This is a genomic window from Parvibaculum sp. MBR-TMA-1.3b-4.2 (assembly GCF_053628815.1).
Map to the genome: position 1 here is coordinate 274,020 of NZ_JBRJHC010000001.1, position 52,550 is coordinate 326,569.

Genomic DNA, 52,550 nt, shown 5'->3' on the forward strand with positions numbered 1-52,550 from the left:
GCGCTTCGGCCATGGCCGGATCGCCCGAATGCAGCTGGACATAACGCTGAATGCGCAGCGCCTCGCGGTGCGAAGCCACGAGGGGCCCGTGCTTGTTCAGCCAGTAGTCCTGAAACTCTTCGAGCGTGAACGAGGGCAGGCGGCGCAGGCAAAAGGTCAGTTTGATCATGCTCATTCCATTCCCGGGAGATCCCGGTCGAAGCCTTTCATATAGGCGGGGCGGGACTCGGTGAATATCTGGCGCGTCGGCGGGAAGGCGTCTTGATCGTCCAGCGAGGCCAGCGTCACGTCGATTTCCTCACCGCGCGCCTCATGCCAAAAGCTGATCTGCGTTCCGCAATTCCCGCAGAAGCCGCGCGAGGCGGGCGGGGAAGAGCGGTAATCCTTCAATGCGCCTTTAGTCACGCGAAAGGCCTCGATCTTGACCGTCACCCAGGGCACGACGGCCGCGCCGGCGGCTCGCTGGCACATGCGGCAATGGCAGATCGTGGAGTGGAGCGGCGCTTCGGTCAGCTCGTAGCGGATCGCGCCGCAGAGGCAGCCTCCTTCGATGGGCAGATCGGCCATTGCGTCTTTCCCTTGCTAGAAGTCGAAGCTCGCCCAGACGGGCGTATGGTCCGACGGCTTTTCCCGTCCGCGCACGGCGCGGTCGATATCACAGCCCGTCAGATGGTCCGCGGCCTGCGCGGACAGCAGCAGATGATCGATGCGAATGCCGTTGTCCTTCTGCCAGGCGCCGCGCTGATAGTCCCAGAAGGAATAGCGATGCGCTTCATTGTGGCAGGCGCGGAAGGCGTCGGTCAGGCCGAGATTGAGAAGTGCGTGAAACTTCGCCCGGGTTTCCGGCAGGAAGAGCGCATCCTCTGCCCAGGCCGCTGGATCGTACACATCGTCATCCGTGGGAATGACGTTGTAGTCGCCCGCGAGGACCAGCGGTTCCTCATAGGCGAGCAGGCCGCGCGCATGGTCGATCAGGCGGTCCATCCATTTCAGCTTGTAGGCGTATTTTTCATCGCCGCCATTGCCGTTCGGTAGATAGATGCTCGCCACGCGCACCGCGCCGCCATCGATGGAGACGACTGCTTCGAGATAGCGCGCCTGCTCGTCGGATTTGTCGCCGGGCAGGCCCGCTGTCACATCTTCCAGCGGATGGCGGGAGAGTATGGCGACGCCGTTATAGGTCTTCTGCCCATGCACGGCGACGTTGTAGCCCAGCGCCTCGATATCGCTTTTCGGGAAGGCATCGTCGACGCATTTGATTTCCTGCAGGCAGGCAATATCGGGTTGGGCCTCGTCCAGCCAATCCTTGAGATTGCCGAGCCGGGCCTTGACCGAGTTGACGTTGAAGGTCGCAATTTTCATGGGTAGCCGTCTTCCGGAACGCGAGCGAGTCGGGAAGCGGCAGTCTGGCCCATCGGGCGGAAATGGGGAAGGGAGCGGGTGCCCCCGGATCGCGGCGTTAGATCGAGAAGGAGGTGCCGCAGCCGCAATTGGCCTGTGCGTTCGGGTTTGCGATCTTGAAGGCAGAGCCGATCAGGTCTTCCGCATAATCGATTTCCGATCCGGCGAGATACATCTGCGAGACCGAGTCGATGAGCACCGACACGCCGTCCTTTTCGATCACGAGGTCGTCGTCCTGCGCGGTATCGTCCAGCGTGAAGGCATATTGAAAGCCCGAGCAGCCGCCGCCCTGAACCGCCACACGCAGCATCACGCCTTCACCTTCTCCTTCAATAATCGCGGCGATCTGCTTGAAAGCGCGGTCGGAAACGGTGATGGGCTGGCCGGTGCCGGGCAGGGTGTCGATGTCCATATCGCTCATGGCGTTCTTTCCGATGAGGCTCCTTCTTCACAAAGGAGGCCTTCCGTTCTGGAATGATACTAAATATAGCTCATAACAGATGTAAGAGGCTATGCCTCGGATTTCAAACGGTCAGGACAGGAGAGCGGCGTGCCAGACAGCGATCCGAACCCGAACGGGAAAGGCCGTTCCATCGTCTCCAATCCGGGGACGACGGCGCCCTTTGCCACGCTGGCGGTGGAAACCAGGGGGCGGCTCTATCCCGAGCCTGAAAGCGCGACCCGTACGCCGTTTCAGCGCGACCGCGACCGGATCATTCATTCCGGCGCCTTCCGGCGGCTGAAATACAAGACCCAGGTCTTCGTCTATCACGAGGGCGACAACTACAGGACGCGGCTGTCGCACTCGCTGGAGGTCTCCCAGATCGCCCGCTCGATCGCGCGCCTGCTGGGGCTGGACGAGGATTTGGCCGAGACGCTGGCGCTGGCCCACGATCTCGGCCACACGCCGTTTGGCCATGCGGGTGAGGATGCTCTCGACGGCTGCATGGATGGCTTTGGCGGCTTCGACCACAATGCCCAGACGCTCCGGATCGTCACCAAGCTCGAACACCGCTATGCCGATTTCGACGGGCTCAACCTCACCTGGGAGACGCTTGAGGGGCTGGTGAAGCATAACGGCCCGGTTATCACGCCCGGCCGGGGCGCCGATGAGCTGCCGCGCGCCATCGTGGAATATGCGGAGCAGCAGGACCTCGAACTCCACAGCTATGCCGGGCTCGAAGCGCAGGTGGCCGCGCTCGCCGATGACATCGCCTACAACAATCACGACATCGATGACGGGCTGCGGGCCGGTCTTTTCAGTATCGACGATCTGATGGCGCTGCCGCTGGTGGGCGATGTCTTCCGGGAGGTTCTCGACAGCTATCCGGGGCTTGAGGAAACGCGGATCATTCATGAGGCGGTGCGTCGTCTCATCGGTGCCATGATCGGCGATGTGATGCAGGAAACGCAGGCGCGGCTCGACCGCGCGAAGCCGCAAAGCGCGGCGGATGTCCGCCATAACGACCGGGCCATCGTCGCCTTCTCGGCGGAGATGAACGAGCATAACGCGGCGCTCAAGGCCTTCCTCTTCGAGCGCATGTACCGCCATTACCGGGTCAATCGGAGCATGAGCAAGGCAAAGCGTATCGTCCGGGACCTGTTCGGGCTTCTTCATGCCGAGCCCAATCAACTGCCGCCGGAATGGCAGGCAGGCTGCGACGGGCCGGAAGGCATGAAGACGGCGCGCCGGGTCTGCGACTTCATCGCGGGCATGACGGACCGTTTTGCCATCGAGGAACACAAGCGCCTTTTCGACCTGCACGACCCCAGAGGCTAGAGACCCGTTTGCGGGCTGGAAACCACGCCGTCTCCCCGCTATGGTGCGCCACCCAAGCGGCATAAGTGGCGATTTTCATGAATCTTTTTCGGTATTTCGAGGAACGGGTCGAGGCGGCGGTTCGCCACCTGATCGACGAGGGCGTGCTGCCCGGCGACGTGGATACAAGCCGGGTGACGGTGGAGCCGCCGCGCGATGCCTCGCATGGCGATATTTCCACCAATGCCGCCATGGTGCTCGCCAAGCCCGCGGGGCTGAAGCCGCGCGAACTGGCAGAGCAGATCCAGGCGCATCTGGCGACCGACGAGGCCGTCACCGAGGTGGCGCTGGCCGGACCCGGCTTCATCAATCTGCGGCTCAGCGATGCTTTCTGGCTGGCGCGGATGCCCGAGATCCTGCGCGCCGGTTCGTCCTATGGGGCAAGCGGGCTGGGCGACGGCGAGAAGGTCAATGTGGAATATGTCTCTGCGAACCCCACGGGCCCCATGCATGTGGGCCATGTGCGCGGCGCGGTGTTCGGCGATGCGCTGGCCAACCTTCTGGAAAAGGTCGGCTATGAGGTCTGCCGCGAATATTACATCAACGATGCCGGCGGCCAGATCGAGGTGCTGACGCGTTCCGCCTTCCTGCGTTACCGCGAAGCGCTTGGCGAGGATATCGGCGACATCCCCGAAGGGCTTTACCCCGGGGATTACCTCAAGCCGGTCGGCGTTGCGCTCGTCGCCGAGCATGACAAGAGCCTTCTCGAAATGGATGAGGCGGAGTGGTTGCCGATTGTCCGGCGGGCGGCGGTCGATGCCATGATGGAACTCATCCGGGGCGACCTTGCCGAACTCGGCATCGTGCATGAGGTCTTCTATTCGGAGAAGTCGCTGCACGATTCCGGCGCGGTCGAGGACACGCTGAAATATCTGGACGAGAAGGGCCTCATCTATGTCGGCGTGCTGGAGCCGCCCAAGGGCGAAGTGCCCGACGATTGGGAGGCTCGCCCGCAGACGCTTTTCAAATCCACCGAGTTCGGCGACGATGTGGACCGGGCGCTCAGGAAGGCCGATGGCAGCTGGACCTATTTCGCGCCGGATATCGCCTATCATCTGGACAAGTATCGCCGAGGCTATCGCTCCATGATCGATGTCTGGGGTGCCGATCATTCCGGCTATATCAAGCGGATGAAGGCGGCGATCTCCGGCGTGACCGGCGGAGACGGCGAGTTCGACGTGAAGGTCTGCCAGATGGTTCGCCTGCTGCGGAATGGCGAGCAGGTGCGCATGTCCAAGCGCTCGGGCGATTTCATCACGCTGCGCGAGGTGGTGGATGAAGTCGGCAAGGGCGTCGTGCGCTTCATGATGCTGACCCGCAAGAACGATGCGCCGCTCGATTTCGACTTTGCCAAGGTGATGGAGCAGTCGCGCGACAATCCGGTCTTTTACGTCCAGTACGCCCATGCGCGCATTCATTCGGTGCTGCGCAACGCGGCCGATCCGGAGGTCGGTTTCGAAGTGTCCGACGCGACGCTGGCCAATGCGGATATGACGAAGCTGGCGGATGAGGCGGAACTTGGCCTTATCAAGCTTATGGCGAGTTTTCCGCGCGCCGTGGAACAGGCGGCGCTGGCGCATGAGCCGCATCGCATCGCATTTTATCTCTACGACCTCGCGTCGGCCTTCCATGGCTTGTGGAACAAGGGCAAGGACGATCCGCGCCTGCGATTTATCCTGAGCGATGACAAGGATGTTACGATGGCCCGGCTCGCCTTGATTCGAGCGACAGGCTATGTGATCGCGGCCGGGCTGGGGATTTTGGGGGTCGAACCCGCCGAGGAGATGCGCTGATGCCTTCAGGCAGAGACTGGGACGATGAGCCCGAATACGACATCGACCCGGACTATGACGATTACGACGACGAATACGACTATGAAGACGAGGGGACGTCCAGCCGCCGCCGCTCCTTGATGGTGCTGAGCGTGTTGCTGCTTCTCATCGTCTTCGGCGGCGTGGTGTTCGTGGCCTATCAGCAGGGCATGAAGCAGGGCAATCAGGCCCAGCCGCCCGTGCTTCAGGCTGAGAACATGCCGGGCAAGGTGGCGCCCAAGGAACCCGGCGGGGTCAAGATTCCGCATCAGGAAAACACCATCTACGACCGGATCGACGGGTCTTCAAAGGACAATGAAGAGCTGAAGGTCGAGCAGCTTCTGCCGCCGGCCGAAGAGCCGGTCGATCTTCCCGAAAAGAAGGCCGAAAAACCTTCCGCTCCCTCGCAGGAGACGAGTGAATCTGGGCAGGAAAAGGCGTCATCCGAGGCGTCTGCGCCGAAGAATGTGACGGCGCCCGAACCCGAGCCCGCACCGGTTCGGCAGGAAGACCAGGCGGTCGAAAAGGTGAAGGCCGCTTTGGCCGAAACATCTCCTCCCGCGCCAAGCCGTCAGGCCGGGTCGGGAGGCTATGTCGTTCAGCTCGCCGCTTTCCGGGACGCGGATGCCGCCCGGACGGCTTTCCGCAAGTTGCAGGGCAAACATGCCTCGCTGCTGGGCGGGCTTTCCGCCGACATTCAGCGGGCCGATCTCGGCGACAAGGGCATCTATTACCGGCTTCGGGCCGGATACATGGGAAAAACCGACGCAGCCGAGCTTTGCGCGAAGCTGAAAGCGCAAGGCCAGGGCTGCCTTGTGAGGCCAAGATGACGCAACAGGCCGCGATTTACGGCTGCCAGGGTTTAACGCTGACCGACGACGAAAAGAGCTTTTTCAGGGACGCCGCGCCTTGGGGCTTTATCGTATTCGCCCGCAACATCGAGACGCCGGATCAGCTTCGCGCGCTGACGGCCTCGTTCCGCGAGACAGTGGGCTATGACGCGCCGGTGCTGATCGATCAGGAGGGCGGGCGCGTTGCCCGCCTGAAGCCGCCGCATTGGCGGCGTTATCCGCCGGGCCGCGCTTATGGCGAACTTTACGAGCGGGATCCGGAGGCCGGGCTGACCGCGGCGCGGCTCGGCTCGCAGCTCATGGCGGCGGAACTCACCGATGTCGGGATTGATGTGGATTGCCTGCCGGTGCTCGACGTGCCGGTCGAGGGCGCGCATGACATTATCGGCGACCGGGCCTATTCGACCTCGGCGGCGACGGTGAAGGCGGTGGCGCAGGCCGCCGCCGAAGGGCTGCTCGCAGGGGGCGTCCTGCCGGTCATCAAGCATATTCCGGGACATGGCCGCGCGGGCGTGGACAGCCACGAGAAGCTTCCGGTGGTCGATGCGTCGCGCGAAACGCTCGGCGAGACCGATTTCGTACCGTTCCGGACGCTGTCGGACATGCCCATCGCCATGACGGCGCATGTCGTCTACAGCGCGATCGATCCGGACAACCCCGCGACGACCTCCGCCAAGGTCATTCGGGAAGTCATCCGGGAGGATATGCGCTTTTTCGGTCTTTTGATGAGCGACGATCTGTCGATGAAGGCGCTTAAGGGCTCGCTGGGCGAGCGGACCCGCGCTGCGCTCGGGGCCGGTTGCGACATGGCGCTTCACTGCAATGGCGATATGGCCGAAATGCAGGCGGTGGCCGCCGAGGTGCCGACATTGGCCGGCGAAGCCGGGGCGCGGGCCGAAACGGCCCTTCGAAACTGGAAAAAACCACCCATGGGGTTCGACGCGGAAACCGGTTATACCCGGCTGCAGGAGCTTCTCGGCCTCTCGCTCACGGCCTGAGCGTAGAAGGCTGGGGATAAGCCTATGGGCCGGGTAGGCCCTGCGCGGATCACGCGCTATAACTGATTCCTTTCAGCCGTTTCGAGTCGGGGAACATTCAGTCGGGGCTCGGGGCTGGCGGGGTAATTCCAGGGACAGAGATGAACGAGGCGTCCTCACAAAGCGAGATGCCGGGCGACGGGCCTGAGGGTGGCGACAACGCCGCCAATGAGGCCGAGACGCAGGCCCAGACGGAGACTGCTGCGTCGCCGGATCAATTCGAGGAGGGCGCGCCGCGCGGCGAGCCCGAGGCGGATGGCGAGGAGTCCCTGATTGTCGATCTGGACGGTTTCGAGGGACCGCTGGATGTGCTGCTGGTGCTGGCGCGCAACCAGAAGGTCGACCTCACCAAAATCTCGATCCTGCAACTGGCCGAGCAGTATCTCGAATTCATCAATCAAGCCCAGAGGATGGAGCTTGATCTTGCCGCAGATTATCTGGTCATGGCGGCATGGCTCGCCTATCTGAAATCGCGTCTGCTGCTGCCGCCGCCGGATGAGGAAGAAGGTCCCTCGGGCGAGGAAATGGCCGCGCGGCTCGCGTTCCAGCTTCAGCGGCTGGAGGCGATGCGCAAGGCGGCCGAACAGCTCTTTGCCAGCCAGAGGCGGATGGGCATCCATGTCTTCCGCCGTGGCGCGCCGGAAGGCGTCAGGGTCATTCGCCGCAGCGAGTTCGACGCCTCGCTCTACGATCTCCTCAAGGCCTATTCCGACCAGCGCCTGACAGGCCATGAGACGAAGTGGGAGCCCAAAAGGCTTCCCATCATGCAGATCGAGGATGCGCGCCGCCGCCTGGAGAAAATGCTCGGCATCATGGTCGAGTGGGACCGGATCGAGGCTTATCTGCCGTCGGGCGAGGGCGTGACGCCGGAACTGCGGCGGTCGGCTCTGGCCAGCATGTTGAGCGCGTCGCTCGTGATGGCGAAGGACGGCCATGTGGAATTGAGGCAATCGGGATCTTTCGGCCCGCTTTTCATGCGCAGGCGCGAAACGCCGCCTGAAGAGCCGCTGGTGCCCGAACGGCCATCGGACGGCGAAGCGGAAGACGGCGACGGATCCAGCTCAACCGGCGATGACGACACCGGAAAGACAAGCGAATGACAGACGACATCCAGCACGAGAAGCCGACCGACGAGACGGACGAGTCCCAGCTTGAAAGCGAGGGCGACGGCGAGGCGCCGGAAGAAGAGGCGAGTGCCGAAGCCGCTCCCGCCGAAGAGGCGGAGACTGACGAAGCTGAGGAGGCTGCCGAAGCCGCCGAAACCGCCGAAACTGCCGAGGGGGAAGACGGCCAGGCGGAAGATGAGGCGGACGAGTCTGCCGACAATGTCGTGCGGTTCCCGTCCAATGCGACGGACCATGTGCAGGTCGTCCGGATGGTGGAGGCGCTGCTTTTTGCCGCCGCCGAGCCGCTCGACATCGACAGCATTGCCGCCCGTCTTCCCGAAGGCGCGGATGTGGGCGCTGCGATCGAGGATCTTCAGAAACTTCATGAAGATCGGGGCGTAAATCTCGTTCGTATCGCAAACAAATGGATGTTCCGGACGGCGGACGACATGGCGTTCCTGATGGAGCGCGAGGCCGTCAGCGTCCGCAAGCTGTCGCGCGCGGCGATGGAGACGCTGGCGATCATCGCTTATCACCAGCCGGTCACGCGGGCCGAAATCGAGGAAATTCGTGGCGTTTCGGTTTCCAAGGGCACGCTGGACGTGCTGATGGAAACGGAATGGGTGCGCCTGCGCGGGCGGCGGCGGACGCCGGGCCGTCCCGTGACTTACGGCACGACCGAGGAATTCCTCGTTCATTTCGGCCTTGAGAATGTGGGCGACCTGCCGGGCGCGGAGGAGCTCAAGGCGGCGGGCCTGCTCGATGGCCGTTTGCCGCCCGGTTTCGAAGTGCCGACGCCGAGCGACAGCGGCGGCGACGGGGATGGCGATTTTACCGACGAAGAGCCGCTGACCGAGGAATATGGCGCGGCGATAGACGAGCATCTGACGGCAAGCGGCGAAGAGGACTGATCGCGGCCTGCGACGGGCTCGAAAGGCCGCTATCCAGCGCCCGGTCCGATATGCTAACCAGTGACAATCATTGGGCTTGCCGGGCGGATGCCGCGCAAGCAGGAACCTGTCGCAATTCCGCGCCTGAGCGCCCATATTGAGCTGCACATGCCGGTTGTCCGCCGGGATGCGCTTAGCGGAGTTTCGGAGAAGAACATGCCAGGTTGGACACAGATACTGCTCGTCGTCGCGATCATCGTCCTGTTGTTCGGGTCGGGTCGCATTTCCGGTTTGATGGGCGATTTCGCCAAGGGAATCCGGAGCTTCCGCGAAGGCCTTAACGACGGCGATGAAGAAGACGACAACAAGCCCGAACCCAAGACCATCGATGCCACCGCCGTCCATGAGGACGAGGCGGAGAAAAAGGCTGAGAGCAAGGACAAGACGGCCAGCAGCTAATCTGGTCCGCAGGCGCCGGGGCGGACGGCCTCTTTCTGCCGTTCCTTCTTTCCGGCTCCATTTCCAGGATTCATCATGTTCGATCTGGGCTGGTCAGAGCTGCTTCTCATTGCCGTCATCGCGCTTGTCGTGGTGGGGCCACGCGACCTGCCGCGCATGATGCGGACCGCCGGTCAGTACATGGCCAAGGCGCGGAAGGTGGCCCGGGAGTTTCAGGCGACATTCGACGAGCTGGCCCGGGAAACCGAGGTGGAAGAACTCCGCCGCGAGGTGGCGTCGCTCAAGTCCGAGGCGACCGCGCCGTTGAGTGAAATGCGCAAGGATCTCGACAAGGCGATGCAGCCGCCATCCTCCACCGCTGGCAAGCAGGCGGGCAGCGCCGCCATCCCGGAAACCCAGCTTGACGGTCTGCCGGAAGAAATGGCCGACCAGATCCGCGAAACGCAGGAAATTGAGCAGTCGGGCGAAGCGGAAGACGGGGCCGACGAGAAACCGGCCTCGAAGGCTCCGAAGGGCGACGCATGAGCGAGTATGACGGGGAGATCGGGGCGTCGCGGGCGTGGTTTCTGCGTCCGTGGGGGCTCACTTTCTTTGTCGCGATCGCTTTTGTTGTTTCGTTTTTTTTCGCGCCGGACATCTCTGCCTTTTTGCTGGCTCCCTATAGCGATGCCATTGGCGCGGAAAACGGAGTGAAGCTTGGCTTCACATCGCCGCGGGAGTTCTTTCTGATGCAAGTCGCTATCGCTTTTTTCGGGGCGACGTGCCTTGCCATACCGATTTTAGCGGCACAGTTTCGCGTTACCGGACGAGGTTTCCGTAAGAATCCAGGGCTTTCTCGTCTGGCGGTAGCGGTCGTTCTGTTCGCTTTCGGTTCGGCGACTGTTTATTTCGTTCTCCTCCCGCAGATGATCGAGATCGCTCCGGGTGTGCATCCTGTGGGCAACAAGATGTTCGACGATATTGCGGATACGGATCGGGCAAAGCGCTACCTGACTTTGGCGATGAAGCTGATCCTGTTTGGTGGCTTCGTCTTTCAGCTGCCTCTGGTACTGACGCGGTCGGGGCAGGGTGATGAAAATGCCAGATCAGTCGGGGGCGACGCATGAGCGAGCACGAAGACGAGATGGAGTCCTCGCGGGCGCCGCTGCTCGATCATCTGATCGAGCTGCGCTCCCGGCTCATCAAGTCGATCGTCGCCATCGTGATCGGCTTCGGTATCTGCATCTATTTCGCCAAGGATATCTTCAACATCCTGGTGGCGCCCTATAATCACGTTATCGGCAGCCAGCTCGGCGCCAAGCTCATCTTCACCGCGCCACAGGAATTCTTTCTGACGCAGATGAAGCTCGCCTTTTTCGGGGCGATGTTCCTGGCCTTTCCGATCATTGCGATCCAGATCTACATGTTCGTCGCGCCGGGGCTCTACAAGAACGAGCGACATGCCTTCCTGCCTTATCTCGTCGCCACGCCGATCCTGTTCCTGATGGGGGCGTGCCTCGTCTATTTTGGCGTCCTGCCCATGGCGCTCAGCTTTTTCGCCGGCATGCAGCAGCAGGCGAGCGACGGGCAGGCGGCAATCGAACTGCTTCCCCGGGTCAGCGAATATCTGGGGCTGGTGATGACGCTGATCTTCGCTTTCGGCCTCTGCTTCCAGTTGCCCGTCATCCTGACGCTTCTGGGGCGTGTCGGCATCGTCTCGAGCGGCATGCTGAAACGCGGCCGCAAATATGCACTGGTCGTCACCTTCGCCGCCGCCGCCTTCCTGACCCCGCCGGACCTTCTGAGCCAGATCGCGCTCGGGACGCCCACCTATCTGCTCTATGAGATTTCAATCCTGCTGGTCGCCATGACCGAAAGGAAGCGCGCCGAGGCCGAAGCCGAGGCGGAAGAGGGCGGCTGACCGGCCCGGCTGCCGTTCTGGACGCTTTAGGACCCAGCGCGTATACAGTTCGTCCTTAGACACGGTGGTATCCGGTCCGATTCGGGCGGGCTTCCGCCATTCCTTCATCCTTCAGACATTCGGGGTGTCATGTTCGACATCAAGGCCATTCGCGACGAACCCGAAGCGTTCGATGCGGGTCTCGCCAAGCGCGGACTGGATCCGCACGCGGCCAACCTGATCGCGCTCGACGAGACGAGGCGCAGGGTTATTGCCGAGCTTCAGCAGCTTCAGGCCAGTTCCAATGCGGCCGCCAAGCTCATTGGCGGGCTGATGAAGGACGGCAAGAAGGAAGAGGCCGAGGCGAAGAAAGCCGAGGTCGCGGCAAACAAGGCCCGGATGCAGGAGCTGGAAGCAGCCGAGCGTGAGGCCAAGACCTCGCTCGAGACGGCGCTTTCGGCCATCCCGAATATCCCGCTGGACGACGTGCCCGTCGGTCCGGATGAGAGCGCCAATGTGGAGCGCCACAGGGTCGGCACACCCCGCGAGCTGAATTTCGAGGCCAAAGAGCATTTCGATCTCGGCGAGGCGCTGGGGCTCATGGATTTCGAGACGGCGGCCAAACTCTCCGGATCCCGCTTCGTGGTGCTCAGGGGCGCACTTGCGCGGATGGAACGCGCCATCGCCAATTTCATGGTCGATCTCCACACCACTGAGTTCGGCTATGAAGAAGTGCTGCCGCCTTACCTCGTGCGCGACCAGGCCATGTTCGGGACGGCCCAGCTTCCCAAATTCGCCGACGACCAGTTCGCCGTCTACAAGGGCCAGTCGCAGGAAGAGGAAGATCGCTACTGGCTGGTGCCGACGGCGGAAGTGCCGCTGACCAATCTCGTGCGCGAGAGCATCCTCTCCGAAGAGGAACTGCCGCGTCGTGTCACCGCCTATACGCCGTGCTTCCGCGCGGAAGCGGGGGCCGCGGGCCGCGATACGCGCGGCATGATCCGTCAGCACCAGTTCTCCAAGGTGGAACTCGTCTCCGTTACCACGCCGGAGGCCTCGCTCGACGAGCATGAGCGGATGCTTTCCTGCGCGGAGGAAGTGCTGAAGCGGCTCGACCTGCCTTACCGGGTGATGACGCTCTGCACCGGCGATATGGGGTTCAGCTCGCGCCGCACCTATGACATCGAGGTCTGGCTGCCGGGTCAGAAAATGTATCGCGAGATTTCGTCCTGTTCGGTCTGCGGCGACTTCCAGGCTCGGCGGATGAATGCGCGCTATCGCCCGGCGGGCGAGAAGGGCACGGCCTTCGTCCACACGCTCAACGGCTCGGGCCTCGCGGTCGGGCGAACGCTGGTGGCGGTGATGGAAAACTACCAGCAGGCGGATGGCTCCATCGCGGTGCCGGACGTGCTGCAGCCCTATATGGGCGGCAAGACAGTGATCGGAGCCTGACGGGATGGCGCGCGCGGCACAAAAGACGGTCAGGAAAGACATGCGGATTCTCGTCACCAATGATGACGGGATCAACGCGCCCGGCCTGAAGGCGCTTGAGAAGATCGCACGGAAGCTTTCCTCCGATGTCTGGATCGTTGCCCCGGAAGAGGAGCAGAGCGGGTCGTCGCATTCGCTGTCGCTCGCCAATCCGATCCGCTTGCGCGAACTCGCGAAACAGAAATTCGCGGTGAAGGGCACACCGTCCGATTGCGTGATGATGGCCGTGCGCCACATTCTCCACGGCGAGACGCCGGACCTCGTGCTGTCGGGCGTCAATCGCGGTCAGAACATCGCCGACGACGTCACCTATTCGGGCACCATCGCGGCCGCCATGGAAGGAACGCAGCTTGGCATTCCCTCCATCGCGCTCAGCCAGGCCTTCGGCTTCGGCGGCAAGTCCCATGTGAAATGGGCGACCGCGGAGCGGCATGCGCCGGCCATCCTCAAGGATCTGCTCAAGGCGGGCTGGCCTGCGGATGTGCTCATCAACATCAACTTTCCCGATGTGTCGGCGGCCGCGGTCAAAGGCATTCAGGTGACGAAGCAGGGCAAGCGGGACCAGTCTCTGGTCCGCGTCGAGGAACGGATCGATGCGCGCAACAATCCGTATTACTGGCTGGGCTTCGAGCGCATTCTGAGCAATCCGCCCAAGGGCACGGACCTGCGGGCGATCTATGACGGCTATATTTCGGTGACACCGCTTCACATGAACCTGACGCATGGGCGCACCATGTCGGCCATCGAGACGGCGGTGAATGGCGGTCGGAAAACCGGTAAATCGGGCAAGTGAAACCAATCGAGTAAAAGGGCGGGTGCGCGGCGATGGATGAGGCCGAGCAGGGGAAAATCGAACTCATCATGTCGCTTCGGCGGCAGGGTATTCGCGACAAGCGCGTCCTTTCGGCGATCGAGCGCATTCCGCGCGAAACCTTCGTGGCCGGGACATTCCGCAAGCAGGCCTATGAGGATCACGCGCTGCCCATCGAGTGCGGCCAGACGATCAGCCAGCCCTATATCGTCGCCTATATGACCGAGCAGCTGAAGGTGACGGACCGGATGAAGGTGCTCGAAATCGGCACCGGATCCGGCTATCAGGCCGCCGTGCTGGCCAAGCTCTGCCGCCGCGTCTACACGATCGAGCGCTACCGGACCCTGCTGAAGGACGCGGAAAAGCGCTTCGAGGAACTGCATCTCCACAACATCACCGCCAAGGTGGGCGACGGCACCAAGGGCTGGCCCGAGCAGGCGCCTTTCGACCGAATCATCGTCACCGCCGCCGCGCCGACCGTGCCCCAGACGCTGGTCGATCAGCTCAAGGTGGGGGGCATTCTGGTCGCCCCGATTGCCGCTGCGGCGCTGGCAAGGCCGGATTCCGGGGCTCCCAAGCCCATGCCCGGGGACCAGCGTCTTGTCCGGATCGAGCGAACGGAGGAAGGTGTGAAGCGGGAAGAGCTTCTGCCGGTCCGCTTCGTGCCGCTGGTGGAAGGTGTGGCCAAGGAAAGTTGATGCGCCGAGGCAGGACAGGCTGGACAGGACAGGGAAAGGGAGTGCGCCAGGCGGCAGCGCTGCTTTTGCTGCTGGTCACGGCCGGTTGCGCGACGGAGCCCACGCCGGCCTGGTGGGACGGGGGCTTGAGCCGGCCCGCCGCTTCATCGCAGGGTCGCGTGACCGCCGGCGGGATTTATGCCGTCCAGCGGGGCGATTCCGTCTACCGGATCGCCCGGGCGCAGGGCGTGTCGATCCGCGCGCTGATCGACGAAAACAATCTGCGGCCTCCCTATGAGATCTATCCGGGGCAGAAGCTTCGTATTCCGCGCGGGCGCTATCACACCGTGCAGCGCGGCGAGACCGTTTATTCGATCTCGCGGCGCTACGATGTCGATATGGCGTCGCTGACGCAGCTCAACCGCATTCCGCCGCCCTATGAAATCCGGGTCGGCGAAAAAATCCAGATCCCGGGACGAGGCGTGCAAAGGCAGACCGCGTCGAATGTCCCGAAACCGCTGAAACCCGTTTCGAACGTCCCCAGACCGCAGGCGCGTCCGGCGCCGGGCAGGCAGGAGCCCCGTGAAACCCGCGTGGCTCTGACGCTTCCCCTGCAGCGGCCGGGTCACAGCCCGGGCGCCCCGGTGGCAACCGTTCAGCCGACCAGGGCGTCGGTCCCGCCGCCGCCCGTCGCATCGGGCCGCTTCATCTGGCCGGTCAGGGGCAAGGTGATTTCCAGCTACGGGCCCAAGGCGAACGGGCTTCACAATGACGGCGTCAATATCGCCGTGGCCGAAGGGACGCCCGTTCACGCCGCGCAGACCGGCGTGGTGGCCTATGCGGGCAACGAACTCAAGGGCTATGGCAATCTGCTGCTGATCCGCCATTCCAACGGATGGGTGACGGCCTATGCGCATAACAGCAAGCTGCTGGTAAAGCGGGGCGACCGGGTGACGCGCGGGCAGAAGATCGCGCTGGCGGGCAAGAGTGGCAGCGTGGTGACGCCTCAGGTCCATTTCGAAATTCGAAAGGGTGCGAAAGCGCTCAACCCGAACGGGCTGATCGGTAGCTAACAGGCCGGGCCTTGCACTCCACCTCATGCGTCATGGCCCGACTTGTTCGGGCCATCCACGTCTTGGCGGTAAAGACAGACGTGGATGCCCCGCCTGAAGCGGGGCATGACGACGGAAGAGAGAGGGTGTTCCCTCTCAATCCCTCAGCGGCGTCCCCAGACCTCCTGCCAGATCCTGAATGAACTGCCAGGCGACACGGCCCGAGCGTGCGCCGCGCGTGGCGGCCCATTCGATGGCCTGCGCGTGGAGCTCTTCGGTGTCGATCTTGAGCCCGTGATAGCGGGCATAGCCATCGATCATCTCCAGATAGTCGGCCTGGCTGCAATTATGAAAGCCGAGCCAAAGACCGAAACGATCGGAGAGGGAGACTTTTTCCTCCACCGCCTCGGACGGGTTGATCGCGGTGGAGCGCTCATTGTCCACCATGTCGCGCGGCATCAGGTGTCGGCGGTTGGAGGTTGCGTAAAAGAGGACATTCTCGGGCCGTCCCTCGATACCGCCTTCGAGCACCGCTTTCAGCGACTTGTAGTCGGTATCGTCATGGTCGAAGGAGAGGTCGTCGCAGAAAATGACGACCCGGCGCGGCTGGTCGCGGAGCTGGACCATGAGCCGGGGCAGGGTTTCGATATCCTCGCGATGGATTTCGATCAGGACGAGCGAGGTCGGATTTTCCTCGTTCACCGCCGCATGGGCGGCCTTGACCAGCGAGCTTTTGCCCATGCCCCGCGCGCCCCAGAGAAGCGCATTGTTGGCGGGAAGGCCCTTGGCGAAACGGCGCGTGTTTTCCAGAAGGATGTCGCGCAGGCGGTCCACCCCCTGCAGAAGCGACATATCCACCCGCGAGACCCGGGACACGGGCTGGAGGGCGGCGCTGTCGGCCTGCCAGACAAAGGCATCGGCGGCATCGAGCGCGGCGCCTTCGGGGGCGGGGGGGGCAAGGCGCTCCAGCGCATCGGCAATGCGGCGCAACTGGGCCGTGAGATCGGGCGAATTTTCGGCAGACATGGCGGGTTCGCTGGGCTTTCGCTAGGCGGTGAGGGAGCGGCGACACTAGCACCGGCGGCATGTGGGGAAAATGCCTTTCAGGGCCGAAACTTAACTGGCTGTCATGTGGCGAGAGGCGGTTTGCAAAGCAGCGGGTGACGGCTATAGTCCGCCGCAAATCGCGCTCTGGAGCCCCAATATGAATCGGCTCCGGGCCCAGCCCTTGGGGAGTTTTTCTATGGATCAGGCCGGCGGCTTTAACGAGTTTATGATCTCGATTTTTCCGTTCATCGCTCTTTTTGCGATCATGTATTTCCTTGTGCTGCGGCCGCAGCAGCGCCGGGTCAAGGAACACCGCGAAATGGTGTCCAATGTCCGCCGTGGCGACACGGTCGTGACCGCGGGCGGGCTCGTCGGCAAGGTTGCCAAGGTCGAAGAGAACGAAGTTCAGGTCGAAATTGCCGAGAATGTACGGGTGCGCGTCGTGAAGACGACCATCAGCGAGGTCCGGTCCAAGTCGGAACCTGTGCCTGCGAACTCCAATTCGCCGTCCTGATCGCCACCTAGAGCCGCTGCACCGCGACCGGCGCCCGGAAGGGCGACCGTGACGGGTGCAAAGAGGGAGCGGAGCCCAGATGCTGCATTTCGAACGCTGGAAGATCATCCTCGTGGCACTTGTGTGCTTCGCGGGGTTTGCCTATTCGGCGCCCAATTTCTTTCCCAAGGACTCCTTGACCGATATGCCCGCCGGGCTGCCGGACAAGCAGGTCAATCTCGGTCTCGATCTGCGCGGCGGTTCCTATCTCCTGCTTGAGGTGGATATCGACGCGGTGATGAAGGACCGGCTCCAGTCGCTGGTCGGCGATATCCGCAAGGCGCTGCGCGACGAGAGCATCCGCTATACCGGACTTGGCGTGAAGGGCGATGTGGCGACCGTTCGCGTGACGGATCCCGCGCAACTCGACAAGGCGATGCAGCAGATCAGGGATCTGTCCACGCTTGTCGGCGGTGGCGGATTTTCCGCCACGCCCACGCGCGACATCGAAGTCACCAATCAGGGCAATCAGATTTCGGTGAAGGTGACCGAGGCGGCGCGTCTGGCGCGGCAGCGCTCGGCGATGCAGCAATCCATCGAGATCGTGCGCCGTCGTATCGATGCGCTCGGCACGACCGAGCCGGTCATCCAGCAACAAGGCGCGGACCGCATTCTGGTGCAGGTGCCGGGCCTCAAGGATCCGGAAAACCTCAAGAACCTGCTCGGTCAGACGGCCAAGCTGACCTTCCGCCTCGTGAACAATTCCGCCAGCGCGCAACAGGCGATGCAGGCGGGCTCCGTGCCGGCGGGGTCGGAAATCCTCTATATGCAGGATAACGACAAGCAACCCGTTCTGGTGGAACGCCAGGTCATGGTTGGCGGTGACCATCTCACCGATGCGCAGCCGGGCTTCGATTCCCGCACCGGCGAACCTGTCGTGAATTTCCGTTTCGACTCCACGGGCGCGCGTCTTTTCGGCGATGTGACGAAAAACAATGTGAACCGGCCGTTCGCCATCGTGCTGGACGGCAAGGTGATCTCCGCGCCGGTTATTCGCGAACCGATTACCGGCGGGCAGGGGCAGATCAGCGGCAGCTTCACCGTGGCGGAAGCCAATAATCTGGCCATCCTGCTGCGCGCAGGCGCCTTGCCGGCGCCGCTGCAGATTCTGGAAGAACGCACGGTCGGTCCCGGCCTTGGCGCGGATTCCATCGCCGCGGGCGAAATCGCTTCGCTGATCGGCTTTGCCGCGGTCATCATCTTCATGGCGGTGACCTATGGCTTCTTCGGCGTTCTCGCCAATGTGGCGCTCATCATCAATGTGGCGCTGATCATGGGCGTGCTTTCGCTCCTGCAGGCAACGCTGACGCTCCCGGGTATCGCCGGTATCGTTCTCACCATCGGCATGGCGGTGGACGCCAATGTGCTGATCTATGAGCGCATCCGCGAAGAGCTGAAGGCCGGGAAATCGGTCATCGCTTCGCTCGAGGCCGGATACTCCCGTGCGCTCAGCACCATTCTCGATGCCAACATCACCACGCTCATCGCCGCGATCGTGCTCTTCCAGCTCGGCTCCGGTCCGGTGCGCGGTTTTGCCGTGACGTTGGCCATCGGTGTGGTCACCTCCGTCTTTACGGCCTTTACGGTCAACCGCCTGTTCGTTGCCACATGGTATCAGCGGCGTCGGCCCAAGACGCTGAATCTGTGATCGGGAGAAACAGGACAATGAGACATCTGAAGCTCATTCCGAGCGACACCAAGATCCCGTTCATCAAGTTCCGCCATATCGCGGTCGGCATTTCGGTCCTGCTGATCATTGCATCGGCCGCCTTGACGATGATGCGTGGTCTGAATTTCGGTATCGATTTCGAGGGCGGCATTCTGCTGGAAGTCGCCACCGACGGCCCGGCGGATATCGGGGGCTTGCGGACCAAGCTGGGGTCGCTCGGCCTGGGCGAGGTGCAGATCCAGGAATTCGGCGAAGCCAATGACGTGCTCATCCGCGTGCAGACGCCGGACGAGGGTGGCGATGCCGCCTCGCAGGCCGTGATCGACAAGATCAAGGGCGCGCTCGGCGAGGGCGTCGACTACCGGCGTGTCGAAGTGGTCGGCCCGCAGGTAAGCGGCGAGCTTATCCAGAGCGGCGTAACCGCCGTGATCCTCGCGATCATCCTGATGCTGATCTATATCTGGTTCCGCTTCGAGTGGCAGTTCAGCCTCGGGTCGGTGCTGGCGCTGGTGCATGACGTGGCGCTGACCATCGGCGTCTTCTCGTTCCTGCAGCTCGATTTCAGCCTTCAGACCATCGCGGCCATTCTGACGATCATCGGTTATTCGATGAACGATACGGTGGTGGTCTATGACCGCATTCGCGAGAACCTGCGCAAGTACAAGCGGATGGATCTCGGCGAGCTGGTGGATCTGTCGATCAACGAAACGCTGTCGCGCACGGTGATGACCTCGGGCACGACGCTGCTGGCGCTCTTTGCGCTCTACATTTTCGGCGGCGAAGTGCTGCGCGATTTCACCTTCGCCATGATCTTTGGCATTCTCGTCGGCACCTATTCGTCGATCTTCATCGCTTCGCCGCTGCTGCTCTATATCGGCGTGAAGCGCGACTGGAGCGGTACGGGCGACGCCAAGGTGCAGCAGGCCAAGGGCTGAGGGTGTCTTTCATATGGCCGGACCGTCTTCATCGAAGCCTCAATTCAGTGGGCAACCGCTGATCGAGGCTTACGGGGATTTCGGTTTCCGGCTGGAAGGGCAGCGCTTCGAGGGATCGGTTTTGCTGACCCCGTCCGGGCTCTATCCCTGGCCGATGACCGAGCTGTCGGGAGTCACCGCCGAGAGCCTGGCGCCCGCCGTTTCGGTGAAACCCAGCTTCGACATCCTGCTCTTCGGCGCGGGCGCTTCCTTTGCCCGACTTCCGCGCGAGATCGCGGAAATGCTCGAAGAAGAAGGGATTTCCTTCGACGTGATGGACAGCCCCGCGGCGGCGCGGACCTACAACCTGCTGATGGACGAGGGCAGGCGGGTCGCGGCGGCCATTTTGGCCGTAGAATAACTTCTCGAAATAGAAGTGCTCAGTTTGGATTTCCGTCTATAATTTTTGGCGGACTCTTTCTCCGCGACTGAGGAAGTAATGTTTTGTGTTCAATATGAGATTTTTTACGGGTTTTAATTTTGCCCTAGGGCTCCAGCTTGTCAGCATTAAGAAATGCAGTCCTTGGAGCTTTAGGTGCGAAAAACGTACGCTGCGGTTCTTCAAGAGATAAACACGAGTAATCCAATGATCGCTTGGGGGAACAATGAGCCGCAGCGAGACAGAAGTATTTAAAGATGTTGGGGCACTCTGTTCTTCGCCTGGGTATATACACGCGATAGCCCATTTTTGTTGGCGCGATAATCTGATCCGTTACGATCAGGATTTGGTTGCGGACGATGTTCAGTCTCACTACGTAAGACCGGGTTTAATCCGTACTGAGATATCGACGTTAATCGGCTTGATGGCGCGAGCTCCGATTGATGCGGATCTGCCGCCCCCCAAAACCATGCGTAGTTACCTTGATCGTACCGACGCTGTTATGGACGAACTCCATCGTGCGATGATGGCCTCTGCCTTTTTGGAAGGAAAGGACTGGGCTGCGCTCCATGCCGAAGGGAAGTCGCCTTTTGATGGGGCGGCTGCGATGCGCGAACCAATCTTCTACGGCGGTGATTCTGCATACGATTTTCAGTATGAGGAGCTAACTCCTCTGAAATACCAAGCAGATGATCCATGGCTTCTAAATAATCGTGGCTTTGTGATTGCCGACGCTATGGCTGTAGCAAGGGCAATACAAGGTGGATGTATGGCCAAAGCCGCGCTCTTGCGCGAAGAAATGCGTGCTAAGCCGCCTGATGAGTGGACGTTGCTGCCAATGTTCACTTTTAGAAGCGAAGATATTTTGGCTGAATCGGGTTTGCCCGAAGCGACTGTTGAGGCTGTTCTCTCCGCCTTCCGGTACGAACCGCACGAACGCAACGATTCCTTCACTGGGGTAAGTGAGTTCAACGAAACCAACGCGCGACCAATCTTGCATCTTGGGGACGGTTCGTACGTCTTGTTTCAGTATTATCAGCTACAAGAATCTTTATATGAATCTCCGTTTTTTTGGATGATGACGGACGACACCTACCGTCCGATTGCAACTGCAAATCGCGGAAATTTCACCGAGAGCTATGCAAGCAAGCGACTTGGAGCAGCTTTCGGCGAGGCGCGTGTTCTGAGAAACATAGATATTTATCGCGGTAAGAACCGCTATGCAGAAGCTGATGCGCTAGTGATATTTGGCGATCATTCGATAATTGTGCAGGCCAAGTCAAAACGACTGACACTCGAGGCTCGGAAGGGCAACGATCAAGTATTGCGGGATGACTTCAAGAAGGCTGTCGAGAATGCGTATGAGCAGGCGCTATTGTGCGCTGACGCGCTTCAAAAGCCGACTGACTTCACCTTCCGAAACCCCGAAGGCGCAGAGGTGAGGATATCCCGCCCGATCAGAACTATTTTCCCGGTTTGTGTGCTTGCTGATCACTATCCTGCTTTGAGTTTCCAAGGACGTCAGTTCCTCAAAGTACAGGCGACAGAAGAATTGCGCCAGCCGCTGATAACAGATGTGTTCACTCTTGACGTATTTGCAGAGTTTCTTCGGACTCCAATTCAATTCTTGAACTATCTAGATTTGCGGGCGCAGGTACATGATAGGCTTATTGTTACGAGCGAATTGGTTCCGTTCTCCTATCACCTAAAGAACAATCTCTGGCTCGACCCTCAATACGACATGGTGAATCTCGGAGAGGATTTCACTGCTCATGTTGACGTGGCGATGAGTGTGCGTCGACGAGGAGTGTCTGGGAGTCCCGAGGTGGAAGGTGTCCTGACACGCTATCGTGGAACGTCGATAGGTCGTGTGCTCGATCAAATTGAAAAAGCGAACATCCCCGAATTGACTGGGCTTGGTCTTTGGCTGTTACAGCTTTCAGGGGATGCGGGTGACGGACTGTCACATGCTCTCGACGCTCAGGCGGGAGCAGCGCTTAGGCAGCAGGTCATGAAAGACTTGTCCTTCCCCTGCGACGGAGATTCGTCAGGGGTAACTATACACCTCAGTGAGCTAACCGATCAGGTCGCTCGCCAGAAACTTTCGCAACACTGCAAGCTGAAGAAGTACGAGTTGAAAGCTCGCCGCTGGTATGGCCTTGTTCTTAATCCTGCTGATTATGAAATTCGGCACGCTCTCGTCTTGGACGCCCCTTGGGAACCAAGTCCGGCAATTGAAGAAATTTTGGCGACGTTGCCGCGTCGCCGACCGGTTCAGATTATTGAAGCTAGCAGGGGGGCTACAAAGGTAGGGCGCAACGCTAGTTGCCCCTGCGGTAGTGGTTTGAAATACAAGAAATGCTGCTTGCCGCGGTAGCAAACGAAATCGCTTTTTCCAGAGTCAGAATTCCAACTTAAGACAATGATGGACGAAGATTGCTCAACTTTTCGGATGCGACAGGGGCGCGGTTTCGGTGCGATGTAGGCAAGTAGCTAATGGCAGGAGAAGTCAGTAGCTGGCCCAAAATCCGAAATTCAAACATAGAAAACAGGCGCCGAAACAGGCTGCTTGGCATTTCTTTCCGAAACTCCTAGCGTCATTGTCAGCCTGCGGCATTGAGTCGCGGGCGTGCGGGTGGCTTGGGAGGGCCGCCCCGCGATGAAGGAAGGGGAGGAAAATGGCAGCTATCCTGACATCGCTGAGAAATACGGTCATTGCGGGCTGCGTACTCGCAGCCATTCTGCTCATCATGTATTTCGTCTGGGACGGCCAGGCGGGACGGCTCTTCTGGGCGTTCATCTTCCGCTGGCTGCATGTCATCAGCGGCGTGATGTGGATCGGCCTGCTCTGGTATTTCAATTTCGTCCAGATTCCGAAAATGCCGAGCATTCCCGACGACCAGAAACCGGCGATCAGCAAGGTGATCGCGCCCGAAGCGCTGTTCTGGTTCCGCTGGGGCGCCATGTCCACCATCGTGACGGGGCTCATTCTCGCGCATCTGAACGGCTATCTGGGCGATGCGCTCACGCTCGGTGCGATGAACGACTTCATGGTGCACAAGCACACGGCCATCGGTATCGGCATGTGGCTCGGGATCGTCATGTGGTTCAACGTCTGGTTCGTGATCTGGCCCAACCAGAAGATCGCGCTCGGGCTGGTGGATGCACCGGCGGACGCCAAACCGGCGGCGGGGCGCACGGCAATGCTGTTCTCGCGAACCAACACATTGCTGTCGATCCCGATGCTCTTTGCGATGGTGTCGGCCCAGAATATCTATTGAGGGCCGACACCGGGGCAAAACGTGGTTCCGGTCAAGACGGGGGTCGCTTCCGGGCGGCCCCCTTGTTATTTGAAGCAGCATGAATGACGCCGCCGACATAAAAGCGAATTTCGATGCTTGCCTGGCCGAGATCAGGCAGCACGATCACGACCGCTTTCTGAGCCTGCTGCTGGCGCCCGCCGACAAGCGGCCAGCCTTGCTGGCGCTTTATGCCTTCAATCTCGAAATCGCGCGTATTCCCGAAACGGTGAGCGAGCCGATGATGGGGATGATCCGGCTGCAATGGTGGCGGGAGGTTCTCGAAGGGCTCGATGCGGGCGAGACGCGCGGACATCATGTGGCGGTGGCGCTTGCCGAGGCGCGCAGGCATGTCGACATGCCGCTTTCCGCGCTGAGCGCCCTGGTCGATATCCGGGAACGGGATCTCGACGAGGAGCCGTTCGAGGATATGGCGGCTCTGGAGGCTTATGCGCGCGCCACGTCCGGCCAGTTGATGATGCTGGCTGCCATGGGGCTCGGCGGGGAAGCGGCGGGGCAAACCCATCGCACCGCCATCGAACATGCCGGTATCGCCTTCGGCCTGACCGGTATGCTGCGCGCCCTTCCGGCGAAGGCGGCGCAGGGGCATGTGATGCTGCCTGTCGATCTGATGCGTCGTCACGACCTCGACCCGCATGGCATTCTGCAAGGGCGGATGAGCGATGCGCTTGGCGCGGCCATGCGGGAAGTGGGCGGCACAGCGCGGGAGCATCTGGCGGCGGCGCGCAAGGACGGCGCTCCGAAAGAGATATTGCCCGCGCTGCTTCCGGCCTCGTTATGCGACCGCTATCTCGACATCATGCTGGCCGACGGGTTCGATCCGTTTCGCGACCGGGCCGAGGTGCCCGCCTTCCGCAGGCAGCTCCGCCTGCTGGGCCGGAAATGGCGGGGCCGGATCTAGGTCTTACTCGGCCGCTTCGGCGTGCGGCTTCAGCCAGCTTTCAAGATCGGCCAGCGCGCGCGAGGTATGGGCGCGTTTCTTTGCGGGACCCTTGGCCTTGCCGCGTACACGCTTGCCGTTCTCGTCCTTCGGGATTTCCACCTCCGGAAAGAGCCCGAAATTGACGTTCATGGGCTGGAAGGTACTCGCCTCGGCATCGCCCGTGATATGGGCGAGGAGGGCGCCGAGCGCGGTGGTGCGCGGCGGCGGCGAGATGTCCCGTCCCAGTCTTTCGGCGGCGGCGAACCGACCCGCCAGAATGCCCATGGCGCCGCTTTCCACATAGCCCTCGACGCCGGTGATCTGGCCGGCGAAACGCAGGCGCGGCTGCGCCTTCAGCCGCATTGCATGGTCGAGAAGCGTCGGGCTGTTCAGGAAGGTGTTGCGGTGCAGGCCGCCGAGCCGCGCAAACTCCGCCTTTTCGAGGCCGGGAATGGTGCGGAAGACACGCTTCTGTTCGCCATGCTTCATCTTGGTCTGGAAGCCGACGAGGTTGTAGAGCGTGCCGAGCTTGTTGTCCTGGCGGAGCTGGATCACCGCATAGGGCTTCACATCCGGGTTATGCGGATTGGTGAGGCCGACCGGTTTCATGGGCCCATAGCGCAGCGTCTCGACGCCGCGCTCGGCCATGACCTCGATGGGCAGGCAGCCGTTGAAATAGGGCGTCGACTTCTCCCACTCCTTGAACTCGGTCTTCTCGCTTTCGATCAGGGCACGGATGAAGGTTTCGTATTGCTCCTTGTCGAGCGGGCAGTTGATGTAGTCCTTGCCCGCGCCGCCAGCGCCTTCGCCGCCCGATCCCACGCGGTCATATCGCGACTGGTACCAGCAGACCGACATGTCGATCGTCTCCTTGTAGACGATCGGGGCGATGGCATCGAAAAAGGCGAGTTCGTCGTCGCCGGTCAGTTCGCCGATGGCCGTGCCGAGCTTTGCCGAGGTCAGCGGGCCCGTGGCGATAATCACATTGTCCCAGTCTTCTGGCGGCAGGCCGTCCACCTCGCCGCGCTCCACCGTCACCAGCGGATGGTTCGAGAGGCGTTCGGTGATGAAGCCGGAGAAGATGTCCCGGTCCACCGCGAGCGCGCCGCCTGCGGGTACTTTTGCCTGTTCGGCGGCTTCCATCATCAGCGACCCCGTCCGGCGCATCTCTTCATGCAGCAGGCCGACGGCGTTCTGCTCGGGATCGTCGGAGCGGAAGGAGTTGGAGCAGACCATCTCCGCAAAACCGTCCGTCTCATGCGCGTCGGTTTTCACCACGGGGCGCATTTCATGCAGCACGACGGGCACGCCGGCTTGCGCGAGCGCCCATGTGGCTTCCGAGCCGGCCATGCCGGCGCCGATCACGTGAACGGGTTTGATGCTTTCTGTCATGTCGCAGGAGATAGCATCAGCCCCGGCTCAGTTCCAGACCCTCAATCCCACACTTTCGGCTTCCGGTCCTTCCAGGGCAGTTCCTTCTCGAGCTGGGCAGCGAGCCGGAAGAGCGTTGCCTCGTCGGCATAGCGGCCGGTGAACATCATGCCGATGGGAAGCCCGCTTTCCGACTGGCAGAGCGGCACGGACATGGAGGGCTGGCCGGTGAAGTTGAAGGGCGGGGTGAAGGGGAAGACGCGGCTCTGCCGGCGGTTCAGCTCCTTGGGCTCCTGATCGGCGGTCAGATGACCGATTTCCGGCTGGAGGTCGCCCAGTACCGGGCAGAGATAGACATCGAAATCCTCAAACAGGCCGAGGATCTGCCGGTTCATCAGGCGAAGCTGCTGCCAGCCCCACATGGCCTGTGCGCCGGTGACTTTCTGGCCGCCCTTGAAGCCCGCCCATGTGTTGGGTTCCAGCTCATCCTCGCGCGGTTCCCGGCCCATCGCCTCGATGCGGCGCATCATGCCGGCGGCAAAGTTCGACGCGGAAACCAGCCCCTGCGCGCGGTAGAGGGTGCGATAATCGACACCCAGCCCCGTCGGCACGACCTCATGGCCGAGCTTTTCCAGGAGGTCGACCGTCTTTTCGAGCGCCGCCTGAATTTCCGGCAGGATGGGCCGCCCGCTCGGCGTTTCCGGCGACCAGGCGATTTTCAGTTTGCCGGGGTTCTTGGTGATTTCTTCCATATAGGGCGCAGCCTTGGGCGGCGGCGCGTAAGGCGAGGCGGGTTCCGGGTATCCCGTTGCATCCAGCATGGCGGCGCTGTCGCGCACCGTGCGGCTCACCACATGGTCGACGCTGAAGCCGATGGCGCGGTCATAGTCGCCGGGGCCTTGCGGATTGCGGTCGCGCGTCACTTTCAGGCCGAAAAGGCCGCAACAGGCCGCCGGGATGCGGATCGAGCCGAGCCCGTCCGAGGCATGGGCAAGCGGCACGATGCCCGCCGCCGTGGCCGAGGCCGCGCCGCCCGACGAACCGCCGGAGATGCGGTCCGGGTCCCAGGGGTTCCGGCAGGGGCCGAGCAGCGTCGATTCCGTCGTGCCGGTGATGCCGTATTCCGGCGTATTGGTCTTGCCGAACAGCACGGCGCCGGAAGCGCGGTAGCGTTTGGTCAGCTCGGTGTCCTCGGTATCCACGATATCGGCCACGAAGCGGCTGCCGGAGGTGCGCGGCCAGCCTTTCACCTGGATGCCCAGATCCTTGATCAGGAAGGGAACGCCCTTGAACGGGCCGTCGGGGAGGGGGCCTTTCGCCGTTTCCAGCGCCTCGTCATAGGCCTTGTGAACCACGGCATTGAGCGTCCCGTTGTGCCGTTCGACCCGCGCAATCGCCTCCTCGGCCAGTTCGGCGGGCGTGACCTCTCCCTTTTCCACCAGCCCGGCCAGGCCCAGCCCGTCATAGTCGGCGTATTCCTTGAACGGCATCTTCGTTCCTCCCCTTGTTTTCGCGATCGGTATCTATGGGGAAAAGATTAGCGGTTGGGGAGGCCGGGTCAAATCGGGCGTGTGTGAGTAAAAATTACTCCGAGTACGGATAAGGCGGTTTCCCGGTGAAGAGGGGCCCCTCGATGACCGCGTCTTCGCCCGGTCCCCAGCTCTTCACGACGAAACGCGCCTTGTGCCGGATATCGGGGCCGGTGGGGCCTGCGTCGTGCGACACGTCGCCTACATTCATCTGTTCCACGACGATGGCGTTTTCGGTCACGGTCACAAGCGAAAAACCGTGCCCGCGCGAGTCGACATAGGAAAGCCCGGGGCTCGCCCGATCGTTCACGAACCAGTCGCCCCAGCCCTTGCCTGCATAAGAGGTCACGAGGCCGCAGCGGAACCCGTTCACCAGCGTGTTGTTCAGGTTGGGCAGGTCGTTGCCGTCGGCATCCTTCACGACAGTGATGCGGTAGAACGTATCGTTGCCGCTTGCGGCGCGCTCGACGCTGGAGAACAAATCGCCGGAGCTGATGGCGCCGCTCATGAACTCCGCAGCCGGGAAGGTCAGCGTTTCCGCATCCGGGTCCACCGGCAGCCGGCCCGCGGCGAAAGCGTGATAGTCGCCCGACAACGTCACGAGATTGGTGATGCCGCTGGCGCGCACATAGGCCATGAGCTCGCGCAACTCGCCGGGATAGCCTTGCCAGCCATCCGTGCCGACATAGCCGTCCCGATAGTCCGCCATGGGGACCGATGAAAGGTCCAGGCGCATGGAGAGCGCAGGGACGGAACTGCCCCAGAACCGCCAGCGCGCCTTCGAGGCTTTCAGCACGGCCTTGAACCAGCGCTTCTGGCGCGCGCCCATCATGGTGCCGGGCGGCAACTCGGCGCGGGGATTGACGATTTCCTTGTCGCCATAGGAGATGGTCGCGGGCGGCTTGCCGCCATTCGCCATACGTCCGGCATCGAGCGTTGTGACGATATCGACCGGCGGAAGCGGCGCTCCCTTCGTCAGCTCCTTCACCTCTTTCGTCATCACCGGTGGACTGCGATAGGAGCGCAAATCCGTCAGGATGAGGTCGAGCAGGGAGCCCCAGCGGAGCGTCCGGTAAATGGTGATGCTGTCGAGCGCGGCGATGTTCGATTTGTCCTGCAGCAGGAAGCTGTCGTCGGGATCGCCGAAGGGCTCGTCCTTCACCGTCGCAATTTTGAAATCGGCGGCCTCGGAGGCGATGTCGTCGAGCGAACTTGCACCGGTGAGGATCGCGGGCACGAATTCGAACCAGGCGGCGTTGGCGGCCAGCTTGCGGCTCTGCGCGGGCGTCGCATCGTCGAAATAGGTGGCGGCGGACTGCCAGGCATCGTTTGAAAACTCGTGATCGTCCCATGTCGCGATGATGGGAAAGCGGGCACGGGCGGCCTGAATGTCAGGGTCGCTGAGATAGACCTTGTAGAGATAACGATAGTCGTCCTTCGTCACGGCGGCCTGCGCGCCGCGCTGCCACCAGGGATGCGAACCATCCGGCTCCCATGGGTCGGAGCCGTCCGGCATATGGCCGACCAGCCGGGCAGGCGTCTGGTCCTGAGGCACATCGCCCGCGACTTCGTAAATGAAATCGCCCAGATGAAGCACGAAATCGAGTTGGCGCTCCGGCGGCGCGGCGATGTCGTCATTTACCAGCCGCCGCCAGGCCCCATAGAAACCCTGTTCGTAGTTCTGACAGGACACAAAGGCGAAACGCACGGGCCGGTCCGCATCCGGGCTCGGGGCCGTCCGTGTACGCCCGATCAGGTGGGAGGTGTCGCTGCCTGCGTAGAAACGGTAATAATAGATCGTGTCCGGCTGAAGGCCGTCGACAAGCAGGCGGACGGTATGGTCGGCTTCGGCCGGCGCCCGCACCGTGCGTTCGAGAACGAGGCTCTCGAACGCCTCGTCCTTTGCGACCTGGACATAGAGGTCGATGGAGCCGTTGAGCGGCTGGGCAACGGGATCGTCATTGCCCGCAATCCGCGCCACGCGCGTCCAGAGCAGAACGGCGTCGGGCTGCGGGTCCCCCGAGGCCAGACCTTGCGGAAAATGGAACTGGCCGGGCGCGGCTTCGGCCCGGTTCAGGCGCGCCAGAAACGGAACGGGCGAGGCCGTGAGGGCATAGCAGCCCGCCGCCGCGCCAAACAATTTCAGAAAGTCGCGTCGGCTCGGCCGCGCCCCGTCGCCTTTCAGCATTTCGCTGTCCCCAGCCACCTCACGTCAGGCTTCTCTTATAGGAAGTTTGACGCCGGACGGATACGCCTGGATTTCGGGAGCGGCCCGTTATTTGGCTGTTTTTCGACGCGAAGATGCGGATGTCGATTTGCGCCGCGTGGCGGGGGCTTTCTTCGCAGGCCCGGAGCGGCTGGCCGCGGCGGCGCTTCGCTTGGCGCCGCTTTGGCCGCCCGTCTTCTTGCCCTCCGCCGTCTTGCTCTGGACAGGCTTACGGGAAAACATGGTCTTCAGATATCCGCCGGTATAGGAGCGCGCTTCGGCGGCCACATCTTCCGGCGTCCCGAAGGCCACGATCTCGCCGCCGCCATCGCCGCCTTCCGGTCCCAGATCGAGAAGCCAGTCGGCGGTCTTGATGACTTCGAGATTGTGTTCGATCACCACCACCGTGTTGCCATTGTCGACAAGCTCATGCAGCACATCGAGCAGCTTCGCCACGTCGTGGAAGTGGAGGCCGGTGGTCGGTTCGTCGAGAATGTATATGGTTCGGCCGGTCGCACGCTTCGACAATTCCTTGGCAAGCTTCACGCGTTGCGCCTCGCCGCCCGACAGCGTCGTCGCCTGCTGGCCGACCTTGATGTAACCCAGGCCCACGCGCTTCAGGACTTCCATCTTGTCGCGCACGGCGGGAACGGCCTTGAAGAAGTCGGCCGCTTCCTCGACCGTCATTTCGAGCACGTCGGCGATCGACTTGCCCTTGAACTTCACTTCCAGCGTTTCGCGGTTGTAGCGATGGCCGTGGCAGGCGTCGCATTCCACATAGACGTCCGGCAGGAAGTGCATCTCGATCTTGATGACGCCGTCGCCCTGACAGACCTCGCAACGGCCGCCCTTCACATTGAACGAGAAGCGGCCGGGCTTGTAACCGCGGGCGCGCGATTCCGGCAGTTCCGCAAACCAGTCGCGGATGAAGGTGAAGGCGCCGGTATAGGTCGCGGGGTTCGACCGCGGCGTGCGCCCGATGGGCGACTGGTCGATATCGATGATCTTGTCGAGATGTTCGAGCCCGAAAATCTCGTCGAAGGCGCCGGGATGTTCGCGCGCATTGTTCAGCCGTCGCGCCACCGCCTTGTAGATCGTCTCGATGAGCAGGGTGGACTTGCCGCCGCCGGACACACCGGTGACGCAGGTGAAGACGCCGAGTGGTATTTCCGCCGTCACGTCCTTCAGATTGTTTTCTTTGGCGCCGGTCACCTTCAGCGATTTGCCGTTGCCCTTGCGGCGCTCGGCGGGCACCTCGATCTGGCGGAAGCCGGTGAGATACTGGCCTGTCAGGCTGTCGGCATTGCGCATGATGTCGTCGGGCGTGCCTTCCGCGACGACTTCGCCGCCATGCACGCCTGCGCCGGGGCCCATATCGACCACATAATCGGCCGAGCGGATGGCGTCTTCGTCATGCTCGACGACGATGACCGTGTTGCCGAGATCGCGCAGGCGCTTGAGCGTGTCGAGCAGGCGGTCATTGTCGCGCTGATGGAGACCGATGGACGGCTCATCCAGCACGTAGAGGACGCCGGTCAGCCCTGAGCCGATTTGCGAGGCCAGACGGATGCGCTGGCTCTCGCCGCCCGACAGCGTGCCGGAATTGCGCGAGAGCGTCAGATATTCGAGGCCGACATTGTTGAGGAAGTGAAGGCGCTCGCGGATCTCCTTGAGGATGCGCGCGGCGATGTCCTTCTGCTTCTTGTTCAGATCCTTGTCGAGGTCGCGGAACCATTCATCCGCCTGACGGATCGACATTTGCGAAAGCTGGCCGATATGGAGGCCGGCGATCTTCACCGCCAGCGCTTCCGGCTTCAGGCGGTAGCCGCCGCATTCTTCGCAATCGGTGACGCCCTGAAAGCGCTCGATCTCCTCGCGCGCCCAGGCGCTGTCGGTTTCGCGCCAGCGGCGTTCGAGGTTCGGGATCACGCCCTCGAACGGCTTCTTGGTCTTGTAGGACCGCATGCCGTCGTCATAGGTGAAGGTGACGATTTCGTCGCCCGACCCGTAAAGGATGACGTTCTGCGCTTCCTCCGGCAGCTTCGACCAGGGCTGCGCCATGGAGAATTTGTACTGCCGCGAAAGCGCCTGAAGGGTTTGGGTGTAATAGGGCGAGGTGGAGCGCGACCAGGGCGCAATGGCGCCGTTCTTCAGCGAGAGGCCGGGATCGGGCACGACCAGTTCCGGGTCCATATAGAACTGCGTCCCGAGGCCGTCGCAGCTCGGGCAGGCGCCAAAGGGATTGTTGAAGGAAAAGAGCCGCGGCTCGATTTCATCGATGGTGAAGCCCGACACGGGGCAGGCGAAGCGCGACGAGAAGATGCTGCGTTCGGCGTCCTTGCCTTCCTTCTTGTCGGCGAGTTCCACCACGGCGATGCCGTCGGCAAGCCCCAACGCGATCTCGAAACTGTCCGCGAGGCGATTGCCGAGATCGTCGCGCACCACGATGCGGTCGACCACCACGTCGATGTCGTGCTTGAGCTTCTTGTTCAGCGCGGGCACGTCGTCGATTTCGTAGAACTCGCCGTCGACCTTGACGCGCTGGAAGCCCTTTTTCTGGAGTTCGGCGAAATCCTTGCGGTATTCGCCCTTGCGGCCGCGCACGATGGGGGCCAGCAGGTAAAGCCTTGTGCCTTCCGGCAGCGCCATCACGCGGTCCACCATCTGCGTCACGGTCTGGCTCTCGATGGGAAGGCCCGTCGCGGGCGAATAGGGGATGCCGACGCGCGCCCAGAGCAGGCGCATATAGTCGTAGATTTCCGTCACCGTGCCGACGGTCGAGCGCGGATTGCGCGAGGTCGTCTTCTGCTCGATGGAGATGGCTGGCGAGAGGCCGTCGATCTGGTCGACATCCGGCTTCTGCATCATCTCCAGGAACTGGCGGGCATAGGCCGACAGGCTTTCGACATAGCGGCGCTGGCCTTCGGCATAGATGGTGTCGAAGGCCAGAGAGGATTTGCCCGAGCCGGAAAGACCGGTGATGACGATGAGTTCGTCGCGCGGCAGCTCCACCGAGACGTTCTTCAGATTGTGCTCGCGGGCGCCGACGACGCGGATGGCGCGCGTGATATCCGCCGGCGCGGATTTGTCGGTCTTGCCGGTAGCGGCTTTTTTGCTGCGCGTGGTGCTCATGTCGGGGGGCCGGTACTCAATGGGGAAGGCATGGAAAGACGGGGAGAGGAGACGGTCCCGTCTCTCAACCACTCATGTATGTAGCCCGGAGCGTCCGCCTTCAAGGGGCGGGCTCAATCCGGACTGCGAAAAGGCAGAATATTTGCGTCGGGGGCGCGGTCTTCGACGGCGAGGACGTCCTCTTCCGTCAGGGGGCGTCGCCCGAAGGCGATAAGGCGGCGGTTCACCCTCTCGAGGGCTGTCATGAACTGGTCCGTCGTCTGGTCGAGATTATCGCACAAGGCCATCCAGTTTTCTGCGGCATTCATCGGTCGGTCTCCGGCTAGACTCGCTGTCACGCAAGGATGCTAGCGCCTTGATGTGAACAAAACAAGAACAAGTGAGATTGGTCTGAGGCCGTCAGTCCTGGCGGGGAAGAGGTTCGAGAGCGCGCGGGTGGGCGCGGTCGATCATCCAGCCTGATACCGTCCAGATGAGGATGGCCGCGGCGGCGCCGACAATGCCGTCGAGGGCGTAGTGGAAAGCGAGCATGATGGAGCCGATGAAGATCGCGACGGCAAAAGCGGTCAGGGCGATCCCCCAGATGCGTCCCAGCCGCCAGCCCAGCAAGGCCAGCGTGGTGGCCATGGCGACGTGGATGCTGGGCATGGCCGAAATGCCAGCGCCGGCGATGGTGCCTTTCAGGGAGAAGATCGACCACAGGCCGCTCTGCACCGAGAGCGCCATCAGGCTGTGTTCGTTGCCGTTGATCGCGTGGAGATGCTGGAGGAGGCCGTCGAAGGGTGTCGGGGTTCCCCAGAGTTCCGGCAGGAAGGCCGGACCGGCGGAGGCGAAGGCGAGCGCGCCGAATGTGCCGAGAAGCCCCCAGTTCAGGGCCAGCGTGGCGATGAATTGCAGCCGCAGATGGGGGCGGCGGGCTGAGAGAAGCTGGAGAACGAAGGTCGCGGCGAGGAGCGGGAACCAGAGATAGTAGATACCGTCGAGTGCCTTGATCGCCCAGGGGGAGCCGAACGGTCCCATCAGAAACTGCCAGGGCAATTCGCCTCCCGTCAGTTGGAGGGTCCAGTCGATGATGGGCCTGTCGAGGTCGAAGGGCTGGAGGTGGCCGATATAAACCTTCGTCGCCGTGAAGCCGGCCAGCACGAAGGCCAGCGGCACGAGCACGGTGAGGAGGTTGGCGGCGTACCCGGGCTGGAGATATCTGGCCTCAAGCACCCGCTTCAGGGTCTCGCGCGGATGGGAGAGGCCGGCCTGCACGGCGCAGATGGCGGTCCACAGGACGAGGACGACCGCCAGGGGCATGGCCATGATGAGGAGAAGGCTGACGAGGTTCCGGGACAGGAGCGCCGCGCCGCCGGGGGCGGAGAGGGCCAGAAACGGCCAGACCGTCGCAACGCAAAGCAGGCAAAGCGCCAGATAATGCCGGTGGCTGACGACAGCCTTCCCGACCTCTCCGGTCCAGATATTCCAGCTTTTAGCGCTGCTTTCGCTTTGCATCGTGGCGTAGTCGGTCATGTTCCGGCTTGCCCTCCCGGGAATCCCGGAGGCCAGATTGCGCGAACGACTTTATGGAAGAGTTAATGGCCGAATTGCGTTTGTCCCGCTTTATGAATAGGACAACAGGGTAGCGAAACGAGCTGCGCGATTCCGGGAACGGGCAGACCGGCCTGTTCAAGGCGATACGACGGGGATAAACCTGTCGCAGGCAGAAAACAGCGAGGCGAATATGGCAGGCAGCGTCAACAAGGTCATTCTGGTGGGCAATCTGGGCGCGGATCCTGAAATCCGCCGCACACAGGACGGCCGGCCGATCGCAAATCTGCGGATAGCCACATCGGAAAGCTGGCGCGACAAGAATTCCGGCGAGCGCCGCGAGCGCACCGAATGGCACCGCGTGGTGATTTTCAGCGAGGGGCTGTGCCGGATCGCCGAGCAGTATCTGAAGAAGGGCTCCAAGGTTTATCTCGAGGGCTCGCTGCAGACCCGCAAATGGCAGGATCAGTCCGGCCAGGATCGCTATTCGACGGAAGTCGTGCTGCAGGGCTTCAATTCCGTCCTGACCATGCTGGACGCCCGCAGTGGCGGGGGCGGCGGCGGCGACTTCGGTGGCGGCGGTGGCGGCAGCTACGGAAATGACGATTTCGGCGGCGGCGGTGGCAGCTCCAGCGGCGGCGGGGGCGGTAACGATTTCGCCCAGGACCTCGACGACGAAATTCCGTTCTGAGGCATTCGCGCCCTATTGCCGGGCAGCAAGATTCAAGGCCCCGTTCCGCCTGAAACCATGGCGGGCGGGGCCTTTCATTTGCCGTATTCCGGGCAGGCCGACGGCCCGACTTTTTCTTCTTTTAAATCAATGCCTTATGCCTAGCCCCTCGCGGTCTTTGAAGTTGCCGTGACAGGACCGACCTGCTAGATTGTGGGCAAGTCAAAAAAGGGGATTCGGAGCTCTTCCGAAGCCTCTTTTTCATCCTTTAAAATGCCACGCAGCAAGGCCGGTTTTTCCAGCTCTGGCGGGCGCTCAAGAAGACGAAAAACACTTGTCCGATACTCCAGAAACCGATCAGCCGGGCGACGAGCCGATGTCCGGAAACGGGGACGGCATGAACGGCGGTCCTGGTGGCGGCCAGGGTGGCGGCGCCGGAAACGGCGAAGGCGGCGGCCCGCCGCCCGAGCGCGATGTGGCCCCGATTTCCATCGAAGAGGAAATGCGCACCTCCTATCTCGATTACGCGATGAGCGTGATCGTGAGCCGTGCGCTGCCGGATGCGCGCGACGGGCTGAAGCCCGTGCATCGCCGCATTCTCTTCTCGATGAACGAGAACGGCTACGACTGGAACAAGGCCTATCGCAAATCGGCCCGCGTGGTCGGCGATGTGATCGGTAAGTATCACCCGCATGGCGACCAGTCGATTTACGACGCGCTGGTGCGCATGGCGCAGGATTTCTCCATGCGCCTGCCGCTGGCCGACGGTCAGGGCAATTTCGGCTCGGTCGACGGCGACCCCGCCGCCGCCATGCGTTACACCGAAGTGCGCATGGCCAAGGCCGCGCATGCGCTCCTGAACGATATCGACAAGGATACGGTCGATTTCCAGGACAACTACGACGCAACCGAGCGCGAACCGAGCGTACTACCCGCCGAGTTTCCGAACCTTCTGGTCAATGGCGCCAATGGTATCGCCGTCGGTATGGCGACCAATGTGCCGCCGCACAACCTCGGTGAAGTTATCGACGCCTGCGTTGCGCTGCTCGACAATCCGGATATCTCCATCGACGAGCTGATCGAATATGTTCCGGGGCCGGACTTTCCGACCGGCGGGATCATGCTCGGCCGCGCCGGGGCGAAATCGGCCTATCACACGGGGCGCGGCTCCATCGCCGTGCGCGCGAAGGTCGATATCGAGGAGACCAAGAAAGACCGCCAGGCGATCATCGTCAGTGAAATTCCCTATCAGGTGAACAAGACGACGCTGATCGAGAAGATTGCCGAACTGGTTCGCGACAAGCGTGTCGAAGGCATCAGCGACCTGCGCGACGAGTCCGACCGGCAGGGCATGCGCATCGTGATCGAGCTGAAGCGCGACGCGGTGCCCGATGTCGTGCTGAACCAGCTTTATCGCTTCTCGCAGCTTCAATCCTCCTTCGCCGCCAACATGCTGGCGCTCGACCATGGCCGCCCGGAAGTGATGAACCTGAAGCGGATGCTGCAGGCCTTCGCGGCGTTCCGTGAAGAAGTCATTACGCGGCGGACCAAGTTCGAACTCGGCAAGGCGCGCGACAGGGCGCATGTGCTGGTGGGACTTGCCATCGCCGTTGCCAATATCGACGAATTCATTCGGATCATCCGTTCATCGCCCGATCCCTCGACGGCACGTGAGCGACTGACGGAGCGGAGCTGGCCCGCGCAGGACATTGCCCCGCTGGTACTCCTCATCGACGATCCGCGCCATCGCCTGTCGGACGACGGCACGCTGACCCTCAGCGACACTCAGGCCCGCGCCATTCTCGACCTGCGCCTGCAGCGCCTCACGGCACTGGGCCGCGACGAAATCGGCGACGAGCTGAAGGGCCTGGGCGAAAGCATCGAGGAATATCTTTCCATTCTCCGCTCGCGCGAGAGGGTGCTTGAAATCATCCGCGACGAACTGATCGGCATCCGGAAGGAATTCGCCACGCCGCGCCGCACCGAGATCGCGGCAGCCGAGTTCGAGATGGAAGACGAAGATCTCATCCAGCGTGAAGAGATGGTCGTCACGGTCAGCCATCAGGGCTACATCAAGCGCGTGCCGCTCTCCACCTATCGGGCGCAGCGCCGTGGCGGCAAGGGCCGTTCCGGCATGTCGACCAAGGACGAGGATTTCGTCACCCGTATCTTCGTGGCCAACACGCATACGCCGATGCTGTTCTTCTCGTCGAACGGCATGGCCTACAAGCTGAAGGTCTGGAAGCTGCCTCTGGGCTCGCCGACATCGCGCGGCAAGGCGATGATCAATCTGCTGCCGCTGGCGCAGGACGAGTATATCTCCACGGTCATGCCGATGCCGGAAGACGAGGAGAGCTGGGGCAACCTCCATGTGATGTTCGCCACCCGGAGTGGCAATGTCCGCCGCAACAAGCTGTCCGACTTCGTGCAGATCAATCGCGGCGGCAAGATCGCGATGAAGCTGGAAGACGAAGAGGACGGCATCGTCTCGGTTCAGATCTGCACCGAAGACGACGACGTGCTGATGACGACGGCAGGCGGCCGCTCGATCCGCTTCCCCGTTACCGATGTGCGCGTCTTTGCGGGCCGCACCTCCACCGGCGTGCGCGGCATCCGCCTTGGCGACGGCGACACGCTGATCGGCATGAGCATCTTGCGCCATGTCGACGCGACGCCCGCGGAGTCCCGCGCCTATCTGAAACAGGCCGCTGCCATGCGCCGTGCCGCGTCGGGCGAAGCCCATGAGGCGGAGGCCGATATCGCCGAGCCGGAAGAGGGCGACGAGGAGGGGGGCGACGAACTCACGCTTTCGCCCGAGCGCTATACCGAGCTCGGCGCGAGAGAGCAGTTCGTTCTCACTGTCAGCGAAAAGGGCTTCGGCAAACGATCCTCGTCCTATGACTACCGGACTTCCGGACGTGGCGGCAAAGGCATTATCGCGATGGCCGTCACGCAGCGGAACGGCAATCTCGTCGCTTCCTTCCCCGTGGAGGGTCACGACCAGATCATGCTGGTAACCGATGCGGGGCAGCTTATTCGTTGCCCGGTGGACGATGTTCGCGCCGCCGGCCGTGCGACGCAGGGCGTCACCATTTTCCGCACGGCGGCCGATGAGCGAGTTGTTTCCGTCGAACATATCGGCGAGGCTGGCGAGGAAGAAGGCGACGACGCCGAAAGCGGTGGCGAAGAAGCTGGCGAGTAAGCCGGTAAAAAGGACGGGCAGGAGATTTCCGGCATGACGAAAACGGGGCTTTATCCCGGCACATTCGACCCGATGACGAACGGCCATGTGGACATCATCCGGCGGGCGCTCAGGGTGGTGGATCATCTGGTTATTGCCATCGGCGTTCATGCCACCAAGGCGCCGATGCTGTCGCTGGACGAGCGCTTCGACCTGATCGAACGCGAAGTTTCGCCAATCGCGAAGGAAATGGGCGGCAAGGTTTCGACCGCATCGTTTTCCGGGCTCGTGGTCGATGCGGCCGATGAGTTCGGCGCCTCCATCATCGTGCGCGGCTTACGCGGATCGGTGGATTATGAATATGAAGAAGCCATGGTGGGGATGAACCGCACCATGAACCCGAAAGTCGAGACGGTGTTTCTTGCCGCCTCGCCGGAAACGGGACATATCTCGTCCACGCTCGTGCGTCAGATCGCGCAGATGGGCGGCGATATTTCGCCTTTCGTGCCTGTATCGGTGCGCGAAAAGATGATGGCCAGGGTTGCCGAGCTGAAAGCCAAGGGCTGAAACCGGGCTCATTGCTCCCTAAAAACCGGAGATCAGAATGCACAAACTCGTAGCGGCCTTTGCGCTCGCGGCCTTTGCGTTCCTTGCGCCTCTCGCGCATGCCGAGGACGGGCAGAAGCTCGATCCGGAAAACACGCTCTACATGGACCTGAAAGACGGCCGTGTCGTCATCAAGCTCTATCCGGAAATCGCTCCCAAAACGGTCGCGCGGATCAAGAAGCTGACGCGGGAGGGCTTTTACGACGGGCTCGTCTTCCATCGCGTGATCGACGGCTTCATGGCCCAGGGCGGCGATCCCACGGGCACGGGGCGGGGCTCTTCCATGTATCCGGACCTGCCGGCCGAATTCACCAACAAGCTGAGCTTCGGACGCGGCACGGTCGGTCTCGCGCGCTCATCGTCGCCCGATAGCGGCAACAGCCAGTTTTTCATCTGTTTCCGGGATTGCAGCTTCCTGGACGGGCAATACACCATCTGGGGCCAGGTCGTCTCCGGCATGGATCATGTCGACAACATCAAGCGCGGTGAACCGCCTGTAAATCCCGACAAGATCGTTCGGATGCAGGTTGCCGCAGACGCCAAGAAATAGGAGCCGCCTTCATGGCCGATATCAAAGATCCCGAAAACACGATCATCATGGAAATTCCCCATGGCGAGGTCGTCATCGAGCTTCGTCCGGACCTCGCGCCGAAGCATGTCGAACGCATCAAGGAGCTGGCTCGCGAAGGCTTTTACGACGGCGTTGCCTTCCATCGCGTGATCGACGGTTTCATGGCGCAGGGCGGCGATCCCACGGGCACCGGCACGGGCGGCTCGGGCAAGAAGCTGCCGGCCGAGTTTTCGCGTGAGCCGCATGTCCGCGGCGTCTGCTCCATGGCCCGCACGCAGGACCCGAACAGTGCGGATTCGCAGTTCTTCATCGTGTTCGACGACGCCAGCTTCCTCGACGGCCAGTACACGGTCTGGGGCAAGGTGATTTCCGGCATGGAAGCCGTCGACAAGATCAAGCGCGGCGAGCCGGTGCGCGAGCCCGACCGGATCGCGTCCATGAAGGTCGCGGCGGACGTGGCCTAAGGCAAAAACAGTGTCATTGCCGGGCTTGACCCGGCAATCCAGCTCCGGTCCCATCTGCAATCAATCAGGTGCCCGGAGTCTATGACCGCACAGTTGGCGGCCATAGTTGGATATAACAGTCGTCATGGCCCGCTTTATGCGGGCCATCCACGTCTTGTCGCCCGGAAAACCGTAAAAGACGTGGATGACCCGGACGAGCCGGGTCATGACGGTAATTCGTATGCCCGGCCATGAGTGAAGCCCGGGCTGCCGGTTTGTATGAATAGTCGGATCAAACCCATGCGCGTCGATGAATTCGACTTCGAGCTCCCGGAAGAGCGTATCGCCTTGCGTCCCGCGCGGCCGCGTGATGCGGCGCGCATGCTCGTCGTCGGGCCGGAGGAGAATGCACTTGCCGACAAGGGCGTGCGCAATCTGCCGGACTTTCTGGAGCCGGGCGACGTTCTCGTATTCAACGATACGAAGGTAATCCCGGCGCGGCTTTTCGGTACGCGGCAGCGCGGCGAGGCCGTGGCGCGCATCGAGGTGATGCTTCATCTCCGCGAGGGACCGAGCCTGTGGCGCGCCTTTCTGCGTCCGGCCAAAAAACTCGCCATCGGCGAAACGATTGCTTTCGAAGGCGGTCTGGAAGCACAGGTCGTCGAGAAGAATGAGGGCGGGGAGAGCGTGTTGCAGTTCTCGCAATCCGGCCCCGATCTCGATCAGGCGATTGCGGTGGCCGGCGTCATGCCGTTGCCGCCCTATATCGCCCGCAAGCGCGAGACGGATGAGGAAGACCTTTCCGACTATCAGACGATGTATGCCGACGAGCTAGGCGCCGTTGCCGCGCCCACAGCGGGCCTCCATTTCACGTCGGAGTTGATGGCGGCTATAGAGGCGCGCGGCGTGCATATGGTGCGGCTGACGCTTCATGTGGGCGCGGGCACGTTTCTTCCCGTCACAGCGGACGACACGGACGCCCACAAGATGCATTCCGAAGTTGGCGAGATCACGGAGGAAGAGGCCGAGGCGATCAATACGGCCCGCAAGGCAGGCGGTCGTATCGTTGCCGTCGGCACTACGTCGCTGCGCCTCCTCGAAACCGCGACGGATACGGATGGCGTGGTTCACCCCTGGCGCGGCGGAACCGACATCTTCATCACGCCCGGCTATCGCTTCCATGCGGTGGATATGCTGATGACGAATTTCCACCTGCCGCGCTCGACGCTCTTCATGCTCGTTTCCGCGCTGCGCAGCACGGCGGAGATGAAAGCGGCCTATGCGCACGCCATCGCCGCCGAGTATCGTTTCTATTCCTACGGGGATTCCAGTCTCATCTATCGGCGCGATCCGGACAGCGCACAGGAAAGCGAGCACAGGCCATGAGCGCGTTCAGTTTCGATCTGCAGGGAACCGATGGGAAAGCGCGCACCGGCGTCATCCATACGCCGCGCGGCGATATTCGCACACCCGCCTTCATGCCGGTCGGCACGGCGGGCACGGTGAAGGCCATGTATCCGGGGCAGGTGCGGGAGACGGGCGCGGACATCATTCTCGGCAATACCTATCATCTGATGCTTCGTCCGGGGGCGGAGGAAGTGGCCGCGCTTGGCGGTCTGCACAAATTCGCCAACTGGCCGCATCCGATCCTGACCGACTCAGGCGGCTTTCAGGTCATGTCGCTTGCCCGTCTCCGCAAGATGACGGAGGAGGGCGTGACCTTCCAGTCGCATATCGACGGGTCGCGTCACATGCTTTCGCCTGAACGCTCCATCGAGATCCAGTGCTTGCTGGGCTCCGATATCCAGATGGTGCTTGACGAGTGCACGCCGTTTCCGACGACCGAGGCGGAAGCCGAAAAGTCCATGGAGCTGTCGCTTCGCTGGGCCGCCCGTTCGAAAGAGGCCTTCGCGGCCCAGCCGCTCCGCAAGGAAGGCATGGCGCTTTTCGGCATCGTGCAGGGCAGCACCTACGAGCCCCTGCGCCGCCGCTCGGCCGAGGGGCTCGTCGAGATCGGGTTCGACGGCTATGCGGTCGGCGGGCTCGCCGTGGGCGAGGGGCAGGAGGCGATGCTGCGCGTCCTCGACTATGCGCCCGATATGCTCCCGCAGGACAAGCCCCGCTATCTGATGGGCGTCGGCACGCCGGACGACCTGGTGGAAGCCGTACGGCGCGGCATCGACATGTTCGACTGCGTCATGCCGACCCGGAACGGGCGCCACGGGCTCGCCTTTACCCGCTTCGGCAAGATCAACCTCAAGAATGCCCGCCATGCCACCGACACGAGCCCGCTCGACCCGGAGAGCAGCTGTCCGGCCGCGCGGGACTATTCCCGGGCCTATCTCCATCATCTGGTGAAGTCGGGCGAGATGCTCGGTTCCATGCTGGTGAGCTGGAATAATATCCACTACTACCAGTCGCTCATGGCCGGGATGCGGGCGGCGATTTCGGAGGGCCGGTTCGAGGCTTTCGTCGCGGATTTCAAGGCGGCGCAGGGGGCATGAATGCTATCTTGCCCAAAGCGTGGTTTTCTCAAGCTCAATCTTGCCCAAACCATGCCTGGAGTGTTGACCGCCGCCCAAGCTCCCCTTAAGTTCCGCGCACTTTCCGGCGGCTGGCGCGGGTCCCCGACTCGCCCGAATAGCCGTTTCAGGACGGGCCCTTAGCTCAGCTGGTAGAGCAACTGACTTTTAATCAGTAGGTCGATGGTTCGAACCCATCAGGGCTCACCATTTAAATTCAATGACTTAGCGTTTGTATGGACCCGCTCGGGCGGGTTTTTCTACTGCCCGTGGGCCCGCTGAAAACGGCGGAAAGCGGCGGGTTGCGTCGGGCTGCGGCAGGCTGCACGGTAGAAATCCGGTAGAAACGAGCGCATGAAAAAGGCCCGGCAGGCGGGGACCTGCCGGGCCTAGCGAGCCGCCACCATGGCGGCCCTTCCTTGCCCCTCATGCGCCGCGCATGAAAGGCCGGGGGGTGTCAGCCGAAGCCGGCGCGCCGATCGATGCGCTTATGGGCTTCGCGAACCGCGTGGCGCTGCTGGCGCTCGTAGAACTCGATCAGCACCGATCGCTTGATGAGGCGCTTGCCGCTGGCCATGTCCTTGAAGAAGGGCAGCTTGTCGCGGTCGGCCAGGCTGCGCAGCTGGGCGGCGGTGAACTTTCGCTCATAATGAGCGGTCAGGGCCTGCGCGGCGGCGGCGATATCGAGCAAGGGATCGTCAGCCATTTTCGGCCTCGCGTTCGAAGTCGGCCAGGAACCGCAGCCCCAACCGCTTGAGATATGCCATGCGGTCGGCGATGATCTCGGCTTCGGTGCGCCGCTTGCGCGGAATGCGCGCCTGACGGCTTTTATCGGGAGGTTGCGAAACCATGCTCAAGATCCTGGGCGGCGACTGGCCGGCGGAACAAAACGCCACGGTGAAGACGGGCCTGCGGGGGGAGATCCGGGAAATCCTGCTCTTCACCGGCTTTCTCAGACACGACACATACAAGGCGGCCGATATCGAAACGGCCGAGCTGGTGACGCAGGAAAACCAGACCTCGATCGCCGGCAAGATGGGCTGGGGCGCGGCCGGGGCGGTCGCGCTCGGGCCGGTCGGTCTGCTCGCCGGGGCCATCATGGGCGGCAACCGCAACAGCGCCGTCGTGGCCGTCAAGTTCAAGGACGGCCGCAAGGTATTGCTGCAGGGCAAGTCCAAAGAGGTCATGCCGCTGGTAGGCGCGGGGTTCCGCTAGGGCACTCACTTCGCCGTCTCCGCACTACCGGCCGGCCCAGCTTCGTCATTCGGAACTTTTTCAAGCTCAACATTAGCGCGCAGCTCTTTTTGGGGACGGAAGTTATTGCTGTCGATTGCCCAGGCGACATAGGCAACTCGCCATTGCTGTTTGGCGATGTTGATGTATTCGCCCTGCTGCGGAACGGCATAGCTCCGGAGAGCATCAACGAGACCGCCCCCGCGCTCATAAAACTCGACTCGCATTGCCGGAATGTCGCTCATTCTCCGTCCCCGTGTATGGCCGCCCGGCGCCAGGCGAGCAGCCAGGCGGCGTCCTGCCGCCGCGTCCAGCGATACCCGGTTTCCGCCCAGGGCCGGATGCGCCAGTCCAGATTGTCCATCACAAGGTCGCCGCGATCGGTGCGGACGAGCAGCACCGCGTGGCCAGTGCCCTGCCATGTCAGGGCTACCGCCATAAGCAGCGCGGCGGGCGGCCAGCCGCGGGCGATCAGCGCCTGGCGCTTGGCGAGCGCCAGATCCTCGCAATCGCCGCCGGTTTCGGGGCTCGCCACGGTCCATCTCTCGCGGGGGCGGCCGTCCGGGTCCAGGTCCCGCCGCGCGGGGATGTTGCGATTGACCCAATCGTTGACCCGGTTCAGCTCGGCCCATTTTTCGGCGTCGAGCGTCAACGGGGAGGCGGCTTCCTCCGTCTTCGGACAAAAGCCCCTGTTCCGCCCGCACAGGGCGAGCAGGCCGCGCGGCGGAATGACGGGCTCTCCCGCCGCCATGAGCGTACCGGGAGCCGGAAGGGCGCCGTCCGTCCCGATGGCCGGGGCGCAGGCGGCCAGGGCACATAGCGCGGGGACGGCAGCCAGCCGGGCCAGGCTGTGCACCCTCATGGCAGCCACCATCTGACGAGCAGGTAAATCGCCAGCGCGAAAAAGACGATCAGGCCCGGTGCGATCCACCAGCCGGGCGGCATGGACGGGCCGTTCATGACGTACCCCCGCAAATGCTTTCGGGCAGAGCCGGGCGACCATGAGCGCGGACGGGGCGGCCCGGCAGCGGGGAGATCTGCAGCTGGCGCCAGTGGCGATGCCAGTCGCGCAGATCCTCCACCGCGCGTTCGCGCGTGGGCAGCAGCGGCCAGCCGACGCCATTGCCCTGACGGTCCACCAGCTCGAACCCGTCGGGGCGTTCAACGATATGCGTGGGGAGGTCGCTCATGCGGCACGACCTCCGCTCAGCGACCAATTTTCGATGACGACACCGCGTAGGCAGGGCGACATCAAAACCTGGTGTTCCAAAGCCGGGTATATTTTCAGCGCGTCACGTATGAGGTCGACCAAAAGCGAAATTGTCTCGATGCTATCGGGATCGACAGTGCCAGGTCGTGGCTCATGGTTTTCGTCAAGCAGGCTGCTGCATGCGAGGTGGTCGTCTGCATCGCGAATGACGGCTTGCAACAGCCGGTAAATGATTTTTTCCTGCTCTGTCATGCGGCACCGCCGTTCGGCGCGGCAGCCGCTTCATCGGCCTCCGCGCCTTCCAGCATGGCTTCCGCCGCCAGCGCCACGGCATGCATGAAGAAGCCGTCTTCGAGCGTCATGTCGAAATTTCGCGCGAGCGACGGGATTTCCGGCAGGGTGACGGCGGGGCGGCGCGCGCCCTCTTCCGAGCCGGCCGCGTAGCGGGCCGGGCCGCCGCGCGGGGTGCCGGCGGGCGGATCCCGGCGCTTGTCGACGATATGCACCGGGTGCCGGGCGCCGTTGCGCTTGCTGGCCGGGTTCGAAGTGCCGTTCATGAGTAAACCTCCGTCTGTATGACGGGGGCAATCGTCCGCAAAAAATTGCGTCAACGCAATCTAAAAATTGCGTCGCGCAATTTGTAGCGCAAAATACGGGGCAAGACGAGGCCGCTTTTCTTGCAGAAAAGCTAGGAACCACGTGGTGTTTGAAGAAAAACCGGGTGTGACTCAGCGACGATGCGGGATCGGGCGGCGCCCGCCGAGGCTCGTGGTCACAACGCCTCGAATCGCGACCCTCTCCCCGTCGACGAGAAGGGGTTTCGCCTGGGCGGCGCCTGTCGAGTGTTGCATCAGGAACGGGGGTTCATAGACCCTGAGGACGGTTTCCGCGTTGCCGGTGTCGTCATCGTAGATCTGCGCGACGACAACGTCGCCGGATCGGGGTGTTTCATGGCCGTTGACCAGTACGAGATCCCCCGGAACGATGCCTTCCAGATTGACCGCGTCCGTTTCCACCCGCCAAACATCCGTGACGTTATCGCCCATTTTTCGGATCGGGTGATCGGTGGGACCGTTCCAGGGTTTCAGTTCATCTTCCCGGAACCCCGGCTCCTGCACCGGTTGCGGCACCAGCTCTTTCGGCGCCGGAATGCCGGTATAATTGACGATCCGGGCGATGATCGAAGTGGAGAGGCTGCCGCTCCAGTCTTCGTTCTTGAGCGGCCGGGTAAGGGTGGAAGGAGACACACCTATAGCCGTCGCCAGAGGAGTCGGTTTGACACCGCTCTTCTCGACCACCTCCGCGAGCCACTCGCGGGTGATTCGGCTCAGGTTACTTTGCATGGTGCGCAATCTAAAACTTTCGTGGACGCAAGATTTAGATAGCAAATGCGGGGCACTTACCGCATCTTGCGTTTGCGCACTTGACAAATTGCTACTTGGCAAACTCATATTGCCAACATGCAATATTTTGAACGCATATCCAACATTCATGATCGAGCAAAGCGCATCCGGCTGAGCGCGGACGGGCTGCTGGAAGGCACGGGAATTTATCCGTCGACCTTCTGGCGCTGGTTCAAGGGCGCAAAGGCGAGCTACGACAAAGTCACCACGGTGGAAGCCGCGCTGGTGGGTCATGAGGAGGATCTTCTGGATCATCTGATCCGCCTCCACCCGGAAAAAGCGCGGGCGGTGCTGGCCGAAATCGAGGCCCATCCGGCCGGGGAGGCTGTCGCATGAGCCTCCTGACCGTCTTCGGCATCTGTTTTCTATTCGGCGCGGTGATCGGCGCACTGGCGGCGGCGGTTTTCCTCCTCGCGGCCGTGCGGCGGCACGAAAGCGCCTTGCCCGCGCCCGCGCGCATCGAGGTTGTCGGCCTTTCTCCCGGCGACTGCGTGGTGGTGTCGCTCGATTTCGTTCCGACGCATGACCAGCGCATTGCTCTGAAGGCGATGCTGCTCGAGGACCTGCGGGCCTCATTTCCCGGCGTCGAAATCGTGGTGCTTGAGAAAGGTGCGTCCATCGATGTGCTGCGGCGCGGCGGCTGCGTCGCGGAAGGCGGTGCGGCATGAGCGAAGCGCTGCAAGTGAAGATGTTCGAAGTCGCGCTGACCAAGCCGGGACACCCGGAAGTGCTCTGCTATGACGCCAAGGGCGAACATATCTGCACCCTCTGTCTCGACAGGAACACCGGCCGCGAACTCGCCGGGCGCGTCTATCTGGGGATAGGGCTCGACGATCGCGCCGCCCACCTGGCCGTCCAGTCGCGAATGGCGCCGGGGAAAGGCGGTGCGGCATGAATTGGGCCTATGCGCGTTTCCTTCTCGGTTCGAGCGAAAAATCGCCCCACGACGCCGTCGCCGATCTCCGCAAATTTGTCGATTTCTATCTCGGCCCGGAATGGTGTGCAGACAAGCGCCGCGGGGGCGTTGAGATTGAGGGCAGGGGGCAGGTCCTGCCGTCTTTCCTGCCGCCCTGGCGGCGCATGTTCGACCGCGCCTTCGCCATCGCGGCGCTTCGTCACCAGCTCGCCGGGATCCGCGACCGCTCCGGCATGAGCGATTTCGATTTCTTTCCGTCCACCCGATCCGTTCGCGCTACCCATCGCGCGGCACTCCTGACGGGTGCGGCGGCGATCCCCGGCCCGGGCGCAGCAGGCTGGCCGGGGAGGGCGGCGGCACGGCGCTATCCGGATTTCGGCCACACCGAAGCCGGCGGCCGTGCCGCCTGCCTGTCATGCTTCGTTATGCGGGGAGGCTGCGCATGACTTATGCCGAGCAGCAGCCGGAGAGCTTCACCCATATCGGCGTCGGGATTTATACGCTCGAGCATGAGCCGATGCGGGGCGCGCTGACCGTCTTCCGGCAGGGCGCGCGCGGGCATCTGGAAAAGGTCGAGGTCATCGGCGGCGACGGGCTGGCGCTGATCGTCGCGGATTTCAACCGACTGGCGGCGGAAGGGGCGGCGGCGCAGGACGCCTATATCGCCGATATCGTGACCCGCGCGCGCCTGCATCACGCGGCGACGGGTGGGGGGCAGTCATGAGCAGGGAGCCCCTGAAAACGCCCCGGTCGAAATTCCTGATGCTGGCGCTGGCGATGGCGCATGCCAAGGGCGAGGCGGAGCCTGTCACCGTGACACGCTTTGCCGACCGTTGGGCGGCGCTTCGCGAAGACGACATATCGGGGCTCAGTGGCGGCGTTCTGAAAGCCAGCCTGCTGATTATCCGCTTCGGGCAGAGCCGCGAGCGCGTCAACAGCCTGAAACGTGAGCTGGAAGCGCTTGCCATCGCAGAGATGGATGCCGCCGAGGCGGCGCGGGAGAACGCGGAAGAAGACCCCTCCGCGGAGCCCGTGCAGCTCGACTGGTGGCGGCGAGGACAATACGGATGAGCAATCGACACGCCCCCCAGATGGACGCCTTGAGCATTTTCGCCGCCGGGACGCTGGAGCGGCACCTTGCCGATGCGATCGACGGTTGGGAGGCGGGCAATCGCGAGCTGGACCCCGGCGAAGTCGTGTTCCGGCTCCTCAATGTCGCGGCCTTCGTGATGGTGCATTCCGCCAAGCCGGAGAACATGAACCGCACGGTCGATGCGTCCGCCAAATATCTCGCTCAGTTCACGGATTATCTGATCGGCTGCGAACCGATGCGCGCCGAAGAGCTGACGCGCCGCGCGGCGGTGGCGGACAATGTGGTGGATCTGTTCGGGAAGAGGGACGCGGAATGAATCTCGAAAGCATCAAACGGATTTCTGAGGCAGCGGAAGAGCTGGACGATATCCGGCGAGCGAGAGGGCGGTTGCTCCAGGCACAGGAGAATGAAGAGGCGCTCAACCTGGCGACGCTGCCGCAGATCTGGTTCACAGCCGACAGGTATGTGATCGGCGCCATCGATGCGCAACTGGTAGCGCGACAGAAGGAAATCGTCGAGACGCTTACGGAGCTGGGTGTAGAGCTGAGCGAAGACGAGCGGTCCCTGCCGATCTTCCCACGTCTGGGCGGTCTGCCTGGGGATTGCTCATGAACAATCTCAACCTGACCCGTGACGGCCGGCAGCGGGGGCGCGCGGATTTCAACGCCCGATGCTGGGCGAGCATGGAGGAGCTGGCGTGAAAAACAAGCTGACCGACCTCAACGATCACCTTTTCGCGCAGATGGAGCGTCTTTCCGACGAAGAACTGACGCAGGAGCAGATCGAGCAGGAAGTAAAGCGGACGGAAGCCATCGTGTCGGTTTCCGACCAGATCGTCAGGAATGCCGCGCTGCATGTGAAGGTCGCAGAGCTGCAACTGGAATATGGCGCGCAAGCCGCGGTGGCGCTGCCCATGCTCAAAGGGCCGGAAAAATGAAAGGCACCTGGATCGACTACAGCGAAGATGAGCTGGCCTGGATCGAGGCCAACAAGGAACGGCTGAGGCGCGAAGCTCATGCCGAGTTCCAGAAGCTGTTCGACCGTCCGGATGTTTCCTTCACCAACTACAAGGCGCTTTGCACCCGCAAGGGCTGGAAAACCGGCCGGACCGGACGCTACGAGCCGGGGCAAGAGCCCGCGAACAAGGGCAAGAAAATGCCCTTCAATCCGAACAGCGCGCGGACGCAGTTCAAGAAAGGCCAGCTGCCCCACAACACCAAATTTCTCGGGCATGAGCGCATCTCCAAAGACGGCTATGTGGAAATCAGCGTCGCCCAGACGAACCCGCATACGGGCTTCTCCCGCCGCTACGTCCAGAAGCACCGGTATCTCTGGGAGCAAAAGAACGGACCGGTACCGGAAGGCATGGTCCTCAAATGCCTCGATGGGGACAAGTCGAATAGCGACCCCTCGAACTGGGAGCTTATCGATCGCGCGCTGCTGCCGCGCCTCAACGGACGGTTCGGGCGCGACTACGACAATGCGCCGGCGGAGCTGAAACCGCTGATCCTCGCGACGGCGAAACTCGAGCATGCCGCGCGGCAGAAGCGGAAGCGCAAGAGGGAGAAGAGCGCATGAGCGGCGGCACTAGGATCGAATGGGCCGAAGCCCGCTGGGACCCGCTGACAGGCTGCTCGCCCGTCAGCGAAGGATGCCGAAACTGCTATGCGGCGCGCGAGCCGCTGGGGCGCCTCAAGAACCATGCGACACGCAAGGGCCTTGCCCGAAAGAACGCGGCCGGCGTCGCCAAGTTTACGGGAGAAGTGCGCTTCAACGAAGCGCAGCTCACCAAGCCGCTGCACTGGCGCAAACCGCGTCGAATATTCGTCTGCCCGGCTGGGGACCCGTTTCATGAAAAAGTCACCGATGAAGAGCTGGATCGCATCTTTGCCGTCATGGCGCTTTGTCCGCAGCACATTTTCCTTGTGCTGACGAAGCGGCAGGCGCGGATGCGGGTGTATCTAAGTGAAAACGATATGCCTGCACGCGTAGCGGATCCTGGCGCGCGGTTGGTAAAGGACGGCGACGAGGCGCATGACTACTTGCGTTGGCATCAAACATGGCCGCTGCCGAATGTCTGGCTGGGCGTGTCGATCGAGGATCAGCCGACGGCGGATGAGCGCATTCCCGATCTGCTCGCCACACCCGCCGCCAAGCGCTTCGTCAGCGCGGAGCCGCTGCTGGGGCCGGTGGACCTGACGCGGCTGCAGCCTCATGACAGCGCCTATGAAATCGATGCGCTAGATCCGGAAAACAACGAGGGGTCGTTTTACGAGACGGTTTTTCTCGACTGGGTGATCGTCGGCGGGGAGAGTGCGGGAAAAGATAAACTGACCCGCAAAACACTTGCGCGGCCCATGCATCCGGATTGGGCGCGCACCTTGCGCGATCAATGCCATGCGTTCGGCGTGTCCTTCTTCTTCAAGCAATGGGGCGAGTGGGCGCCCGGCGAGGTCGTCGGCCCTCAGCATCGGCCGACCGACGCCGCTACCTATTTCGCTGGCAAATGGATGATCGAAAAGGGCGTTATTGCCGATCCGGACGATCATATCGATGACGGACCTACCGTGCTTCGCGTCGGCAAGAAAGCCGCCGGGGCGATGCTGGACGGGCGCGAGTGGCGCGAGGTGCCGTCATGAGCAAGCTGGAGGTTCACGCAAGGTCTGACCGCCAGGCACGGCTCTATGAGCGCGTTCTGCCCGGCGCGCAAATCTTCGTCTCCTTCTCGTCCGCGTTCGAGGACCGGTTGCGCGCGCGCTATGCGCAGCTGGTGATCGATCGCGAGGACGCGGCCTGGCGGCGCGGTTTCACGCTCGGCTGGATCGGCGCGATGGCCGGAACGGCGATCTTTCAATGGTTTTTTCAATGAGCGGCGGCGGCGATTTGGAGAGCTGCGAGGGCGGCACGATGAAGATGGTGCGCGCGCTGCCGGATGGCGGCGCCACCGTGATCGTGCATCACGCGGCGGTGCGGCGCTATGTCGAGCGGATGATCCGCGACGTCAAGGGGGGCACCGTCGGCCGCCGGGAGCGGTTCCGGGTGGTGCCGATCGAAAGCCCGCTGGGGGCGGAACATGCCTTGCGCGGCATCGGCGGCGCGGTGCGCTTCGATCCTGCTTTCTGGAACCGGGCGACACCCGAAACGCAGGCGGCCGTTCTCTCGTTTCTACCGGAGAGCCCGTCCATTCATCTCGGCGAACAGGCCGACTTCATCAGGACAAGGAGAGTGTTATGACAGCACGGAAAGGGCGGAAGAGCGCCGCGCTCATCCGGCGGGAAAAGCGGATCGAGGATCTGGAGAAGACCCTTAGCGCACTGGATTCGCAATATAGAGCCGTAAGTCAGAAAGCCGAGCATGCGGAGGCGCGTCATCGCGCGCTTGGCTTGGCCCAAGAACAGCTGCACGCCGATTTTCGTGTGTCTGTGGAGCGTGTGAGCAAACTCCAAAAGGACTGGGCCGTTGCCGTGCAGCAACTGCTGGCGTTCAAAGAGGATGTGGACCATGACGCCAGAGACGGGCACTGCAGCCAGTTCCTTGCCAGGCAGCTTGAAAACATTCTAGCCGGTATCGACAAGCGATCATCCGACACGGCTGCATGGAAACGCCATGAAGTCGCCCGCTGCTCCGATGATGCCGTGCAGAATTTCAAACGAACCGGCGAGCCGCCCGCGGCGGAATCCTGGGAAGCGGCCGGCAATCCTTACGCCCATGGCTGCGATCCTGACATCTCGTGGGGCGACGAATGACCCGGGCGGCGCGCGACTGGCTGTTCTGCCTGGGGCTCTTCGCGATCTTCGCGCTGGCGATCTACTACGTCCATGCCTTCATCCTCTGGGACGGGGCCTGGTGGCGGTGGATCCCGTTCTGGGCGCCCTGGGTGCGGGCTGTGTGGCTGCTCGGCATGGCGGTGCTGAGCGCCGCCGGCGCCACGGCCGCCGGCTACGCCACGGCCGCGCTGCTGCCCGGCCGCAAGCGGGGAGGGCTGTCGTGAAGGCGATCGAGACCGCATGGAAACCATCTGAGGAAGAGCTTCGGCTGCTGAAAAATGGCGGCGTGGTGACAGTGACTGTCCTCGGCGGATGGCTGCCCGTGAAGCTGGCCGTCCAGCCCGTGACGGAGCTGGCCGATATGCGGCCGGAGGGCGAGCGGCAATGAGCGATCACCGGCGTATCGGCTCGCAGCTTGCCCCCCATGTCGGGCCCATGCCGGACGGGCCGGGCGACGTGGCGCGCCTGGCGCGGCGGCTCTGGCATGAAGGGCGCGGGGCCTACATCACGGCCTATGATCTGGACGGCCTGAGCGACCGCACGCGGCGCGAGCTGATCGATCTCTGCACGGGCAAATACGGCGCGCGGAGGGAGGCCAGGCAATGACCAGGCGCGGGGGGCAGAACCGTTCATCGGCCGTCATGGCGCAGCGTGTGGAAGCGCCGGACAGCCTCGACTATTTCCCGACGCCGCCCTGGGCGGTGCGGGCCTTCTGCGTTCATGCGCTTGGCAATGAGGACCGGGTGCTCAACCCGGATGAGCGGGCGCTGAACGGCAGCGCCTGGGATCCCGGCTGCGGCGAAGGGCACATGGTCCACGGGCTGGAGGATTTCTTCTATCCGGTCTTCGGCAGCGACGTTTTCGACTATGGCAAGGGCTTTCCCGTCGGCGACTTCCTCGACGAAACGCTCGGCACGTTCTGGCTGCCGCCCGAACCGGTGGACTGGATCTTCTTCAACCCGCCATTCGTGAGGGCAAAGGAATTTCTCCTCAAGGCTTTAGCCCTCCGACCTCGA

66 protein-coding genes and 1 tRNA gene (2 of these 67 cut by a window edge) are annotated in these 52,550 nt (G+C 62.6%); 48 read left to right on the plus strand and 19 right to left on the minus strand.

All coding sequences use genetic code 11. The features are described 5' to 3' along the window. From ACSSVQ_RS01485 to erpA, 4 genes are all read right to left on the minus strand, one after another. Window positions 1-169, minus strand: the beginning of a protein-coding gene (locus ACSSVQ_RS01485; protein WP_454180531.1) for an EthD domain-containing protein. 215 nt of this gene lie to the left of the window's left edge; the window shows 169 of its 384 coding nt (coding positions 1-169); it begins with the start codon at window positions 167-169; the stop codon falls past the left edge of the window. A gap of 2 nt (window positions 170-171) precedes the next feature. Further along, entirely contained in the window at window positions 172-567 is a 396-nt protein-coding gene (locus ACSSVQ_RS01490; RefSeq protein ID WP_454180532.1) for a GFA family protein, read from the minus strand. Window positions 568-582: 15 nt separating this feature from the next. Further along, window positions 583-1,362: an exodeoxyribonuclease III gene (locus ACSSVQ_RS01495; RefSeq protein ID WP_454180533.1), complete on the minus strand. Its 780-nt coding sequence runs from the start codon at window positions 1,360-1,362 to the stop codon at window positions 583-585. Window positions 1,363-1,459: 97 nt separating this feature from the next. Beyond that, window positions 1,460-1,822 (minus strand): iron-sulfur cluster insertion protein ErpA, encoded by a 363-nt coding sequence (gene erpA / locus ACSSVQ_RS01500; RefSeq protein WP_293325254.1) that lies wholly within the window; start codon window positions 1,820-1,822, stop codon window positions 1,460-1,462. A gap of 171 nt (window positions 1,823-1,993) precedes the next feature. Here erpA and ACSSVQ_RS01505 point away from each other — a divergent pair, with 171 nt between their 5' ends. From ACSSVQ_RS01505 to ACSSVQ_RS01570, 14 genes are all read left to right on the plus strand, one after another. Continuing rightward, complete coding sequence (locus ACSSVQ_RS01505; RefSeq protein ID WP_454184629.1) at window positions 1,994-3,181, plus strand: deoxyguanosinetriphosphate triphosphohydrolase; 1,188 nt, start codon at window positions 1,994-1,996, stop codon at window positions 3,179-3,181. A gap of 77 nt (window positions 3,182-3,258) precedes the next feature. Then, a complete protein-coding gene (gene argS, locus ACSSVQ_RS01510; protein ID WP_454180534.1) occupies window positions 3,259-5,013 on the plus strand; it encodes an arginine--tRNA ligase in 1,755 nt (584 codons plus the stop codon). Next, a complete protein-coding gene (locus ACSSVQ_RS01515; protein ID WP_454180535.1) occupies window positions 5,013-5,861 on the plus strand; it encodes an SPOR domain-containing protein in 849 nt (282 codons plus the stop codon). The genes argS and ACSSVQ_RS01515 overlap by 1 nt, the downstream gene beginning before the upstream one ends. Next, the gene (nagZ, locus tag ACSSVQ_RS01520; RefSeq protein ID WP_454180536.1) at window positions 5,858-6,880 is read left to right on the plus strand and encodes a beta-N-acetylhexosaminidase; all 1,023 of its coding nucleotides are present in this window, start codon (window positions 5,858-5,860) and stop codon (window positions 6,878-6,880) included. Before ACSSVQ_RS01515 ends, nagZ begins: the two co-directional genes overlap by 4 nt. Before the next feature lie 140 nt (window positions 6,881-7,020). Beyond that, window positions 7,021-8,019, plus strand: coding sequence for a segregation and condensation protein A (locus ACSSVQ_RS01525; RefSeq protein ID WP_454180537.1), 999 nt, complete (start codon window positions 7,021-7,023; stop codon window positions 8,017-8,019). Further along, window positions 8,016-8,936, plus strand: coding sequence for an SMC-Scp complex subunit ScpB (gene scpB, locus ACSSVQ_RS01530; protein ID WP_454180538.1), 921 nt, complete (start codon window positions 8,016-8,018; stop codon window positions 8,934-8,936). Before ACSSVQ_RS01525 ends, scpB begins: the two co-directional genes overlap by 4 nt. A 195-nt stretch (window positions 8,937-9,131) precedes the next feature. Then, window positions 9,132-9,374 carry a twin-arginine translocase TatA/TatE family subunit gene (locus ACSSVQ_RS01535; protein WP_454180539.1) on the plus strand — a complete coding sequence of 81 codons (243 nt, stop codon included), beginning with the start codon at window positions 9,132-9,134 and terminating at the stop codon, window positions 9,372-9,374. 75 nt (window positions 9,375-9,449) lie between these two features. Further along, on the plus strand, window positions 9,450-9,899 hold the full coding sequence (tatB, locus tag ACSSVQ_RS01540) for a Sec-independent protein translocase protein TatB (protein ID WP_454180540.1): 450 nt from the start codon (window positions 9,450-9,452) through the stop codon (window positions 9,897-9,899). Further along, a complete protein-coding gene (locus ACSSVQ_RS01545) occupies window positions 9,896-10,480 on the plus strand; it encodes a twin-arginine translocase subunit TatC (RefSeq protein ID WP_454180541.1) in 585 nt (194 codons plus the stop codon). The genes tatB and ACSSVQ_RS01545 overlap by 4 nt, the downstream gene beginning before the upstream one ends. Further along, window positions 10,477-11,274 carry a twin-arginine translocase subunit TatC gene (gene tatC, locus ACSSVQ_RS01550; protein ID WP_454180542.1) on the plus strand — a complete coding sequence of 266 codons (798 nt, stop codon included), beginning with the start codon at window positions 10,477-10,479 and terminating at the stop codon, window positions 11,272-11,274. Before ACSSVQ_RS01545 ends, tatC begins: the two co-directional genes overlap by 4 nt. 129 nt (window positions 11,275-11,403) lie before the next feature. Continuing rightward, entirely contained in the window at window positions 11,404-12,705 is a 1,302-nt protein-coding gene (gene serS, locus ACSSVQ_RS01555; RefSeq protein ID WP_454180543.1) for a serine--tRNA ligase, read from the plus strand. 40 nt (window positions 12,706-12,745) lie between these two features. After that, on the plus strand, window positions 12,746-13,537 hold the full coding sequence (gene surE / locus ACSSVQ_RS01560) for a 5'/3'-nucleotidase SurE (protein WP_454184630.1): 792 nt from the start codon (window positions 12,746-12,748) through the stop codon (window positions 13,535-13,537). A gap of 32 nt (window positions 13,538-13,569) precedes the next feature. Then, the gene (locus tag ACSSVQ_RS01565; protein ID WP_293325233.1) at window positions 13,570-14,253 is read left to right on the plus strand and encodes a protein-L-isoaspartate(D-aspartate) O-methyltransferase; all 684 of its coding nucleotides are present in this window, start codon (window positions 13,570-13,572) and stop codon (window positions 14,251-14,253) included. A gap of 41 nt (window positions 14,254-14,294) precedes the next feature. Continuing rightward, window positions 14,295-15,305 (plus strand): peptidoglycan DD-metalloendopeptidase family protein, encoded by a 1,011-nt coding sequence (locus ACSSVQ_RS01570; RefSeq protein ID WP_454180544.1) that lies wholly within the window; start codon window positions 14,295-14,297, stop codon window positions 15,303-15,305. A gap of 135 nt (window positions 15,306-15,440) precedes the next feature. Here ACSSVQ_RS01570 and ACSSVQ_RS01575 read toward each other — a convergent pair whose 3' ends face one another. Beyond that, window positions 15,441-16,310, minus strand: a complete 870-nt coding sequence (locus ACSSVQ_RS01575; protein ID WP_454180545.1) for an ATP-binding protein — start codon at window positions 16,308-16,310, stop codon at window positions 15,441-15,443. 217 nt (window positions 16,311-16,527) lie between these two features. Here ACSSVQ_RS01575 and yajC point away from each other — a divergent pair, with 217 nt between their 5' ends. The 7 genes from yajC to ACSSVQ_RS01610 all read left to right on the plus strand — a co-directional run bounded on the left by yajC (window position 16,528) and on the right by ACSSVQ_RS01610 (window position 24,127). Further along, entirely contained in the window at window positions 16,528-16,845 is a 318-nt protein-coding gene (yajC, locus tag ACSSVQ_RS01580; RefSeq protein WP_167089195.1) for a preprotein translocase subunit YajC, read from the plus strand. 79 nt (window positions 16,846-16,924) lie between these two features. Beyond that, entirely contained in the window at window positions 16,925-18,532 is a 1,608-nt protein-coding gene (gene secD, locus ACSSVQ_RS01585) for a protein translocase subunit SecD (protein ID WP_454180546.1), read from the plus strand. Window positions 18,533-18,549: 17 nt separating this feature from the next. Then, a complete protein-coding gene (gene secF / locus ACSSVQ_RS01590; RefSeq protein ID WP_454180547.1) occupies window positions 18,550-19,488 on the plus strand; it encodes a protein translocase subunit SecF in 939 nt (312 codons plus the stop codon). A 13-nt stretch (window positions 19,489-19,501) separates the two neighbouring features. Next, window positions 19,502-19,888 carry an Mth938-like domain-containing protein gene (locus ACSSVQ_RS01595; protein ID WP_454180548.1) on the plus strand — a complete coding sequence of 129 codons (387 nt, stop codon included), beginning with the start codon at window positions 19,502-19,504 and terminating at the stop codon, window positions 19,886-19,888. A 244-nt stretch (window positions 19,889-20,132) separates the two neighbouring features. Then, window positions 20,133-22,283: a YecA family protein gene (locus ACSSVQ_RS01600; RefSeq protein WP_454180549.1), complete on the plus strand. Its 2,151-nt coding sequence runs from the start codon at window positions 20,133-20,135 to the stop codon at window positions 22,281-22,283. A gap of 301 nt (window positions 22,284-22,584) precedes the next feature. Then, window positions 22,585-23,187: a urate hydroxylase PuuD gene (locus tag ACSSVQ_RS01605; protein WP_454180550.1), complete on the plus strand. Its 603-nt coding sequence runs from the start codon at window positions 22,585-22,587 to the stop codon at window positions 23,185-23,187. A 79-nt stretch (window positions 23,188-23,266) separates the two neighbouring features. Continuing rightward, complete coding sequence (locus ACSSVQ_RS01610) at window positions 23,267-24,127, plus strand: phytoene/squalene synthase family protein (protein ID WP_454180551.1); 861 nt, start codon at window positions 23,267-23,269, stop codon at window positions 24,125-24,127. A 3-nt stretch (window positions 24,128-24,130) separates the two neighbouring features. Here the strand turns inward: ACSSVQ_RS01610 and trmFO are convergent, their stop codons facing one another. The 6 genes from trmFO to ACSSVQ_RS01640 all read right to left on the minus strand — a co-directional run bounded on the left by trmFO (window position 24,131) and on the right by ACSSVQ_RS01640 (window position 33,901). After that, on the minus strand, window positions 24,131-25,540 hold the full coding sequence (trmFO, locus tag ACSSVQ_RS01615) for a methylenetetrahydrofolate--tRNA-(uracil(54)-C(5))-methyltransferase (FADH(2)-oxidizing) TrmFO (protein ID WP_454180552.1): 1,410 nt from the start codon (window positions 25,538-25,540) through the stop codon (window positions 24,131-24,133). Window positions 25,541-25,581: 41 nt separating this feature from the next. Then, complete coding sequence (locus tag ACSSVQ_RS01620) at window positions 25,582-27,009, minus strand: amidase (RefSeq protein ID WP_454180553.1); 1,428 nt, start codon at window positions 27,007-27,009, stop codon at window positions 25,582-25,584. 94 nt (window positions 27,010-27,103) lie between these two features. Next, on the minus strand, window positions 27,104-29,254 hold the full coding sequence (locus ACSSVQ_RS01625) for an alkaline phosphatase D family protein (protein WP_454180554.1): 2,151 nt from the start codon (window positions 29,252-29,254) through the stop codon (window positions 27,104-27,106). 69 nt (window positions 29,255-29,323) lie between these two features. Then, window positions 29,324-32,386, minus strand: coding sequence for an excinuclease ABC subunit UvrA (gene uvrA / locus ACSSVQ_RS01630; RefSeq protein ID WP_454180555.1), 3,063 nt, complete (start codon window positions 32,384-32,386; stop codon window positions 29,324-29,326). Between the two features lie 113 nt (window positions 32,387-32,499). Further along, window positions 32,500-32,694 carry a hypothetical protein gene (locus ACSSVQ_RS01635; protein WP_293326719.1) on the minus strand — a complete coding sequence of 65 codons (195 nt, stop codon included), beginning with the start codon at window positions 32,692-32,694 and terminating at the stop codon, window positions 32,500-32,502. Between the two features lie 91 nt (window positions 32,695-32,785). Beyond that, the gene (locus ACSSVQ_RS01640; RefSeq protein ID WP_454180556.1) at window positions 32,786-33,901 is read right to left on the minus strand and encodes a phosphatase PAP2 family protein; all 1,116 of its coding nucleotides are present in this window, start codon (window positions 33,899-33,901) and stop codon (window positions 32,786-32,788) included. A 211-nt stretch (window positions 33,902-34,112) separates the two neighbouring features. On the opposite strand from ACSSVQ_RS01640, the gene ACSSVQ_RS01645 reads away from it, so the two are divergent. From ACSSVQ_RS01645 to ACSSVQ_RS01680, 8 genes are all read left to right on the plus strand, one after another. Further along, on the plus strand, window positions 34,113-34,610 hold the full coding sequence (locus ACSSVQ_RS01645; RefSeq protein ID WP_454180557.1) for a single-stranded DNA-binding protein: 498 nt from the start codon (window positions 34,113-34,115) through the stop codon (window positions 34,608-34,610). A gap of 376 nt (window positions 34,611-34,986) precedes the next feature. Further along, a complete protein-coding gene (gyrA, locus tag ACSSVQ_RS01650) occupies window positions 34,987-37,791 on the plus strand; it encodes a DNA gyrase subunit A (RefSeq protein ID WP_454184631.1) in 2,805 nt (934 codons plus the stop codon). A gap of 33 nt (window positions 37,792-37,824) precedes the next feature. Continuing rightward, on the plus strand, window positions 37,825-38,337 hold the full coding sequence (gene coaD, locus ACSSVQ_RS01655) for a pantetheine-phosphate adenylyltransferase (protein WP_293327628.1): 513 nt from the start codon (window positions 37,825-37,827) through the stop codon (window positions 38,335-38,337). Between the two features lie 37 nt (window positions 38,338-38,374). Then, window positions 38,375-38,926: a peptidylprolyl isomerase gene (locus tag ACSSVQ_RS01660; RefSeq protein ID WP_454180558.1), complete on the plus strand. Its 552-nt coding sequence runs from the start codon at window positions 38,375-38,377 to the stop codon at window positions 38,924-38,926. 11 nt (window positions 38,927-38,937) lie between these two features. Continuing rightward, window positions 38,938-39,411: a peptidylprolyl isomerase gene (locus ACSSVQ_RS01665; protein WP_454180559.1), complete on the plus strand. Its 474-nt coding sequence runs from the start codon at window positions 38,938-38,940 to the stop codon at window positions 39,409-39,411. A 279-nt stretch (window positions 39,412-39,690) separates the two neighbouring features. Next, window positions 39,691-40,776 carry a tRNA preQ1(34) S-adenosylmethionine ribosyltransferase-isomerase QueA gene (gene queA, locus ACSSVQ_RS01670; RefSeq protein ID WP_454180560.1) on the plus strand — a complete coding sequence of 362 codons (1,086 nt, stop codon included), beginning with the start codon at window positions 39,691-39,693 and terminating at the stop codon, window positions 40,774-40,776. Next, on the plus strand, window positions 40,773-41,894 hold the full coding sequence (gene tgt / locus ACSSVQ_RS01675; RefSeq protein WP_454180561.1) for a tRNA guanosine(34) transglycosylase Tgt: 1,122 nt from the start codon (window positions 40,773-40,775) through the stop codon (window positions 41,892-41,894). Before queA ends, tgt begins: the two co-directional genes overlap by 4 nt. A 152-nt stretch (window positions 41,895-42,046) precedes the next feature. Then, window positions 42,047-42,122 (plus strand) — tRNA-Lys (locus tag ACSSVQ_RS01680). A gap of 247 nt (window positions 42,123-42,369) precedes the next feature. Here the strand turns inward: ACSSVQ_RS01680 and ACSSVQ_RS01685 are convergent. After that, complete coding sequence (locus tag ACSSVQ_RS01685) at window positions 42,370-42,618, minus strand: hypothetical protein (protein ID WP_454180562.1); 249 nt, start codon at window positions 42,616-42,618, stop codon at window positions 42,370-42,372. Then, on the minus strand, window positions 42,611-42,763 hold the full coding sequence (locus ACSSVQ_RS01690) for a hypothetical protein (protein WP_454180563.1): 153 nt from the start codon (window positions 42,761-42,763) through the stop codon (window positions 42,611-42,613). Before ACSSVQ_RS01690 ends, ACSSVQ_RS01685 begins: the two co-directional genes overlap by 8 nt. Here ACSSVQ_RS01690 and ACSSVQ_RS01695 point away from each other — a divergent pair. Next, window positions 42,762-43,127 carry a hypothetical protein gene (locus tag ACSSVQ_RS01695; RefSeq protein WP_454180564.1) on the plus strand — a complete coding sequence of 122 codons (366 nt, stop codon included), beginning with the start codon at window positions 42,762-42,764 and terminating at the stop codon, window positions 43,125-43,127. The two genes, ACSSVQ_RS01690 and ACSSVQ_RS01695, sit on opposite strands and share 2 nt — an antisense overlap. A 5-nt stretch (window positions 43,128-43,132) precedes the next feature. Here the strand turns inward: ACSSVQ_RS01695 and ACSSVQ_RS01700 are convergent, their stop codons facing one another. The 6 genes from ACSSVQ_RS01700 to ACSSVQ_RS01725 all read right to left on the minus strand — a co-directional run bounded on the left by ACSSVQ_RS01700 (window position 43,133) and on the right by ACSSVQ_RS01725 (window position 45,707). Next, window positions 43,133-43,390, minus strand: a complete 258-nt coding sequence (locus ACSSVQ_RS01700; RefSeq protein ID WP_454180565.1) for a hypothetical protein — start codon at window positions 43,388-43,390, stop codon at window positions 43,133-43,135. After that, complete coding sequence (locus ACSSVQ_RS01705) at window positions 43,387-44,007, minus strand: transglutaminase-like cysteine peptidase (protein ID WP_454180566.1); 621 nt, start codon at window positions 44,005-44,007, stop codon at window positions 43,387-43,389. Before ACSSVQ_RS01705 ends, ACSSVQ_RS01700 begins: the two co-directional genes overlap by 4 nt. 94 nt (window positions 44,008-44,101) lie before the next feature. Continuing rightward, a complete protein-coding gene (locus ACSSVQ_RS01710; protein WP_454180567.1) occupies window positions 44,102-44,335 on the minus strand; it encodes a hypothetical protein in 234 nt (77 codons plus the stop codon). Then, window positions 44,332-44,607 (minus strand): hypothetical protein, encoded by a 276-nt coding sequence (locus tag ACSSVQ_RS01715; RefSeq protein WP_454180568.1) that lies wholly within the window; start codon window positions 44,605-44,607, stop codon window positions 44,332-44,334. The genes ACSSVQ_RS01710 and ACSSVQ_RS01715 overlap by 4 nt, the downstream gene beginning before the upstream one ends. Then, window positions 44,604-44,912: a hypothetical protein gene (locus ACSSVQ_RS01720; protein ID WP_454180569.1), complete on the minus strand. Its 309-nt coding sequence runs from the start codon at window positions 44,910-44,912 to the stop codon at window positions 44,604-44,606. Before ACSSVQ_RS01720 ends, ACSSVQ_RS01715 begins: the two co-directional genes overlap by 4 nt. Before the next feature lie 171 nt (window positions 44,913-45,083). Then, complete coding sequence (locus ACSSVQ_RS01725; protein ID WP_454180570.1) at window positions 45,084-45,707, minus strand: LexA family protein; 624 nt, start codon at window positions 45,705-45,707, stop codon at window positions 45,084-45,086. Window positions 45,708-45,815: 108 nt separating this feature from the next. On the opposite strand from ACSSVQ_RS01725, the gene ACSSVQ_RS01730 reads away from it, so the two are divergent. From ACSSVQ_RS01730 to ACSSVQ_RS01815, 18 genes are all read left to right on the plus strand, one after another. Further along, a complete protein-coding gene (locus ACSSVQ_RS01730) occupies window positions 45,816-46,094 on the plus strand; it encodes a hypothetical protein (RefSeq protein ID WP_454180571.1) in 279 nt (92 codons plus the stop codon). After that, on the plus strand, window positions 46,091-46,426 hold the full coding sequence (locus tag ACSSVQ_RS01735) for a hypothetical protein (protein WP_454180572.1): 336 nt from the start codon (window positions 46,091-46,093) through the stop codon (window positions 46,424-46,426). Before ACSSVQ_RS01730 ends, ACSSVQ_RS01735 begins: the two co-directional genes overlap by 4 nt. Further along, entirely contained in the window at window positions 46,423-46,653 is a 231-nt protein-coding gene (locus ACSSVQ_RS01740; RefSeq protein ID WP_454180573.1) for a hypothetical protein, read from the plus strand. Before ACSSVQ_RS01735 ends, ACSSVQ_RS01740 begins: the two co-directional genes overlap by 4 nt. Further along, window positions 46,650-47,120, plus strand: coding sequence for a hypothetical protein (locus ACSSVQ_RS01745; protein WP_454180574.1), 471 nt, complete (start codon window positions 46,650-46,652; stop codon window positions 47,118-47,120). Before ACSSVQ_RS01740 ends, ACSSVQ_RS01745 begins: the two co-directional genes overlap by 4 nt. Next, window positions 47,117-47,398, plus strand: coding sequence for a hypothetical protein (locus ACSSVQ_RS01750; protein WP_454180575.1), 282 nt, complete (start codon window positions 47,117-47,119; stop codon window positions 47,396-47,398). Before ACSSVQ_RS01745 ends, ACSSVQ_RS01750 begins: the two co-directional genes overlap by 4 nt. Then, window positions 47,395-47,745 carry a hypothetical protein gene (locus ACSSVQ_RS01755; RefSeq protein WP_454180576.1) on the plus strand — a complete coding sequence of 117 codons (351 nt, stop codon included), beginning with the start codon at window positions 47,395-47,397 and terminating at the stop codon, window positions 47,743-47,745. The genes ACSSVQ_RS01750 and ACSSVQ_RS01755 overlap by 4 nt, the downstream gene beginning before the upstream one ends. Continuing rightward, on the plus strand, window positions 47,742-48,083 hold the full coding sequence (locus ACSSVQ_RS01760) for a hypothetical protein (RefSeq protein ID WP_454180577.1): 342 nt from the start codon (window positions 47,742-47,744) through the stop codon (window positions 48,081-48,083). Before ACSSVQ_RS01755 ends, ACSSVQ_RS01760 begins: the two co-directional genes overlap by 4 nt. Continuing rightward, the gene (locus ACSSVQ_RS01765) at window positions 48,080-48,379 is read left to right on the plus strand and encodes a hypothetical protein (protein ID WP_454180578.1); all 300 of its coding nucleotides are present in this window, start codon (window positions 48,080-48,082) and stop codon (window positions 48,377-48,379) included. Before ACSSVQ_RS01760 ends, ACSSVQ_RS01765 begins: the two co-directional genes overlap by 4 nt. A gap of 85 nt (window positions 48,380-48,464) precedes the next feature. Then, window positions 48,465-48,704, plus strand: a complete 240-nt coding sequence (locus tag ACSSVQ_RS01770) for a hypothetical protein (protein WP_454180579.1) — start codon at window positions 48,465-48,467, stop codon at window positions 48,702-48,704. Next, window positions 48,701-49,345 (plus strand): HNH endonuclease signature motif containing protein, encoded by a 645-nt coding sequence (locus ACSSVQ_RS01775; protein WP_454180580.1) that lies wholly within the window; start codon window positions 48,701-48,703, stop codon window positions 49,343-49,345. The genes ACSSVQ_RS01770 and ACSSVQ_RS01775 overlap by 4 nt, the downstream gene beginning before the upstream one ends. After that, the gene (locus ACSSVQ_RS01780) at window positions 49,342-50,406 is read left to right on the plus strand and encodes a DUF5131 family protein (RefSeq protein WP_454180581.1); all 1,065 of its coding nucleotides are present in this window, start codon (window positions 49,342-49,344) and stop codon (window positions 50,404-50,406) included. Before ACSSVQ_RS01775 ends, ACSSVQ_RS01780 begins: the two co-directional genes overlap by 4 nt. Then, a complete protein-coding gene (locus ACSSVQ_RS01785; protein WP_454180582.1) occupies window positions 50,403-50,636 on the plus strand; it encodes a hypothetical protein in 234 nt (77 codons plus the stop codon). Before ACSSVQ_RS01780 ends, ACSSVQ_RS01785 begins: the two co-directional genes overlap by 4 nt. After that, entirely contained in the window at window positions 50,621-51,001 is a 381-nt protein-coding gene (locus ACSSVQ_RS01790; RefSeq protein ID WP_454180583.1) for a hypothetical protein, read from the plus strand. Before ACSSVQ_RS01785 ends, ACSSVQ_RS01790 begins: the two co-directional genes overlap by 16 nt. Continuing rightward, window positions 50,998-51,513: a hypothetical protein gene (locus ACSSVQ_RS01795; RefSeq protein WP_454180584.1), complete on the plus strand. Its 516-nt coding sequence runs from the start codon at window positions 50,998-51,000 to the stop codon at window positions 51,511-51,513. The genes ACSSVQ_RS01790 and ACSSVQ_RS01795 overlap by 4 nt, the downstream gene beginning before the upstream one ends. After that, window positions 51,510-51,758, plus strand: a complete 249-nt coding sequence (locus tag ACSSVQ_RS01800) for a hypothetical protein (RefSeq protein ID WP_454180585.1) — start codon at window positions 51,510-51,512, stop codon at window positions 51,756-51,758. The genes ACSSVQ_RS01795 and ACSSVQ_RS01800 overlap by 4 nt, the downstream gene beginning before the upstream one ends. Next, window positions 51,755-51,922, plus strand: coding sequence for a hypothetical protein (locus ACSSVQ_RS01805; protein WP_454180586.1), 168 nt, complete (start codon window positions 51,755-51,757; stop codon window positions 51,920-51,922). Before ACSSVQ_RS01800 ends, ACSSVQ_RS01805 begins: the two co-directional genes overlap by 4 nt. Continuing rightward, the gene (locus ACSSVQ_RS01810) at window positions 51,919-52,140 is read left to right on the plus strand and encodes a hypothetical protein (protein ID WP_454180587.1); all 222 of its coding nucleotides are present in this window, start codon (window positions 51,919-51,921) and stop codon (window positions 52,138-52,140) included. Before ACSSVQ_RS01805 ends, ACSSVQ_RS01810 begins: the two co-directional genes overlap by 4 nt. Next, window positions 52,137-52,550 carry the 5' portion of an SAM-dependent DNA methyltransferase gene (locus ACSSVQ_RS01815; RefSeq protein WP_454180588.1) on the plus strand. 375 nt of this gene lie beyond the right edge of the window, so the window shows 414 of its 789 coding nt (coding positions 1-414); the start codon lies at window positions 52,137-52,139; its stop codon lies beyond the right edge, outside the window. Before ACSSVQ_RS01810 ends, ACSSVQ_RS01815 begins: the two co-directional genes overlap by 4 nt.

What these genes read in the sequence shown, in the direction of transcription:
- ACSSVQ_RS01490 (WP_454180532.1), bottom strand. Translation starts at nt 567, where the DNA reads ATGGCCGATCTGCCCATCGAAGGAGGCTGCCTCTGCGGCGCGATCCGC.
- ACSSVQ_RS01495 (WP_454180533.1), bottom strand. Translation starts at nt 1,362, where the DNA reads ATGAAAATTGCGACCTTCAACGTCAACTCGGTCAAGGCCCGGCTCGGC.
- erpA (WP_293325254.1), bottom strand. Translation starts at nt 1,822, where the DNA reads ATGAGCGATATGGACATCGACACCCTGCCCGGCACCGGCCAGCCCATC.
- argS (WP_454180534.1), top strand. Translation starts at nt 3,259, where the DNA reads ATGAATCTTTTTCGGTATTTCGAGGAACGGGTCGAGGCGGCGGTTCGC.
- ACSSVQ_RS01515 (WP_454180535.1), top strand. Translation starts at nt 5,013, where the DNA reads ATGCCTTCAGGCAGAGACTGGGACGATGAGCCCGAATACGACATCGAC.
- nagZ (WP_454180536.1), top strand. Translation starts at nt 5,858, where the DNA reads ATGACGCAACAGGCCGCGATTTACGGCTGCCAGGGTTTAACGCTGACC.
- ACSSVQ_RS01525 (WP_454180537.1), top strand. Translation starts at nt 7,021, where the DNA reads ATGAACGAGGCGTCCTCACAAAGCGAGATGCCGGGCGACGGGCCTGAG.
- scpB (WP_454180538.1), top strand. Translation starts at nt 8,016, where the DNA reads ATGACAGACGACATCCAGCACGAGAAGCCGACCGACGAGACGGACGAG.
- ACSSVQ_RS01535 (WP_454180539.1), top strand. Translation starts at nt 9,132, where the DNA reads ATGCCAGGTTGGACACAGATACTGCTCGTCGTCGCGATCATCGTCCTG.
- tatB (WP_454180540.1), top strand. Translation starts at nt 9,450, where the DNA reads ATGTTCGATCTGGGCTGGTCAGAGCTGCTTCTCATTGCCGTCATCGCG.
- ACSSVQ_RS01545 (WP_454180541.1), top strand. Translation starts at nt 9,896, where the DNA reads ATGAGCGAGTATGACGGGGAGATCGGGGCGTCGCGGGCGTGGTTTCTG.
- tatC (WP_454180542.1), top strand. Translation starts at nt 10,477, where the DNA reads ATGAGCGAGCACGAAGACGAGATGGAGTCCTCGCGGGCGCCGCTGCTC.
- serS (WP_454180543.1), top strand. Translation starts at nt 11,404, where the DNA reads ATGTTCGACATCAAGGCCATTCGCGACGAACCCGAAGCGTTCGATGCG.
- surE (WP_454184630.1), top strand. Translation starts at nt 12,746, where the DNA reads ATGCGGATTCTCGTCACCAATGATGACGGGATCAACGCGCCCGGCCTG.
- ACSSVQ_RS01565 (WP_293325233.1), top strand. Translation starts at nt 13,570, where the DNA reads ATGGATGAGGCCGAGCAGGGGAAAATCGAACTCATCATGTCGCTTCGG.
- ACSSVQ_RS01575 (WP_454180545.1), bottom strand. Translation starts at nt 16,310, where the DNA reads ATGTCTGCCGAAAATTCGCCCGATCTCACGGCCCAGTTGCGCCGCATT.
- yajC (WP_167089195.1), top strand. Translation starts at nt 16,528, where the DNA reads ATGGATCAGGCCGGCGGCTTTAACGAGTTTATGATCTCGATTTTTCCG.
- secD (WP_454180546.1), top strand. Translation starts at nt 16,925, where the DNA reads ATGCTGCATTTCGAACGCTGGAAGATCATCCTCGTGGCACTTGTGTGC.
- secF (WP_454180547.1), top strand. Translation starts at nt 18,550, where the DNA reads ATGAGACATCTGAAGCTCATTCCGAGCGACACCAAGATCCCGTTCATC.
- ACSSVQ_RS01595 (WP_454180548.1), top strand. Translation starts at nt 19,502, where the DNA reads ATGGCCGGACCGTCTTCATCGAAGCCTCAATTCAGTGGGCAACCGCTG.
- ACSSVQ_RS01600 (WP_454180549.1), top strand. Translation starts at nt 20,133, where the DNA reads ATGAGCCGCAGCGAGACAGAAGTATTTAAAGATGTTGGGGCACTCTGT.
- ACSSVQ_RS01605 (WP_454180550.1), top strand. Translation starts at nt 22,585, where the DNA reads ATGGCAGCTATCCTGACATCGCTGAGAAATACGGTCATTGCGGGCTGC.
- ACSSVQ_RS01610 (WP_454180551.1), top strand. Translation starts at nt 23,267, where the DNA reads ATGAATGACGCCGCCGACATAAAAGCGAATTTCGATGCTTGCCTGGCC.
- trmFO (WP_454180552.1), bottom strand. Translation starts at nt 25,540, where the DNA reads ATGACAGAAAGCATCAAACCCGTTCACGTGATCGGCGCCGGCATGGCC.
- ACSSVQ_RS01620 (WP_454180553.1), bottom strand. Translation starts at nt 27,009, where the DNA reads ATGCCGTTCAAGGAATACGCCGACTATGACGGGCTGGGCCTGGCCGGG.
- uvrA (WP_454180555.1), bottom strand. Translation starts at nt 32,386, where the DNA reads ATGAGCACCACGCGCAGCAAAAAAGCCGCTACCGGCAAGACCGACAAA.
- ACSSVQ_RS01635 (WP_293326719.1), bottom strand. Translation starts at nt 32,694, where the DNA reads ATGAATGCCGCAGAAAACTGGATGGCCTTGTGCGATAATCTCGACCAG.
- ACSSVQ_RS01640 (WP_454180556.1), bottom strand. Translation starts at nt 33,901, where the DNA reads ATGACCGACTACGCCACGATGCAAAGCGAAAGCAGCGCTAAAAGCTGG.
- ACSSVQ_RS01645 (WP_454180557.1), top strand. Translation starts at nt 34,113, where the DNA reads ATGGCAGGCAGCGTCAACAAGGTCATTCTGGTGGGCAATCTGGGCGCG.
- gyrA (WP_454184631.1), top strand. Translation starts at nt 34,987, where the DNA reads ATGAACGGCGGTCCTGGTGGCGGCCAGGGTGGCGGCGCCGGAAACGGC.
- coaD (WP_293327628.1), top strand. Translation starts at nt 37,825, where the DNA reads ATGACGAAAACGGGGCTTTATCCCGGCACATTCGACCCGATGACGAAC.
- ACSSVQ_RS01660 (WP_454180558.1), top strand. Translation starts at nt 38,375, where the DNA reads ATGCACAAACTCGTAGCGGCCTTTGCGCTCGCGGCCTTTGCGTTCCTT.
- ACSSVQ_RS01665 (WP_454180559.1), top strand. Translation starts at nt 38,938, where the DNA reads ATGGCCGATATCAAAGATCCCGAAAACACGATCATCATGGAAATTCCC.
- queA (WP_454180560.1), top strand. Translation starts at nt 39,691, where the DNA reads ATGCGCGTCGATGAATTCGACTTCGAGCTCCCGGAAGAGCGTATCGCC.
- tgt (WP_454180561.1), top strand. Translation starts at nt 40,773, where the DNA reads ATGAGCGCGTTCAGTTTCGATCTGCAGGGAACCGATGGGAAAGCGCGC.
- ACSSVQ_RS01685 (WP_454180562.1), bottom strand. Translation starts at nt 42,618, where the DNA reads ATGGCTGACGATCCCTTGCTCGATATCGCCGCCGCCGCGCAGGCCCTG.
- ACSSVQ_RS01695 (WP_454180564.1), top strand. Translation starts at nt 42,762, where the DNA reads ATGCTCAAGATCCTGGGCGGCGACTGGCCGGCGGAACAAAACGCCACG.
- ACSSVQ_RS01690 (WP_454180563.1), bottom strand. Translation starts at nt 42,763, where the DNA reads ATGGTTTCGCAACCTCCCGATAAAAGCCGTCAGGCGCGCATTCCGCGC.
- ACSSVQ_RS01700 (WP_454180565.1), bottom strand. Translation starts at nt 43,390, where the DNA reads ATGAGCGACATTCCGGCAATGCGAGTCGAGTTTTATGAGCGCGGGGGC.
- ACSSVQ_RS01705 (WP_454180566.1), bottom strand. Translation starts at nt 44,007, where the DNA reads ATGAGGGTGCACAGCCTGGCCCGGCTGGCTGCCGTCCCCGCGCTATGT.
- ACSSVQ_RS01710 (WP_454180567.1), bottom strand. Translation starts at nt 44,335, where the DNA reads ATGAGCGACCTCCCCACGCATATCGTTGAACGCCCCGACGGGTTCGAG.
- ACSSVQ_RS01715 (WP_454180568.1), bottom strand. Translation starts at nt 44,607, where the DNA reads ATGACAGAGCAGGAAAAAATCATTTACCGGCTGTTGCAAGCCGTCATT.
- ACSSVQ_RS01720 (WP_454180569.1), bottom strand. Translation starts at nt 44,912, where the DNA reads ATGAACGGCACTTCGAACCCGGCCAGCAAGCGCAACGGCGCCCGGCAC.
- ACSSVQ_RS01730 (WP_454180571.1), top strand. Translation starts at nt 45,816, where the DNA reads ATGCAATATTTTGAACGCATATCCAACATTCATGATCGAGCAAAGCGC.
- ACSSVQ_RS01735 (WP_454180572.1), top strand. Translation starts at nt 46,091, where the DNA reads ATGAGCCTCCTGACCGTCTTCGGCATCTGTTTTCTATTCGGCGCGGTG.
- ACSSVQ_RS01740 (WP_454180573.1), top strand. Translation starts at nt 46,423, where the DNA reads ATGAGCGAAGCGCTGCAAGTGAAGATGTTCGAAGTCGCGCTGACCAAG.
- ACSSVQ_RS01745 (WP_454180574.1), top strand. Translation starts at nt 46,650, where the DNA reads ATGAATTGGGCCTATGCGCGTTTCCTTCTCGGTTCGAGCGAAAAATCG.
- ACSSVQ_RS01750 (WP_454180575.1), top strand. Translation starts at nt 47,117, where the DNA reads ATGACTTATGCCGAGCAGCAGCCGGAGAGCTTCACCCATATCGGCGTC.
- ACSSVQ_RS01755 (WP_454180576.1), top strand. Translation starts at nt 47,395, where the DNA reads ATGAGCAGGGAGCCCCTGAAAACGCCCCGGTCGAAATTCCTGATGCTG.
- ACSSVQ_RS01760 (WP_454180577.1), top strand. Translation starts at nt 47,742, where the DNA reads ATGAGCAATCGACACGCCCCCCAGATGGACGCCTTGAGCATTTTCGCC.
- ACSSVQ_RS01765 (WP_454180578.1), top strand. Translation starts at nt 48,080, where the DNA reads ATGAATCTCGAAAGCATCAAACGGATTTCTGAGGCAGCGGAAGAGCTG.
- ACSSVQ_RS01775 (WP_454180580.1), top strand. Translation starts at nt 48,701, where the DNA reads ATGAAAGGCACCTGGATCGACTACAGCGAAGATGAGCTGGCCTGGATC.
- ACSSVQ_RS01780 (WP_454180581.1), top strand. Translation starts at nt 49,342, where the DNA reads ATGAGCGGCGGCACTAGGATCGAATGGGCCGAAGCCCGCTGGGACCCG.
- ACSSVQ_RS01785 (WP_454180582.1), top strand. Translation starts at nt 50,403, where the DNA reads ATGAGCAAGCTGGAGGTTCACGCAAGGTCTGACCGCCAGGCACGGCTC.
- ACSSVQ_RS01790 (WP_454180583.1), top strand. Translation starts at nt 50,621, where the DNA reads ATGGTTTTTTCAATGAGCGGCGGCGGCGATTTGGAGAGCTGCGAGGGC.
- ACSSVQ_RS01795 (WP_454180584.1), top strand. Translation starts at nt 50,998, where the DNA reads ATGACAGCACGGAAAGGGCGGAAGAGCGCCGCGCTCATCCGGCGGGAA.
- ACSSVQ_RS01800 (WP_454180585.1), top strand. Translation starts at nt 51,510, where the DNA reads ATGACCCGGGCGGCGCGCGACTGGCTGTTCTGCCTGGGGCTCTTCGCG.
- ACSSVQ_RS01810 (WP_454180587.1), top strand. Translation starts at nt 51,919, where the DNA reads ATGAGCGATCACCGGCGTATCGGCTCGCAGCTTGCCCCCCATGTCGGG.